This is a genomic window from Syntrophomonas curvata, from assembly GCF_052976825.1.
Genome location: NZ_CM129641.1, coordinates 3,170,642 through 3,228,016, shown reverse-complemented (window position 1 = coordinate 3,228,016; position 57,375 = coordinate 3,170,642). Strand labels below are relative to the sequence as shown.

63 protein-coding genes, 2 tRNA genes and 1 riboswitch (1 of these 66 running past the window's edge) are annotated in these 57,375 nt (G+C 47.7%); of the genes, 55 read left to right on the top strand and 10 right to left on the bottom strand.

Annotation, left to right across the window (positions count from 1 at the left end; genetic code table 11):
• Positions 1 to 243: 243 nt before the first annotated feature.
• The 14 genes from rpmH to ACU70B_RS14995 all read left to right on the top strand — a co-directional run bounded on the left by rpmH (position 244) and on the right by ACU70B_RS14995 (position 11,728).
• The gene (rpmH, locus tag ACU70B_RS15060) at positions 244 to 378 is read left to right on the top strand and encodes a 50S ribosomal protein L34 (protein WP_447184328.1); all 135 of its coding nucleotides are present in this window, start codon (positions 244 to 246) and stop codon (positions 376 to 378) included.
• A gap of 45 nt (positions 379 to 423) precedes the next feature.
• Positions 424 to 759, top strand: a complete 336-nt coding sequence (rnpA, locus tag ACU70B_RS15055; protein WP_447184327.1) for a ribonuclease P protein component — start codon at positions 424 to 426, stop codon at positions 757 to 759.
• Positions 753 to 962 carry a membrane protein insertion efficiency factor YidD gene (yidD, locus tag ACU70B_RS15050; protein WP_447184326.1) on the top strand — a complete coding sequence of 70 codons (210 nt, stop codon included), beginning with the start codon at positions 753 to 755 and terminating at the stop codon, positions 960 to 962. The genes rnpA and yidD overlap by 7 nt, the downstream gene beginning before the upstream one ends.
• A 170-nt stretch (positions 963 to 1,132) precedes the next feature.
• Positions 1,133 to 1,936, top strand: a complete 804-nt coding sequence (locus ACU70B_RS15045) for a YidC/Oxa1 family membrane protein insertase (protein WP_447184325.1) — start codon at positions 1,133 to 1,135, stop codon at positions 1,934 to 1,936.
• A complete protein-coding gene (gene jag / locus ACU70B_RS15040; protein ID WP_447184324.1) occupies positions 1,896 to 2,522 on the top strand; it encodes an RNA-binding cell elongation regulator Jag/EloR in 627 nt (208 codons plus the stop codon). Before ACU70B_RS15045 ends, jag begins: the two co-directional genes overlap by 41 nt.
• A 160-nt stretch (positions 2,523 to 2,682) precedes the next feature.
• Positions 2,683 to 4,077, top strand: coding sequence for a tRNA uridine-5-carboxymethylaminomethyl(34) synthesis GTPase MnmE (mnmE, locus tag ACU70B_RS15035; protein ID WP_447184323.1), 1,395 nt, complete (start codon positions 2,683 to 2,685; stop codon positions 4,075 to 4,077).
• A 22-nt stretch (positions 4,078 to 4,099) separates the two neighbouring features.
• A complete protein-coding gene (gene mnmG, locus ACU70B_RS15030; protein WP_447184322.1) occupies positions 4,100 to 5,974 on the top strand; it encodes a tRNA uridine-5-carboxymethylaminomethyl(34) synthesis enzyme MnmG in 1,875 nt (624 codons plus the stop codon).
• Positions 5,975 to 5,983: 9 nt separating this feature from the next.
• Positions 5,984 to 6,631: a 16S rRNA (guanine(527)-N(7))-methyltransferase RsmG gene (rsmG, locus tag ACU70B_RS15025; protein WP_447184321.1), complete on the top strand. Its 648-nt coding sequence runs from the start codon at positions 5,984 to 5,986 to the stop codon at positions 6,629 to 6,631.
• 70 nt (positions 6,632 to 6,701) lie between these two features.
• On the top strand, positions 6,702 to 7,562 hold the full coding sequence (locus ACU70B_RS15020; protein ID WP_447184320.1) for a ParB/RepB/Spo0J family partition protein: 861 nt from the start codon (positions 6,702 to 6,704) through the stop codon (positions 7,560 to 7,562).
• Positions 7,563 to 7,784: 222 nt separating this feature from the next.
• The gene (locus ACU70B_RS15015; protein ID WP_447184319.1) at positions 7,785 to 8,546 is read left to right on the top strand and encodes a ParA family protein; all 762 of its coding nucleotides are present in this window, start codon (positions 7,785 to 7,787) and stop codon (positions 8,544 to 8,546) included.
• Complete coding sequence (locus tag ACU70B_RS15010) at positions 8,539 to 9,375, top strand: ParB/RepB/Spo0J family partition protein (protein ID WP_447184318.1); 837 nt, start codon at positions 8,539 to 8,541, stop codon at positions 9,373 to 9,375. Before ACU70B_RS15015 ends, ACU70B_RS15010 begins: the two co-directional genes overlap by 8 nt.
• 170 nt (positions 9,376 to 9,545) lie before the next feature.
• Entirely contained in the window at positions 9,546 to 10,451 is a 906-nt protein-coding gene (locus ACU70B_RS15005; protein ID WP_447184317.1) for a peptidoglycan DD-metalloendopeptidase family protein, read from the top strand.
• A gap of 217 nt (positions 10,452 to 10,668) precedes the next feature.
• Entirely contained in the window at positions 10,669 to 11,079 is a 411-nt protein-coding gene (locus ACU70B_RS15000) for a bactofilin family protein (RefSeq protein ID WP_447184316.1), read from the top strand.
• A 16-nt stretch (positions 11,080 to 11,095) separates the two neighbouring features.
• Positions 11,096 to 11,728, top strand: a complete 633-nt coding sequence (locus ACU70B_RS14995; protein WP_447184315.1) for a phosphoribosyltransferase — start codon at positions 11,096 to 11,098, stop codon at positions 11,726 to 11,728.
• Here ACU70B_RS14995 and yyaC read toward each other — a convergent pair.
• Positions 11,719 to 12,327 carry a spore protease YyaC gene (gene yyaC, locus ACU70B_RS14990; protein ID WP_447184314.1) on the bottom strand — a complete coding sequence of 203 codons (609 nt, stop codon included), beginning with the start codon at positions 12,325 to 12,327 and terminating at the stop codon, positions 11,719 to 11,721. The two genes, ACU70B_RS14995 and yyaC, sit on opposite strands and share 10 nt — an antisense overlap.
• A 116-nt stretch (positions 12,328 to 12,443) precedes the next feature.
• On the opposite strand from yyaC, the gene ACU70B_RS14985 reads away from it, so the two are divergent.
• From ACU70B_RS14985 to ACU70B_RS14905, 17 genes are all read left to right on the top strand, one after another.
• Entirely contained in the window at positions 12,444 to 13,559 is a 1,116-nt protein-coding gene (locus ACU70B_RS14985) for a YkvI family membrane protein (RefSeq protein ID WP_447184313.1), read from the top strand.
• A gap of 2 nt (positions 13,560 to 13,561) precedes the next feature.
• The gene (gene selA, locus ACU70B_RS14980) at positions 13,562 to 14,971 is read left to right on the top strand and encodes an L-seryl-tRNA(Sec) selenium transferase (RefSeq protein ID WP_447184312.1); all 1,410 of its coding nucleotides are present in this window, start codon (positions 13,562 to 13,564) and stop codon (positions 14,969 to 14,971) included.
• A gap of 112 nt (positions 14,972 to 15,083) precedes the next feature.
• A complete protein-coding gene (gene selB, locus ACU70B_RS14975) occupies positions 15,084 to 16,982 on the top strand; it encodes a selenocysteine-specific translation elongation factor (RefSeq protein ID WP_447184311.1) in 1,899 nt (632 codons plus the stop codon).
• Between the two features lie 34 nt (positions 16,983 to 17,016).
• Positions 17,017 to 18,012: an acyl-CoA dehydratase activase-related protein gene (locus tag ACU70B_RS14970; RefSeq protein ID WP_447184310.1), complete on the top strand. Its 996-nt coding sequence runs from the start codon at positions 17,017 to 17,019 to the stop codon at positions 18,010 to 18,012.
• Entirely contained in the window at positions 18,009 to 19,115 is a 1,107-nt protein-coding gene (locus ACU70B_RS14965) for a CoA protein activase (RefSeq protein ID WP_447184309.1), read from the top strand. Before ACU70B_RS14970 ends, ACU70B_RS14965 begins: the two co-directional genes overlap by 4 nt.
• Positions 19,112 to 20,074 (top strand): acyl-CoA dehydratase activase, encoded by a 963-nt coding sequence (locus ACU70B_RS14960; RefSeq protein ID WP_447184308.1) that lies wholly within the window; start codon positions 19,112 to 19,114, stop codon positions 20,072 to 20,074. Before ACU70B_RS14965 ends, ACU70B_RS14960 begins: the two co-directional genes overlap by 4 nt.
• Positions 20,053 to 20,277 (top strand): hypothetical protein, encoded by a 225-nt coding sequence (locus tag ACU70B_RS14955; RefSeq protein ID WP_447184307.1) that lies wholly within the window; start codon positions 20,053 to 20,055, stop codon positions 20,275 to 20,277. The genes ACU70B_RS14960 and ACU70B_RS14955 overlap by 22 nt, the downstream gene beginning before the upstream one ends.
• A gap of 225 nt (positions 20,278 to 20,502) precedes the next feature.
• Positions 20,503 to 21,693, top strand: coding sequence for an ABC transporter substrate-binding protein (locus tag ACU70B_RS14950; protein ID WP_447184306.1), 1,191 nt, complete (start codon positions 20,503 to 20,505; stop codon positions 21,691 to 21,693).
• A gap of 67 nt (positions 21,694 to 21,760) precedes the next feature.
• Positions 21,761 to 22,642 carry a branched-chain amino acid ABC transporter permease gene (locus ACU70B_RS14945; RefSeq protein WP_447184305.1) on the top strand — a complete coding sequence of 294 codons (882 nt, stop codon included), beginning with the start codon at positions 21,761 to 21,763 and terminating at the stop codon, positions 22,640 to 22,642.
• 9 nt (positions 22,643 to 22,651) lie between these two features.
• On the top strand, positions 22,652 to 23,620 hold the full coding sequence (locus tag ACU70B_RS14940) for a branched-chain amino acid ABC transporter permease (RefSeq protein ID WP_447184304.1): 969 nt from the start codon (positions 22,652 to 22,654) through the stop codon (positions 23,618 to 23,620).
• A complete protein-coding gene (locus ACU70B_RS14935) occupies positions 23,598 to 24,365 on the top strand; it encodes an ABC transporter ATP-binding protein (RefSeq protein WP_447184303.1) in 768 nt (255 codons plus the stop codon). Before ACU70B_RS14940 ends, ACU70B_RS14935 begins: the two co-directional genes overlap by 23 nt.
• Positions 24,365 to 25,069, top strand: coding sequence for an ABC transporter ATP-binding protein (locus ACU70B_RS14930; protein ID WP_447184302.1), 705 nt, complete (start codon positions 24,365 to 24,367; stop codon positions 25,067 to 25,069). Before ACU70B_RS14935 ends, ACU70B_RS14930 begins: the two co-directional genes overlap by 1 nt.
• A 54-nt stretch (positions 25,070 to 25,123) precedes the next feature.
• A complete protein-coding gene (locus tag ACU70B_RS14925; protein WP_447184301.1) occupies positions 25,124 to 25,783 on the top strand; it encodes a CBS and ACT domain-containing protein in 660 nt (219 codons plus the stop codon).
• Between the two features lie 102 nt (positions 25,784 to 25,885).
• Positions 25,886 to 25,984: transfer RNA gene (locus ACU70B_RS14920), tRNA-Sec, on the top strand.
• A gap of 215 nt (positions 25,985 to 26,199) precedes the next feature.
• Positions 26,200 to 26,907, top strand: coding sequence for a M48 family metallopeptidase (locus ACU70B_RS14915; RefSeq protein WP_447184300.1), 708 nt, complete (start codon positions 26,200 to 26,202; stop codon positions 26,905 to 26,907).
• A 139-nt stretch (positions 26,908 to 27,046) separates the two neighbouring features.
• On the top strand, positions 27,047 to 28,405 hold the full coding sequence (gene trkA, locus ACU70B_RS14910) for a Trk system potassium transporter TrkA (RefSeq protein ID WP_447184299.1): 1,359 nt from the start codon (positions 27,047 to 27,049) through the stop codon (positions 28,403 to 28,405).
• Positions 28,402 to 29,856, top strand: a complete 1,455-nt coding sequence (locus tag ACU70B_RS14905; RefSeq protein WP_447184298.1) for a TrkH family potassium uptake protein — start codon at positions 28,402 to 28,404, stop codon at positions 29,854 to 29,856. The genes trkA and ACU70B_RS14905 overlap by 4 nt, the downstream gene beginning before the upstream one ends.
• On the opposite strand, the gene ACU70B_RS14900 is transcribed toward ACU70B_RS14905, so the two are convergent.
• The 5 genes from ACU70B_RS14900 to ACU70B_RS14880 form a co-directional block, all read right to left on the bottom strand.
• Positions 29,816 to 31,171 (bottom strand): HD domain-containing protein, encoded by a 1,356-nt coding sequence (locus ACU70B_RS14900; protein ID WP_447184297.1) that lies wholly within the window; start codon positions 31,169 to 31,171, stop codon positions 29,816 to 29,818. The genes ACU70B_RS14905 and ACU70B_RS14900 overlap by 41 nt on opposite strands.
• A gap of 157 nt (positions 31,172 to 31,328) precedes the next feature.
• Positions 31,329 to 32,180: an ABC transporter permease gene (locus ACU70B_RS14895; RefSeq protein ID WP_447184296.1), complete on the bottom strand. Its 852-nt coding sequence runs from the start codon at positions 32,178 to 32,180 to the stop codon at positions 31,329 to 31,331.
• A gap of 4 nt (positions 32,181 to 32,184) precedes the next feature.
• Positions 32,185 to 33,096, bottom strand: coding sequence for a betaine/proline/choline family ABC transporter ATP-binding protein (locus tag ACU70B_RS14890; protein ID WP_447184295.1), 912 nt, complete (start codon positions 33,094 to 33,096; stop codon positions 32,185 to 32,187).
• Positions 33,097 to 33,098: 2 nt separating this feature from the next.
• A complete protein-coding gene (locus ACU70B_RS14885) occupies positions 33,099 to 34,163 on the bottom strand; it encodes an ABC transporter substrate-binding protein (protein WP_447184294.1) in 1,065 nt (354 codons plus the stop codon).
• Positions 34,164 to 34,306: 143 nt separating this feature from the next.
• A riboswitch (cyclic di-AMP (ydaO/yuaA leader) is annotated at positions 34,307 to 34,446 on the bottom strand.
• Positions 34,447 to 34,677: 231 nt separating this feature from the next.
• Positions 34,678 to 35,286, bottom strand: a complete 609-nt coding sequence (locus tag ACU70B_RS14880) for a TVP38/TMEM64 family protein (protein ID WP_447184293.1) — start codon at positions 35,284 to 35,286, stop codon at positions 34,678 to 34,680.
• A 299-nt stretch (positions 35,287 to 35,585) separates the two neighbouring features.
• On the opposite strand from ACU70B_RS14880, the gene ACU70B_RS14875 reads away from it, so the two are divergent.
• The 5 genes from ACU70B_RS14875 to ACU70B_RS14855 all read left to right on the top strand — a co-directional run bounded on the left by ACU70B_RS14875 (position 35,586) and on the right by ACU70B_RS14855 (position 39,576).
• Entirely contained in the window at positions 35,586 to 36,200 is a 615-nt protein-coding gene (locus ACU70B_RS14875; protein ID WP_447184292.1) for a CvpA family protein, read from the top strand.
• Positions 36,201 to 36,307: 107 nt separating this feature from the next.
• Complete coding sequence (locus ACU70B_RS14870; RefSeq protein ID WP_447184291.1) at positions 36,308 to 37,747, top strand: aminopeptidase; 1,440 nt, start codon at positions 36,308 to 36,310, stop codon at positions 37,745 to 37,747.
• A gap of 209 nt (positions 37,748 to 37,956) precedes the next feature.
• Positions 37,957 to 39,006, top strand: a complete 1,050-nt coding sequence (gene selD, locus ACU70B_RS14865; protein ID WP_447184290.1) for a selenide, water dikinase SelD — start codon at positions 37,957 to 37,959, stop codon at positions 39,004 to 39,006.
• Between the two features lie 93 nt (positions 39,007 to 39,099).
• A complete protein-coding gene (locus tag ACU70B_RS14860; protein ID WP_447184289.1) occupies positions 39,100 to 39,285 on the top strand; it encodes a DUF951 domain-containing protein in 186 nt (61 codons plus the stop codon).
• Between the two features lie 75 nt (positions 39,286 to 39,360).
• A complete protein-coding gene (locus tag ACU70B_RS14855) occupies positions 39,361 to 39,576 on the top strand; it encodes a hypothetical protein (RefSeq protein ID WP_447184288.1) in 216 nt (71 codons plus the stop codon).
• A gap of 46 nt (positions 39,577 to 39,622) precedes the next feature.
• Here the strand turns inward: ACU70B_RS14855 and ACU70B_RS14850 are convergent, their stop codons facing one another.
• Positions 39,623 to 40,957, bottom strand: a complete 1,335-nt coding sequence (locus ACU70B_RS14850; RefSeq protein WP_447184287.1) for an ISNCY family transposase — start codon at positions 40,955 to 40,957, stop codon at positions 39,623 to 39,625.
• Between the two features lie 211 nt (positions 40,958 to 41,168).
• Here ACU70B_RS14850 and rpsF point away from each other — a divergent pair, with 211 nt between their 5' ends.
• From rpsF to ACU70B_RS14805, 9 genes are all read left to right on the top strand, one after another.
• A complete protein-coding gene (gene rpsF / locus ACU70B_RS14845; protein ID WP_447185795.1) occupies positions 41,169 to 41,462 on the top strand; it encodes a 30S ribosomal protein S6 in 294 nt (97 codons plus the stop codon).
• A gap of 17 nt (positions 41,463 to 41,479) precedes the next feature.
• Positions 41,480 to 41,920: a single-stranded DNA-binding protein gene (locus tag ACU70B_RS14840; protein ID WP_447184286.1), complete on the top strand. Its 441-nt coding sequence runs from the start codon at positions 41,480 to 41,482 to the stop codon at positions 41,918 to 41,920.
• A 14-nt stretch (positions 41,921 to 41,934) separates the two neighbouring features.
• On the top strand, positions 41,935 to 42,159 hold the full coding sequence (gene rpsR / locus ACU70B_RS14835; protein ID WP_447184285.1) for a 30S ribosomal protein S18: 225 nt from the start codon (positions 41,935 to 41,937) through the stop codon (positions 42,157 to 42,159).
• Positions 42,160 to 42,258: 99 nt separating this feature from the next.
• On the top strand, positions 42,259 to 42,585 hold the full coding sequence (locus tag ACU70B_RS14830; protein WP_447184284.1) for a MazG-like family protein: 327 nt from the start codon (positions 42,259 to 42,261) through the stop codon (positions 42,583 to 42,585).
• 3 nt (positions 42,586 to 42,588) lie between these two features.
• Complete coding sequence (locus ACU70B_RS14825) at positions 42,589 to 43,554, top strand: DUF2232 domain-containing protein (protein ID WP_447184283.1); 966 nt, start codon at positions 42,589 to 42,591, stop codon at positions 43,552 to 43,554.
• Positions 43,551 to 44,000 carry a 50S ribosomal protein L9 gene (rplI, locus tag ACU70B_RS14820; protein ID WP_447184282.1) on the top strand — a complete coding sequence of 150 codons (450 nt, stop codon included), beginning with the start codon at positions 43,551 to 43,553 and terminating at the stop codon, positions 43,998 to 44,000. The genes ACU70B_RS14825 and rplI overlap by 4 nt, the downstream gene beginning before the upstream one ends.
• 20 nt (positions 44,001 to 44,020) lie before the next feature.
• On the top strand, positions 44,021 to 45,922 hold the full coding sequence (gene lonC / locus ACU70B_RS14815; RefSeq protein ID WP_447184281.1) for a Lon family ATP-dependent protease: 1,902 nt from the start codon (positions 44,021 to 44,023) through the stop codon (positions 45,920 to 45,922).
• 249 nt (positions 45,923 to 46,171) lie between these two features.
• The gene (locus tag ACU70B_RS14810; protein ID WP_447184280.1) at positions 46,172 to 47,452 is read left to right on the top strand and encodes an adenylosuccinate synthase; all 1,281 of its coding nucleotides are present in this window, start codon (positions 46,172 to 46,174) and stop codon (positions 47,450 to 47,452) included.
• A gap of 57 nt (positions 47,453 to 47,509) precedes the next feature.
• Positions 47,510 to 47,584 (top strand) — tRNA-Val (locus ACU70B_RS14805).
• Positions 47,585 to 47,732: 148 nt separating this feature from the next.
• On the opposite strand, the gene ACU70B_RS14800 is transcribed toward ACU70B_RS14805, so the two are convergent.
• Positions 47,733 to 48,026, bottom strand: coding sequence for a tyrosine-type recombinase/integrase (locus ACU70B_RS14800; protein WP_447185794.1), 294 nt, complete (start codon positions 48,024 to 48,026; stop codon positions 47,733 to 47,735).
• 44 nt (positions 48,027 to 48,070) lie between these two features.
• On the opposite strand from ACU70B_RS14800, the gene ACU70B_RS14795 reads away from it, so the two are divergent.
• Positions 48,071 to 51,370: a putative barnase/colicin E5 family endoribonuclease gene (locus ACU70B_RS14795; RefSeq protein ID WP_447184279.1), complete on the top strand. Its 3,300-nt coding sequence runs from the start codon at positions 48,071 to 48,073 to the stop codon at positions 51,368 to 51,370.
• Between the two features lie 9 nt (positions 51,371 to 51,379).
• Here the strand turns inward: ACU70B_RS14795 and ACU70B_RS14790 are convergent, their stop codons facing one another.
• Complete coding sequence (locus tag ACU70B_RS14790; protein ID WP_447184278.1) at positions 51,380 to 51,982, bottom strand: hypothetical protein; 603 nt, start codon at positions 51,980 to 51,982, stop codon at positions 51,380 to 51,382.
• A gap of 216 nt (positions 51,983 to 52,198) precedes the next feature.
• On the opposite strand from ACU70B_RS14790, the gene ACU70B_RS14785 reads away from it, so the two are divergent.
• From ACU70B_RS14785 to ACU70B_RS14775, 3 genes are read left to right on the top strand one after another with little or no spacing between them, the layout of a single operon-like run.
• Positions 52,199 to 52,705 (top strand): phage holin family protein, encoded by a 507-nt coding sequence (locus ACU70B_RS14785; RefSeq protein ID WP_447184277.1) that lies wholly within the window; start codon positions 52,199 to 52,201, stop codon positions 52,703 to 52,705.
• A gap of 10 nt (positions 52,706 to 52,715) precedes the next feature.
• On the top strand, positions 52,716 to 53,402 hold the full coding sequence (locus ACU70B_RS14780; protein ID WP_447185793.1) for an N-acetylmuramoyl-L-alanine amidase: 687 nt from the start codon (positions 52,716 to 52,718) through the stop codon (positions 53,400 to 53,402).
• Between the two features lie 9 nt (positions 53,403 to 53,411).
• Positions 53,412 to 53,630, top strand: coding sequence for a hypothetical protein (locus ACU70B_RS14775; protein WP_447184276.1), 219 nt, complete (start codon positions 53,412 to 53,414; stop codon positions 53,628 to 53,630).
• 488 nt (positions 53,631 to 54,118) lie between these two features.
• On the opposite strand, the gene ACU70B_RS14770 is transcribed toward ACU70B_RS14775, so the two are convergent.
• Entirely contained in the window at positions 54,119 to 54,745 is a 627-nt protein-coding gene (locus tag ACU70B_RS14770) for a LexA family protein (RefSeq protein WP_447184275.1), read from the bottom strand.
• Between the two features lie 478 nt (positions 54,746 to 55,223).
• Between ACU70B_RS14770 and ACU70B_RS14765 the strand changes: the two genes are divergently transcribed.
• The 6 genes from ACU70B_RS14765 to ACU70B_RS14740 all read left to right on the top strand — a co-directional run.
• Entirely contained in the window at positions 55,224 to 55,619 is a 396-nt protein-coding gene (locus tag ACU70B_RS14765; RefSeq protein WP_447184274.1) for a hypothetical protein, read from the top strand.
• A 144-nt stretch (positions 55,620 to 55,763) separates the two neighbouring features.
• Positions 55,764 to 56,147 (top strand): DUF3168 domain-containing protein, encoded by a 384-nt coding sequence (locus ACU70B_RS14760; RefSeq protein WP_447184273.1) that lies wholly within the window; start codon positions 55,764 to 55,766, stop codon positions 56,145 to 56,147.
• 22 nt (positions 56,148 to 56,169) lie between these two features.
• Positions 56,170 to 56,568, top strand: a complete 399-nt coding sequence (locus ACU70B_RS14755) for a phage tail tube protein (RefSeq protein WP_447184272.1) — start codon at positions 56,170 to 56,172, stop codon at positions 56,566 to 56,568.
• 12 nt (positions 56,569 to 56,580) lie between these two features.
• The gene (locus ACU70B_RS14750) at positions 56,581 to 56,919 is read left to right on the top strand and encodes a hypothetical protein (RefSeq protein WP_447184271.1); all 339 of its coding nucleotides are present in this window, start codon (positions 56,581 to 56,583) and stop codon (positions 56,917 to 56,919) included.
• 11 nt (positions 56,920 to 56,930) lie between these two features.
• Positions 56,931 to 57,227 carry a phage tail assembly protein T gene (locus ACU70B_RS14745; RefSeq protein WP_447184270.1) on the top strand — a complete coding sequence of 99 codons (297 nt, stop codon included), beginning with the start codon at positions 56,931 to 56,933 and terminating at the stop codon, positions 57,225 to 57,227.
• A gap of 4 nt (positions 57,228 to 57,231) precedes the next feature.
• Positions 57,232 to 57,375 carry the beginning of a phage tail protein gene (locus ACU70B_RS14740; protein ID WP_447184269.1) on the top strand. Its footprint extends 1,308 nt past the window's final position, so only the first 144 of its 1,452 coding nucleotides appear in the window; the start codon lies at positions 57,232 to 57,234; its stop codon lies beyond the right edge, outside the window.

Genomic DNA, 57,375 nt, shown 5'->3' with positions numbered 1-57,375 from the left:
TGATTATTCCTCCTGTGCATTTGTGGAAAAAAGAACTGTTGAAAAAACAGATATTGTGGATAAAGCCGAAGATATAAGAAATATTAGCCTAGGGCTTAGGGTTATGAACGAAAATATAGTATAATCATAGCAGATTGATAAAGATTTTAGAAGTATTTACAATGCGACGAAATCTTGACATTAAGGGCATAGAATCAATATAATTATAAAGTGTTGGAAAAATAGAGGAGGCTTTTATTAATAATGAAAAGAACATTTCAACCCAAAAACCGGCAGAGAAAAAAAGAGCACGGTTTTAGAAAGCGGATGTCCACAGCTAGCGGCAGAAAAGTACTGGCTGCCAGAAGGAAAAAGGGGAGAAAGAAACTATCTGCATAGGTCGTTTTGGCGACCTTTTATTTTACCTTGGGAAAGAGGCCGGGTATGCTTAAAAAGCTGTTCCGTATAAGCAAAAGCAAAGAATACAATAATACATACAAGGGCGGCCTTAAAATTCCAGGAAAGTATTTAATTGCATACGTTCTGATAAACAGCCTGTCAATAAACCGCTTCGGGATTGTTGCCAGCAAGAAGTTAGGCAATGCAGTTATGAGAAACCGGGCGCGGCGGCGCATACGAGCTATAGCCGGCGGAAGCTCGGAGCAATTGCAACAGGGTTATGATATCGTAATAATTGCCCGGCAGAGCATGGCAAGGGCTGATTATAATAGGTTAGAAAAAGATTTCTACACGGTTATGAAGAAGGCTGGCCTATGTTAAAAAAGCTAATGATTTTTTTTATAAAAATATATCAAAAAACAACCTTTTTTAAGCCTGCTTCCTGCCGTTTTTATCCTTCCTGTTCAAGCTATTCCATTGAAGCCATTGAAAAATATGGCGCGCTCAAAGGGGGATGGTTGGCTGCAAAAAGAATATTAAGGTGTCATCCTTATAACGCCGGGGGATATGATCCGGTGCCCTGAAGTCATATCACCGTCAGGACAAACCTATTGGCAGCATTTGCCAAGACGAATGCATGTAATTTGGTTAGCGGTTAGTTAGGAAGACACGAGGGCAGGGTATTTTATGCTTCGCGTAAAACGCTAAGGAGGTGAACTCTGCGGGGTCAGCAATGACCAAGCAGGAGTAGATTTTGTGGCAGTCGTTTGTACAGTGGTTCGCTGATGTAATTCAATTCATGTACGGGTTAACGGAAAGCCTGGGTGTGGCCAATTATGGACTGGCCATAATATTTATGACTATAGCCATTAAGCTGGTGCTTTTTCCTATAACCCAGAAACAGCTGAAATCCATGCGTGGGATGCAGGAAATACAACCCAAGCTTAAATATCTGCAGGAAAAATATAAGGACGACCCCCAGACCATGCAGGCCAAAGTAATGGAAATGTACAAGGAGCATGGGGTAAATCCGTTTGGGGGATGTTTGCCCTTAATTGTGCAAATGCCAATATTCATTGCATTTTATCAGTCATTGTTGCATTTCAATTTCAAAGTTGCCGAGCATGCCAGTTTTTTATGGATACCCAATATCGGCGCCAGAGATCCCTACTTTATTCTGGCAGTGCTGGCGGCAGTCACGACCTATTTGCAACAAAGAGTTACCATGGTAGACACCAAAGACCCCACCCAAAAATCAATGCTGTACTTTATGCCACTTTTTATGGCCTGGATAGCTGCCACATTACCGGCCGGCCTGCCCTTATACTGGGTAACTTTTAATATTCTGGGGATATTGCAGCAATTATATGTAAACCATACGCACCAGAAGGCCAAGCTTGCGACAGGAACAAGGATGGAATTTAGTGTAGAGGCAGAAGGAAAAACAGTGGAAACAGTTAAACCTAAGGCTTCCACCGGGGACAAGGTAGCAGGGAGGGACAAAGGAGGAAAAAAGAATGGAAGTCCAGACAATAGAAAAAAGGGGAAAAAGCGTTGACGAAGCCATCAAGGCTGCGCTGGATGAGTTAAATTGTGAAATTGACGATGTCGTTATAGAGGTTATTGAAGAGCCGACCAAAGGGCTGCTGGGACTGGTTAAGAAACCGGCAGTTATAAAAGTTTCCCGCCGGGAAAAGCCCGAAGAAGACGTTCGTCGGGAGCTGGAAGACCTTCTCAACAAAATGAAACTGGAATATCGGATAAATAATGTTGAATGGGATGAAGGTAAGGTAAGAATAAATATTACCGGCAAAGATATGGGACTGCTTATTGGACGCAAGGGTGAGACCCTTAACGCTGTACAGTTCATACTGGGACTAATAGTTAACAGAAACCGGGAAGAAAAGGTAAGAGTAGTTCTGGATGTTGAGGACTACCGCAAGAAGCGGGAAGAATCATTGGAAGCCTTGGCCTTAAGGCTCTCTGACAAGGTGAAGAAAACCAGGAGGAATGTGGTGATGAGGCCAATGAGTTCCCAGGAGCGCAGAGTAGTTCACACCATTTTGCAGGGTGATCCCCAGATTACCACTTACTCTCTTGGGGACGAACCTAATCGAAAGGTAGTTATCTCGTTAAAAAAGTAGAATAACAAAAAGGGTTTGTCAGCGTGTCAGGGAAAGGTTCTCCTGACACGCTTTTTTGTGTCAATAAGGCGTTAGAGGCCTTGTGTATATTACGGTCAATTTTGGTAAGATAGATTATAATCATTTTGGGGTAAGTAAATTGTAATAGTTAGGAGAGCAGGTGCAGGGATTAGATATGTTTTATGATGACATAGCTGCGATATCTACTCCTCCGGGAGAGGGCGGCATTGCTATTATCAGGCTGAGCGGCGGCCAAGTGATAGAAAAAGCGAGTAAAATTTTTCGCCCCTATCAGGACGGCGTGGATATAAGCAAGAAAGCTGGTTATTCCCTAACCCTGGGATGGATAAAAGACGAGACCGGGGAAGACCTGGACGAGGTGTTAATAGCTTTGATGAGGGCCCCCCGCAGTTACACCGGAGAAGACACGCTTGAAATCCATTGTCATGGTGGAGTTCTACCTGCCCGGCGGTGCCTGGAAACGGTCTTGCGCCAGGGCATAAGAATTGCCGAACCTGGTGAATTTACCCGCCGGGCCTTTTTAAATGGACGCCTCGATGCCAGCCAGGCGGAAGCGGTTATTGAGGTCATCCGAGCCAAAAGTGAAAAAAGCATGAAGCTTGCCGTAAAACAATTGAGCGGACACAACAGCGAGTATATCCATACCCTGGAAGACCGTCTGCTGGAATTGAACGCTATGGTGGAAGCCAGTCTTGATTTCCCGGATGAAGTAGGCGAGCTGGAGTATAAAAAAGCTGAGGCGACAATCCTGGAGTCACTGGCGGTAATAGAGCGCTTAATCCGGGCTGGGAAGCGGGCCGACATCTATCGCAAAGGTATCGCGGCAGCTATTTGTGGAAAGCCCAATGTCGGCAAGTCGAGCCTGTTAAATGTACTGCTGAAAAAAGAGCGGGCCATTGTTACCAGCATTCCGGGAACTACACGCGACGTCATTGAAGAGCAGCTTAGTATTAAGGGAATACCAGTAAGGCTTATAGATACCGCCGGCATCCGAGCAACGGAGGATATAGTGGAAAAAATCGGGGTAGAGCGCTCCCGGGAAGTAATCCGGGAAGCCGATCTGGTAATTTTCCTGCTCGATCTGGGTACTGGTATTACGGCCGAGGATTTAGCCATTTATAAAGAGATTAAGCACCGCAACCTGATTATTTTGGCCAATAAGGAAGATTTGGAAAAGAAGCATATTACGGAGGATGAGCTTGGTCACTATTTCCCCGGAGTCCGGGTGGTATGGGCTTCGGCCCGGGAAGATAAGGGGATAGAAGAGTTGGAGGATCGGGTTGAAGAAATGGCTCTAGGCGGAGAACTGCACTCGGATGATTTGGAGATAATGGTAAATCTGCGGCAGCGCGAAGCCCTGATCAGAGCCAGGGAGCATTTGGAGGACGTTCTGCAGGTAATGCAGGCGGTGCCGCTCGATTGCCTGGGGGTAGATATCTGGGGAGCTCTGGAGGCATTAGGGGAGATAACCGGGAAAAATCTGAAAGAAGAAGTTATAGATAGGATGTTTACTGACTTTTGTATAGGCAAGTAGTCGCAGCAAACGGGAGGAAAGCATGATTTATAATGCAGGCAGTTATGATGTGGTGGTGGTCGGGGGCGGACATGCCGGATGTGAAGCGGCCCTGGCTGCTGCCCGTATGGGATGTCAAACCCTGATGGTCACCCTGAGTATGGAAAATGTTGCTCTCATGCCCTGTAACCCTTCGGTGGGAGGGCCAGCCAAAGCGCAGGTAGTGAGGGAAATAGATGCCCTGGGAGGTGAGATGGCCCTTAATGTGGATAAGACCGCCATTCAAATGAGACTTATCAATACCGGCAAGGGTCCGGCAGTGCAAGCATTGAGAGCCCAGGCGGACAAGCATGAATACCATGATGAAATGCTTAAAACCCTGCTTAACCAACCGAATCTTCATATTATAATGGCGGAAATAGAAGATATTGAAACCAGCGGGTCCAGAGTCAGCGCGGTAGTCACCAAGACCGGAGCCCGTTTCAGCTGCCGGGCAGTGGTTATAACCTCAGGAACCTATTTAAGGGGACGGATAATCATCGGCGAGGTCATATATGACGGAGGACCCGGCAACCAGTTTCCAGCCGTGAAATTATCTGCCAGCTTAAAAAACCTGGGGCTGGAACTAGGACGTTTTAAAACCGGAACTCCGCCCCGTATCTATAAACGCTCCCTGGACTTCAGCAAGATGATTGAACAGCCAGGCGATGACCGTCCTTTGCGCTTTTCCTATATGAGTCCCCGGCTTAGACGGCCGCAGTTTTCCTGTTGGCTTACCCACAGCACTGCCGCTACCCATCAAATAGTCATGGATAATATCGATCGGGCCCCCATGTTTACCGGAATAATCAAGGGCAGGGGACCGCGCTACTGTCCATCATTCGAGGACAAGGTGGTTCGATTTGCCCACAAAGAATCCCATCAGCTATTTATAGAACCGGAAGGGCGCAACACTGAAGAAATGTATATCCAGGGGCTTAATACCAGCCTGCCGGAGGATGTACAGGTAAAAGTGCTGCGCAGCATTCCCGGTCTGGAAAATGTGGCCATAATCCGCACCGGTTATGCCATAGAATACGATTATCTTCCCCCCGCCCAGCTGCGTTCGACCCTGGAGACCCGGCAGGTAGAGGGGCTCTTCACCGCCGGGCAGATTAACGGCACTTCAGGCTATGAAGAGGCGGCGGCCCAAGGGCTGATAGCCGGCATTAATGCGGCCCTTAAAGTAAAAGAAGAAGAACCCCTGATATTAAAACGAAGTGAAGCCTATATAGGAGTTCTTATTGATGATTTGATAACCGGCGATATTGATGAGCCTTACCGTCTGCTAACCTCCAGAGCCGAGTACCGCCTGCTGCTGCGCCAGGACAATGCCGATTTGAGGCTTACTGAAAAGGGACGCAGGATTGGTCTGGTCAATGATGAACGCTGGCGGATCTACGGCGGCAAGAGAGATATCCTGGAACAGCAGATAGAAGTACTTAAGGGGCGGACCTATACACCGGCGGACAAAGAAATGAGCTCCTTTTTAGGCTCCAAAAACAGCGCCGCCCTGAAAGACCGTTTTTCCCTGTGGGAAATTTTGCGGCGTCCGGAGATACGTATACAGGACTTTATAGCCTTGGGCTTATTGGCAGAATACGATGAGGATATTCTGGAACAACTGGAGATTCAATCAAAATACGAGGGCTACATTAGAAAGCAGGAAGAACAGGTCAGGCGATTCGAGAAAATGGAAGGAAAACTAGTCCCCGGCGATATAGATTATGATGAAATTTTTGGTCTTTCCAATGAAGCCCGCCAGAAACTTAAGCTGATAAGACCGGAATCCATTGGTCAGGCTTCACGGGTATCCGGGGTCAATCCGGCTGATATAAATGTATTATTAATTTTTCTGGAGAAAAAAAGAAGGAAATAAGAAACTGATATGGAATATAATGTAAATAGATATAAAGAGATGATAACCTTGGAGAATCAGCGGCAAAATCTGATCAGCCGTAAGAATTTTACTTATGAACTGGAGAAACATATCGAGGACAGCCTCAAACTGCTGGACTTTATGCACCTGGATGGTGCGAAAGTGGTGGATATTGGCAGTGGGGCAGGTTTTCCAGGCATAATCCTCGCTATGGCCTGCCCCCAGGCCCAATTTACGTTGGTAGAAGCGAATCATAAAAAAAGCGGTTTTCTCAAAGAAGTAAAAGAGCAACTGGGGTTAAGTAATATAGAAATAATTTGCAACCGGGTTGAAGAGCTGGGGCAAGACAACCGGCTGCGGGCCAGCTTCAGCCTTTGCAGCAGCCGGGCGGTAGCTGCTCTCAATGTGATGCTGGAGTATGGACTGCCTTTATTAAAGGCGGGGGGGCGCATGTTGCTCTGGAAGGGGAGAAATTATCAGCAGGAAATTGAGCAGGCGCAAAATGCGCTTAAGCTATTGGGTGGAGTGCTGGAAGATGTGTGGTTGTATACGTTGATGGAAGAGCGGGATCGGGCTATTATTGTGGTGCGAAAGGACAAAGCCACCCCGAGGAATTATCCGCGGAGGATAGGAATACCAGCAAAACGGCCATTGTAAGCCTTGCCGGGAGCTTGCCATACACTTCCCGGAGGGCTTAGACCGCTTTCGGCAGGAGGTGCTAAGGCGTATGCGTAAGCAATTGCAAAAGATTCTGGGTAAGGATGGCAGTGAAAAGATAGTTCAAATTCCGGTAAACAAAATTAAGCTCAGCCCGGTTCAGCCTCGACGGGGTTTTGATGAGCAGCAGACGGTCGATCTAGCCCGGTCGATTATGATGTACGGTTTAATCCAGCCCATTGTGGTAAGACCGTGCGGGCACGACTACCAAATAATAGCAGGGGAACGGCGCTTCCGAGCGTGCTGCTTGCTGGGCAAAACCCATATAGCGGCTATAGTTCAGGCAATGGATGATGAAAAGGCAGCAGCTATAAGCCTCATAGAGAATCTGCACCGGCATGAACTGACTTATTGGGAGGAAGCTCATGCCTACAGCCTTTTAATCAATGCTTTGGGGCTGACCCAGGAGGAACTCGCCAGAAAAATCGGGCGAAGCCAATCGGCAGTGGCTAGTAAACTGCATCTGCTGAAACTACCTGAATATATCCAAAGGATGATTAATGATGAAGTAATGACCGAAAGGCATGCCCGGGTCCTGTTAAAGCTTAATACCGGGCAAACCCAGGAAGAGGTCGCCAAGCAGATATATGAGAGAGAGCTCACCGTAAAGGAGACCGAGGAATTGGTTGAGCGATTAAACCGGAACAGCATCCCCTCCGCGAGCCGGGAGAGACTTAATAATCAAAGCGTATCCATGATTATTAAGGATGCCCGTATATTTATGAACACTATTAAAGAAACCGTAAAAAGGGCCCGGCAAACGGGGATAGATATATTTATGACCGAAACTGATAACGAGGAACAATACGAAATAATTATCCGTATAAACAAAGAAGGGCGGCAAAACAAGCCCTTGGCTAAAAGCGTATAAAGGGCAATATTACTGGAGCGGGTAACCGCTCTTTTTTTTGGAGGGGTTGAGTTTTTGGGTTTTTGAACCCTTTGATCGAAAACCTGGGTTAAGCCGTGGTTAAGTATATAAAATATTACCTTCTCGCCTATCAGTTTAAATTCTATTTCTAAAATCAGCAGGATTTATTGAATAAGAAGATGAAATATACTCAGATAAGATTTTGAGAGGTGGTAATGGTTTTTGGGTAAGATTATTTCCCTGGCTAATCAAAAAGGAGGCGTGGGGAAAACTACAACGGCTGTGAACCTGGCCGCATCGGTAGCTATGGAAGGATATAGGGTGCTGCTGTTAGACTGCGACCCCCAGGGCAATGCCACCAGTGGTCTGGGGATTGACCGTCGGCGGCTGCAATACTGTAATTATAACCTAATTATTGATGGCACCGAACCTGATAAAGTAATAGTAAAAACCAGGGTAAAGAATCTGGATATTATCCCTTCGACCATCCAGTTAGCTGGGGCCGAAGTAGAATTAGCGGCAGCAGATGATCGGGAGCAGCGGATCAAGCAGGCCTTGGACAAGGTAATTGATGATTATGAGTACATATTCCTGGACTGCCCTCCATCGCTGGGTTTGCTGACTATAAATGCCTTGACCGCCAGCAATTCCGTAATTATTCCACTGCAATGCGAATATTACGCCCTGGAAGGATTGAGTTTGCTCGTGGATACCATTGTGCTGGTGCGTAAACGGCTAAACCCGATGCTGAAGGTGGAAGGCATAGTCTTCACCATGTTCGATGGGCGCACCAACCTGTCCATTCAGGTGGTGGATGAGGTTAAGCGGCATTTTCGCCAGCAGGTGTATAAAACCATTGTTCCACGCAATATCAGACTTAGCGAAGCACCCAGTCACGGGAAGCCGGTAGTCGTATATGACCCCCGTTCCAGAGGTGCAGAAGTATATAGAGACCTGGCCAGGGAGGTGTTGCAACGTGCCTAAGAAAGAAAGGGGACTGGGGCGAGGTTTAGATGCATTGTTTTCGGCAGGGACAGATAATGACAGTCTGGAGATAGTTGAGCTTAACACTGATGTCATAGCTGCCCGGCAAGAACAGCCAAGACGTAATTTTGACCGGGAGAGCTTGCAGGAATTGGCGGAATCCCTTAAGGAACACGGAGTATTACAACCCGTCCTGGTTAGGGAAAAGTATGACGGCTATGAGATTATTGCCGGGGAACGGCGCTGGCGGGCAGCTAAACTGGCGGGCTTAAAAACCATTCCCGCAGTTGTCCGCCAGCTTGATGATTTGCAGGTGGCGGAGATTTCATTGATAGAAAACCTGCAGCGGGAGGATTTGACACCAGTGGAAGAGGCCCAGGCTTATCGTCTGATGATGGAGCGGTTCCACTATACCCAGGAAAACCTTTCCCGAAAAATCGGTAAAAGCCGGGCTCACATCGCCAATACTTTACGAATATTAAATCTTCCCCCCAGCATTATCGAAATGATAGATGCCCGGAAGATAAGTGCGGGACATGCCCGGGCCATACTGGCATATGGGGGAGAGAAAGAGCAACTGGCCGCCGCACAGGAGATAATCACCGCCGGACTATCCGTGCGGGAGGCGGAAAGGCGGGTAAAGATAAAAAAAACGGTTCAGGAATTTGTTTTTGAGAAACCGCCGGAGGTTGTTGATTTGGAAGAAAGAATGCAAAAACATTTCGGCACCAAGGCGGAGATAACCACCCTGCAGAAAGGTGGGAAAATCGAAATAACCTATTATAACGATGAAGATTTGGAGAGAATAATAGAACTGCTGAACATTTAACCGGATCAATATCGCCTTTGCCAGTCTGTCTGTTTCACGTGAAACAATTGTTTCACGTGAAACATTTTTAATTAGGCAGGGGGGTTATTTTACAAAGTACGGTAAAATTGATATGATATCTTAAAAAATGTCAATAATTAAACATAGAATGATATAAGACGAGGATAGCGATGAAAAGGAAAAAGAAGCAGAGTAATCCTCACGTGACTTTTATGCTTATTCCCCATAACGCTGCCCGGCCCTTGCAGTGGAAACTATCCCGCAAAGCGTTTCCTGGTTTGGCTATCGGAGTTGCCTTGTTCGTAATGGGGTTTGCTGCCATAAGCTTTCTGTTCTATTCCAGTCAGGAAGACATTCGTCATGTTAATCGCATAAAACAGGACAGTCAGGAGAAACAGAAAACTATAGAATTGCTAAAACAGGAGATTGAAAAAATTGAAGAACAGCAGGACGCAATAGCAAAAAAGCAGAACCAGCTTAAACGCATCATGGGGATAAAAAGCGAGAATGCGCCCGTGCCGGAGCCGTCCCGGGGAGGAAAAGGAGGAATCGACCGTCAAATCCAGAGTTTTGGCGATGCCGGGGTGCTGCAGCAGGCTGAGGAACTCAGGACCCAGTTGGCTAGACAGGAGAAAGAACTGGATGAATTATTGGCACAGGCCAATGATAACACTGAATACTTCCGGCATTTGCCTAATCAATGGCCGGTCCAGGGCGATATAACTTCCGATTTTGGTTGGCGCAAGTCGCCCTTTGGCGGCCGGGGCAGTACTTTTCATGACGGTATAGACATAGCCAACGATTCAGGAACTCCGGTGGTGGCTGCTGCTGACGGCACGGTGACCTTTGCGGGGTGGAAAGGAGCCTATGGAAGGCTGGTGGAGATTGACCATAGTTACGGATATGTAACCAAATACGGGCATAATTCTGCCCTGCTGGTTGATGTCGGAGATAAAGTGAAAAAGGGAGAAGAGATAGCGCGGGTGGGTAATACCGGCAGAAGCACCGGGCCGCATTTACATTTTATGGTGGTAAAAGACGATGAAGCATATGACCCGCTAGTCTACCTGCCTTAGAAATATGGGGATAAATCTGTTATGTAAACCCCGGTGCAAACCGGCCCGCGTCAGGCTGTGCTGTTTGGCACTATCCTAAATAAGGGCTGGCCTTAGATAAGAAAAAGCCCCAAACCACGGAGGCACATGGGGGGAGTGCAGAGTATCGCAGAACCGTACCTGAACCGCCTTCCCCGCTGCAGTTCAGGGGAAGTACTATAAGCAGGAGGAATAGGCATTGAGGAAAAAGGAACGCAGCTTTCAGGGTATTGAAAGCCTGATAGCGTCCGGTGTGGAAGTCAAAGGTGATATAGTTTCCCAGGGCTCCGTCCGGATTGACGGTTATGTCGAAGGTAACTTGAATATCAAAGGCGACCTTATCCTGGGAGAGAAAGGGAAGCTGAAAGGTGAAGCCAAAGCTCAAAACATAATGATTGCCGGGCGGCTCGAAGGCAAGGCCAATGCCGGCACCCGCCTGGAAATAGCAGCGACCGGAGCTATAATTGGGGATATTAATGCCGCTATCCTCATAATCGACGAAGGTGGTCTTTTAGACGGCAATAGCAGGATGGCCCGAGCTAAAGATCATAATAGCGATAACGAACGCATACATAGCCTGAAAAAAGACCAGTTTAGCAAGGCTAAATAAGGCAGGGGGAAGCTTGATGTTTACCAATCGGAAGGAGGCCGGGCACCTGCTGGCCAGAATGCTGGAAGAAAAAAAGATAAAATTTGATTTGGTTCTGGGAATCCCCCGCGGGGGTATAGCCGTGGCAGAAGTTATAGCCTCCTATTTCAATTGCCCCCTGGATGTGGTTATGGCCAAGAAGATAGCTTCTCCCAACTGGGAGGAGTTCGCCATAGGTGCGGTTACTCCCGATGGGGAACTCCTAATCCACGAACGAGTGCAGAAGATTATAAATGTAGACGAAGATACGGTGGAGAATCTTGCCCAAACCGTAAAGGCTGATATTGCCGGTCGACTGAGTCGATTTCGGGGGCAAAATCCCCCGCTCCAGCTTGAGGGTAAAGATATACTGCTGGTTGATGATGGTATAGCAACTGGGTTTACGCTGAAAGCGGCGGTAAGATATCTTAAACGGCAAAGCAATGGAAGGATTATCGTAGCTGTTCCGGTGAGTTCTAGAAATGCGTACCTTAATATACTGGAGGATGTAGACGAATTAATATCTCTGGTAATCCCCGAGGAATTTTATGCAGTCAGCCAGTTCTATCGGGATTTTACCGCTGTTGAAGACCGGGAAGTTGTCGCAATTTTACGACGCCATCAGGGTTGAGTTTCTTCCAGCAGCGGGGTTATACCCAGCCTGCCGGTAGTAAACTTCACCCGCGCCAGATACAGCCCTTTAGCTATTATATCAGCCATTTTATTGACAATAAAAAGCCGGGTATTCTGTAAAACCATATGTTCAAAAAACCCGCCCACATTAACCACCGCGGAAATATGGAAATCTCCTACCTCAGGTAAAGTCTTATTTAAAGCTGTCCCCGGTTTCAGACTACCCTGCCGGACATTGATATATCCTATCCGCTCCGCGTTGCCCAGACAAGCATCAACCGCAATTATAAAAGGATTATTATAGCTCCTGAAAATCTCCTCCAGCACCTCTTTCAGATTAGTGGCGTGTACGGGTGTTTCCAGGGTTCCGTAAACCCTGGACTGAGAACTCAGACTTTTGAGCCGGCTGCCTACCAATGGTCCCAGACAATCCCCGGTGGCCCGGTCAGTCCCGATACACAGGTAGATCAGTTCCCTTCCCGGATCAACCTCCCGCAGATGATTACAGATAGCTTTTTCAATTTTATTAAAACAGAGCGGATCTTCAAAATGACAGGAAAACCGCTCCGGCAGCTCATCCTTTGCTGTTTTATACAAAGGCTTTCCTCCCAGCCCTATATTTCTCCAGTATTTAATCCATATTCTTGACCACTGGGAATATTTTTATGCTGTATTTAACCAGCAGCAGGAATATTTATGGAGAAGGAATATTTATGGGATGGGAGAAGGGAATGAACTCGGTTAAAATAAAGCTGATGCTGGCAATGGGGTATCTGGGAGCGGTGATCGGTGCCGGGTTTGCATCGGGACAGGAAATCGTCCAGTTTTTTGTTGCCTACGGATACTGCGGTATGAAGGGGTGTATAGTGGCCGCCGGCCTCTTTGCTCTTTGCGGGGCAATGCTGCTCTATCTGGCTCACCGCTGGCAGGTTTCCAACTATCAGGACATGCTGCATCAGATGATGGGGGAAAGGATGGGAGCGCTGGTCGACTTCCTGCTGGCCATATTTCTCTTTCTGGGAATAAGTACTATGCTGTCAGCCAGTGGAGCAGTTTTTTACGAACATCTCTACCTGCCTAAAAACCTGGGGATATTTCTAGCCTATAGTGTGGTGGTAGCGTTTCTGCTTACCGGCAAGCGGGGATTAATAATATCTTATAACCTGCTGGTACCGGTGAAAATAATACTGCTGCTGCTTATCAGCGGTTATGCCGCCTTTTGGGTAGAAGGGCAGGCAATGGAAGTCTACACCACCTTCGTTTGTCCCAGCGAAGCCAGGTTCTGGCTGCTATCCAGCCTGCTTTATGTAGCCTATAATTTCTCGCTGGCCATGGTAGTCTTGAGTGAATACCAGACCGTGGGGGGGCGAGGCGACGGTATTGCCGGAGCCGCCTGGGGGGGATTGGTTCTGGGGGCGCTGGTTTTGGTGAACTACATTGCCCTTTCCAGGTTTTTGCCGGTCGTTATGCATTACGAAGTCCCCATGCTGTATGTGGCGGGAAAAATATCACTCCCGGCCAAACATGTATACACTATGGTATTGTGGGTGGGGATACTAACCACTGCCCTTGCTAATGCCTATGGATTTGCTCAGCGTTTTGCCGGATTTACCGGTTTAAGCTACCGCATTTGTCTGGTTCTCTGTATGACCCTGGCTTTGCCGGTATCCATGCGAAGTTTTTCCAGCCTGGTGGGTAAAATATATCCTCTTTTTGGAATACTGGGTATACTAATAATTACTACGCTGATGTACAGGACTACCAAAGATTTGGCGGCAGAGTTATATTATTATATAATGCAGTACATTACAGGCCGCAAGGAGGCGTGATAGTGATAAATCTTAAAAAGATTCCCCCTGTAGACGAGATATTGCTGCACGAACAGGTCCAAGCCCTGGCAGAGACGTTTAAACGTGACTATATAGTAAATCTGCTCCGGGCAGTTATGGATGATATCAGGGAGGAACTGCGCTCCCGGGAGGAAGAGATTGAGCGGGAAGTAATAAAAGAGGATATTTTACAGCGCCTGCACCTGAGAATCGAACAATCGGGCCAGGGTACCCTGCAAAAGGTTATAAACGGTACCGGGGTGGTGCTGCACACCAATTTAGGGCGGGCGCCGCTGGGTGACCGGGCACTGCAGTATATGTCGGCAATGGCCGCAAACTACAACAACCTGGAAATGGATTTGACACAGGGTGAAAGAGGTTCCCGCTATGACCATGTAGAAGAAATACTGACCCGCCTAACCGGTGCCGAAGCAGGTCTGGTAGTTAACAACAATGCTGCGGCTGTACTGCTGGGACTAAATACCCTGGCCCGGAACCGGGAGGTTATAGTATCCCGCGGACAACTGGTAGAGATCGGGGGAGCTTTCCGCATCCCTGAGGTAATGAAGCTAAGCGGCGCCCGTCTGGTTGAGGTGGGCACCACCAACAAGACCTATATTAACGATTTTGCCGGAGCTATTACCGACGAAACCGCTTTGCTGTTTGCGGCGCATACTTCTAATTACAAGATTATAGGCTTCAGCGAGGAGGTTAAACTGGATGATATGGTTAAACTGGGGGCTGAGCGAAGTATTCCTGTGATGCAGGATTTGGGCAGTGGCATACTATGTGATATGGGTGATTGGGGATTGAAGGACGAGCCGTCGGTTCAGGAATGTGTTGCTTCGGGTATCGATATTACTACCTTTAGCGGGGACAAACTGCTGGGAGGCCCCCAGGCCGGAATTATCGTGGGCCGTAAAAAATATATCGATGCGATGAAGAGTAATCAGCTAACCCGCGCGCTGCGGGTGGACAAATTAACTATCTCCGCTCTGGAGGCCACTTTGCTGGAATATCTGGAAGGAAACCCGATGGAGAAAATCCCGGTTATCCGCATGCTATGCATCAGCCCGGAGGAATTACGGCAAAAAGCCTTGGAAATACGTACCCGATTGGAGCGGAGCATAGGCTCATCCCCGGCGATTGCCTCTTTGGCGCTGGTGGATTTGGAAGATATGGTGGGAGGGGGGGCTTATCCCACCTATAAGATTCCGGGGTATGGAATAGACATTGCATTTACCGGGAAGATGCTGGAGAAAGTAGCCAAGGAATTGCGCTTAGGCAACCCAGCCCTCCTGACCCGAAAACAGGATGATAAAATGAGAATCAGTGTAAGAACCCTGCTTGAAGGTGATGCCGGATTGCTGGTGGATTTAATCAGCGGGGCGCTTAAGCGGCAGGAGGAATGACTTTGGCTGCTGTTAAGGAAGCGGGTACACTGATTGATATACCCTGGTTTTTAAATTCTTTTACCCGCATTTTATTATTTGGTTAAAATAATATATTTAAGGAAGAGGTTGGATGAAAAGGTTTATTATAGGTACGGCCGGGCATATTGATCATGGCAAGACTACACTGGTTCGGGCTATGACCGGTATCGATACCGATCGGCTCAAGGAGGAGAAACAAAGGGGCATATCCATAGAACTGGGTTTCGCCCCTTTTAACCTGCCCTCAGGACAAAAAGCAGCAATTGTGGACATGCCTGGTCATGAACGATTTATCCGCCATATGCTGGCCGGTGCTTTTGGCATAGATATAGTTCTCCTGACCATAGCGGCGGATGAAGGGGTAATGCCGCAGACCCGGGAGCACATGGACATAATCGAACTGCTGGGAGTAAATAAGGGCATCATTGTGATCACCAAGAAAGACCTGGTGGATGAAGAATGGTTAATGCTGATGGAAGAAGAGGTACGGGAATATATCAATACCACTATCTTAAAGGATGCACCGGTGGTGGCTGTGTCCGCGGTCAGCAAAGAAGGTATGCCGGAATTAATCGCACTGATTGAACAGCTGGCTTCCGGGGTGGAAGAAAAACCGGCTTTGGGCCAGGCCCGTTTACCCATTGACCGGGTATTTACGGTATCCGGTTTTGGTACCGTGGTGACCGGCACCTTGTGGTCAGGTCAATTGAGGGTCGGGGATACCCTGGAGTTGATGCCGGCGCAGAAGCCGGTTCGGATAAGGAACATACAGGTACATAATGAAAAAGCGGATACTGCTTATGCCGGGCAACGGGTAGCGGTAAACCTGCAGGGAGTAGAAGTAGCGGATATCAAGCGCGGTTACCTGCTGGCTACTCCTGCCTACTTAAGCCCCAGTTATCGGGTAGATACCCGCCTGCACCTCTTAAGTTCCAGCAAGCGCACATTAAAGAATTGGAACCGGGTGCGTTTTCACCTGGGAACTGATGAGACCCTGGGGCGGGTAGTCCTGCTGGATCGGGATGAATTGCAGCCGGGAGATGAGGCGTATGTACAGATTATAATGGAAAAACCGGTAGTAGCTTATAAGGGGGATCGCTTTGTAATCAGATATTATTCCCCGGTCAATACCATCGGGGGCGGAATTATAATAGACGGCAATGCGCCCAAACAAAAAAGGTTTAGGGAAGATGTTCTGGATGAACTGGTCATCAAGGAGGAAGGCAGCTTATATGATGTTATCCTGCATGAACTGGAATCCCACCCGGAAGAGTTTCTCAGTGTCAGTGAATTAAGCAAGCGTACCGGCAGCGGTCAGGAACAGACCAGTCAGGAATTGCAGCAACTGATGGATGATGAAAAGGTTATTAGGATAAAAGACCAGGTTTATATCAGCACCTATGGGATGCAGGTGATTGGCGCCCGTATGCTGGAAACTCTGGAGGGATATCATCGGCAGTACCCGATGCGTTCCGGCTACCCCCGGGAAGACATGCGCAGCCGTTTTTTCAAGCAGCTTAACCCCAAGGATTTTAATCTCATAATCAAACAGTTGGAGGAGCAGGGGAGTTTATCCAGCCGCAATAATCAGCTGATGCTGCCTCAGCATGTACCCCAACCGGGGAGCAAGGAGCTGGAAAGTATCAAAGAGATTAAAAAAGTTATGGAAGAGCAGATGTTCACCCCGCCCGGATTGGACGAGCTGATGGCTGTAAGCGGCCAGAGAGAGCAGGATTTTGGCGAAATACTGGCTTATATGGTAGATGCCGGGATGCTCGTTAAAATCAATCAGGATACGGTATTTTCCAACCGAGCGATTGAGGAAGGCAAAAGAAGACTTTCGGCCTATTTCGAGCAGGAAAAGGAACTTAGCCTGGCCACTGCACGGGATATTCTAAATACTACTCGAAAGTATGCGCTGCCTTTGATAGAATATTATGATAGAATTCGTTTTACCCGCCGGATCGGTGATATCAGGGTAAAAATCTAACGAAAAGCCGGGGATTGCTGGAGGATTTGTAAAATTGTCTAAAATAGGTATTCCACATACGCTGGCATATTTTATTTATTTTCCCTTCTGGAAAACTTTTTTTGAAGAACTGGGGCAGGAAGTGATTGTTTCTCCTCCTACCACCAGGGAGATACTGGACACAGGAGTCAAGGAAGCGGTAAATGATGCCTGTATCCCCATAAAACTATATCATGGGCACGTAGCCTACCTGGCTGACAAGGTGGATTATATCTTCTGCCCCCGCCTGGTAAGTGTTCGCAAGCACGGCGACTTCGGCACGGAAACCTTTTGTCCCAAATTCCTGGGCTTGCCTGATATGGTGCGCCTGGCTCTGGATAATCTGCCCAAAATCATAGATGAACGGGTTGATTTAAAGAAAGGGAAAGACGAATTGTTCAAGGTTTGCTCCCGGGTGGGAGCAACCGTAGGCAAATCCGGGACAGAAATAAAGCAGGCTTTCAAACAGGCTATTAAGGCGGATAAGCGCTTCAAGCAATTGCTTTACCAGAACCTTACGCCCGTGGAAGCTATGGAAATAATCTTTGGCAACCAGGAGAATAAACCCCCGCCCCAGCAAGAGACGGACTTAAACATAGCGGTGATAGGCTATCCTTATGCTATATATGACGCCTACATCAACGCCGGGATATTAAAACTGCTGCAGAAAGAAAAAGTACGGGTATATACCCAGGATATGCTAAGTGACAAGACCATGAACCGCCAGGCCCGGACTCTGCCGAAAAGTATGTTCTGGTATTTCTCCAATCGGGCAGTGTATGGCGCCTTGCATTATATGCAGGAGCAGGATATCGATGGGATAATACATATAACCGCATTTGCCTGCGGCCCTGACTCTATAGTAGACAGGCTGCTGGAAATAGAATCGAGACGGCGCAACCGTATACCTTATCTGGCCATCGCGGTGGACGAGCATACCGGAGAAGCGGGTATAAGAACCAGAGTGGAAGCGTTCCTGGATATGCTGCGCTTTAGGAGGGACAAGGCGTGAAAATAAGCTTTCCGCATATGGGTTATTCGTATATAGCCCTGAAATGGTTGGTAGAGAATATGGGCCATGAATGTGTAATACCCCCTGAGCCAAGCAAAAGAACCTTGGATTTGGGAGTGCGTCATGCGCCTGAGTTTGCCTGTATTCCTTTTAAGATACTTCTGGGGACTTATCTGGAAGTAGCGGAAAAGGGGGCCGAAGTGATTTTGACTTCCGGAGGTATGGGGCCCTGCCGGGCTGGTTTATACTGGGTTATGCATCAATACCTGCTGGATGAGCTTAATACCGGAATCAAAGTGGTGGCATTTGAACCTCCGCTCTGTGATTTGCGGGATTTCCTGAAAAAATTGCACTGGGTAAGAAAAACCGGAGGACTATCCATGAAGGCCTTTGTTCAAGTCCTAAGGATTACCTGGGAGAAAATCAAGGCTATTGATGAAGTGGAAATGTACTCTCATGAAATAAGACCCTATGAAGTAAATCGGGGGGATACTACCAGGAGCTTATGGCAGGCTCTGGACATGCTGGATGCTGCCAACAATGAAGCCGAGATTAAAACGGCTCTGAGAGAGGGAATCAAACTGTTACAGCAGATTCCGCAGGATAGGAGCCGTAACCCCTTGAAGGTTGGAATTATCGGGGAAATTTACGTAGTTTTGGAACCGGCGGCTAACCACTATATTCAAATAATGCTTGGTGAAATGGGGGTACAGACTGATCGTTCCATTTACCTCACCTCCTATACCAGAAAAAACACCATCGTCAATCTGGAGGGAGATATATTTTCCGTGGCCCAACCCTACCTGGCGGAAGCTCCCATAGGCGGGCACGGGGTAAACAGTATCGGGGAAACCCTGCTGTATGCCAAACATGGTTTCGACGGCGTAGTTCAATTAGCGCCATTTGCCTGTATACCGGAGATAGTAGCCAAGAGCATCCTGCCGGCTATAAGCAGGGATCACGGCATTCCGGTGCTGACTTTGTTTATAGACGAACAGACTGGTAGAGCAGGTGTACAGACCCGGCTGGAAGCCTTTGTTGACCTGTTGGAAAAACGCCGCCAGTATAAAGCAACACATGAGAACGCGAGGTTAGTTGTATGATCAAGGGATATCTGGGAGTTGATGTGGGGTCGGTAAGCACCAACCTGGTAGTAATTGATGGAGACAACAAGTTGCTGGCCGAACAATATCTGCGCACCAACGGCAGGCCTATCCAGACCGTTCAGGAAGGGTTGTATGCCATAGGCCGGGAATTGCCGATTGATGTTCAAATAGCTGGGGCTGGGGCTACAGGTAGTGCCCGCTACCTGATCAGTCTGATTATCGGAGCCGATATTGTTAAGAATGAGATAACTGCCCACGCGATAGCTTCCTCTGCCACCGCCGATAACGTGAAAACCATAATCGAGATTGGCGGGCAAGATTCCAAGATCATCATATTAAGGGATGGCGTAGTAATTGATTTTGCTATGAACACGGTCTGCGCTGCCGGGACGGGCTCATTTCTGGATCAGCAGGCCAGTCGCTTGTGTATACCTATAGAGGAGTTCGGGGATTATGCCCTCAAGGCCAAGAATCCGGTTCGGATTGCCGGACGCTGTGCCGTATTCGCCGAGTCTGACATGATCCACAAACAGCAACTGGGCTATAATACCGAGGATATAATTGCCGGTCTCTGTGAAGCTCTGGTCAGGAACTATATGAATAATGTAGGCAAGGGCAAGGAAATCCTTGCTCCGGTAATGTTTCAAGGAGGAGTGGCTGCCAACCACGGACTGGTACAAGCCTTTAATAAATACCTGGAACTGGAGGTAATAGTCCCGCAGCATTATGGGGTGATGGGCGCCATAGGAGCAGCCATGCTGGCCCGGGAAGCCAGCCGTAAAAAGGGTAGCACTGGCTTTAAGGGCTTTAATATACAGGAAATAAACTTTAAGACCGGCAGCTTCGAATGCAAAGGCTGCTCAAACGCTTGTGAAGTAGTGCAATTCTATGAAAACAACGAACTCCTGGCCCGTTGGGGAGACCGTTGCGGTAAATGGGAGCTAAACGTTATGTAGAGCAAACACGCTTGAATCCAGGTTGTTATCCGGTTGAATTACAGGTTTTTCCTCAATTACTAAAGGGCAAGAGAAGCGATAAAAAAGAGAAGACCTCGGCAAACCGGGGCTTCTCTTTTTTTGCCATATATGGTAAAAATCCATTTGAAAAAAAGAAAGAAGGGAAGGCAAAAGAAAAAAATTCTTTTGCAACATTACAGTGATTAGTGTGATAATATAAGGAAAACTAGGCGCGAGGGCCGGATGGCTTAAAGGCTTTGCACCCAAGACGGAACCGTTTGCATGCTGTGATTATCATCGGCTGTAGGATCGAGAAGGGTGGGATACTAGTAAGTTGTAACGGCTGTCGCAATGTTAGCGGTTAGGCGGGGAATCAAAGCACCTGATGAAATATTAGGTATTTGAATAATTAAAGAGGAGGAGTCCAAGTGTCAAGAAAAGGGTTTGGTAAAAGAGTAGCTCTACTGGTGCTGGCAGTCTTTATGTTGGCCGTAGTAGCTGGCTGCGGTGACGGCAAGGCGCCAGATAAGGTATCAGATGGGGATAAGGATAAGGCCGGGGATACCATCAAGGTGGGGATCAACTGTGAACTTTCCGGTCAAGTGGCCAGCTATGGGGATAACGCCAGAAATGGAGCCCTGATAGCAATCGAAGAGATTAACGAGGCCGGCGGAGTTTTGGGGAAACAATTGGAGCCTCTGGTAAGAGATAACCAGTCCAAGACTGATGAGGCCATGAACGTAAGTGCGGCTTTGGTTGATGAAGGAATGGTAGCTCAGATTGGCCCCCTGGTCAGCGGTGCGGTAGCAGGCAGCACCCCGGTTATGATGGAAAATCAGATACCGTTGATTGCACCGGCCGCAACTGCCAACAACGTAACCGTTGATGAAAAAACCGACAAGGTCAGAGACTATATCTTCCGGGTATGCTACCGGGATTCCGACCAGGGCAAAAGAATGGCTGATTTTGCCATAGATACCCTGAAAGTAAAGAAGGCAGCAATTTTTGGCAGCACTTCTGACGATTATGCCAAAGGATTGGCTAAATATTTCGAGGAAGAGTTTAAGGCCAAAGGCGGTACTATAGTAGCGGTAGAAGGTTTTATGAATGGCGATAAAGAATTCCGTGGGCCCCTGACCAAGATACGGGGCAAGAATCCTGATTTTATCTATGTACCCGGATACTATACCGAAGTATCAGTACTTATCAAACAGGCGCGCGACCTGGGCATAAATGTTCCCATCGGCGGCGGTGATGGCTGGGATTCACCCGACATGGTCAAGGTAGCTGGTGCGGAAGCACTAGACAATACCTATTTCACCAACCATTATTCGGTGGAGGACCCCGACCCGGCCATACAGTCCTTCGTCAAGGCATATCAGGCCAAGCATAAAAAGGCGCCGGATTCCTTTGCCGCTCTGGGATATGACTCAGTAAAATTACTGGCCGATGCTATCACCCGGGCTGATTCAGCTGACCCGGTAAAGATTAAAGAGGCTCTGGAAAAAACCAAAGATTTTGCCGGAATCACTGGAAAGATGAGCATTAATGAGCAGCACAACCCGGTCAAAAATATAGTAGTCATTGAATACAAGGACGGTAAACAGATATCCAGATAAATAAAACAACAGACAGATAAGGGAGGGGCAACCCTCTCTTTAACCTGTATTAAAGGATGTGCTCTATTTGCTCGAATTCATGCAACAACTGGTCAACGGATTATCGCTGGGGGCTATTTACGCCCTGATTGCGCTGGGCTATACTATGGTCTACGGCATCATCATGCTGATCAACTTTGCTCATGGCGACATCATGATGGTGGGGGCCTATGTCGGCTTTTTTTCCATATCCGTTCTGGGAAGCAACATCGTGGTAGCGATGGTTTTTGCCATGATTAGCTGTGCTCTTTTAGGGGTAGTAATAGAGAAGGTGGCTTATAAGCCGCTGCGTAACTCCACCCGCATAGCGGCTTTAATCACCGCTATCGGAGTATCGCTGTTTCTGGAATACACAACCCTCTACTTTTTGACTGCTCAGCAGCGGGTTTATCCCGCCAGCGCCTTCCCGCTGCACAATTACGAGGTATTCGGCCTGGTTATTTCCAATAAAGACATCTTTATCTTTATGTCAGCCATTATTCTGATGATAATACTGCAGTATATTATAAAAAGGACTAAAACGGGGAAGGCCATGCGGGCGGTGTCCCTGGATCGGGAAGCCGCTATGCTCATGGGTATCAGTGTGGATAGGATAGTATCCGTTACCTTTGCCATCGGCTCAGCCCTGGCAGCAGCTGCAGGGGTCATGATTGGTCTTTATTACAATGCTATTAACCCCCTGATGGGGATAATACCGGGCTTAAAAGCTTTTGTCGCCGCTGTTTTGGGTGGAATAGGATTAATACCAGGAGCCATGGTGGGCGGCTTTTTGATGGGGGTTCTGGAAACCCTGGTGAGCGGTTATGGCAGCAGTATGTACCGTGATGCAGTGGCTTTTGGCGTATTGATTCTGATATTGCTTATCAAACCTACCGGTCTATTTGGCAAAAATACCGGGGAAAAAGTGTAGGTGAGAACTATGGAAGATAAAAGACGCAGATGGGGCAAATTCCTGCTGGAGGTTATTGTCCTGGCAGCCCTGTTCACTGTGGTGCAGTATCTCATTACCACCGGATTATTGAATCGCTACTACCAGATAAACCTCACCCTAATGGGTATAAATATTATACTGGCAGTAAGCCTTAACCTTATCAATGGCTTTACCGGCCAGTTATCGCTGGGACATGCCGGATTTATGGCTATAGGGGCCTTTGCATCGGTTATAATGACCACTTTGCTGGAATATCCCTTTGTCATCGGCATCGTGGCGGCCATGCTGGCAGCAGCCCTGGCCGGGTTTATAATCGGAGTTCCCACCTTAAGGTTAAAGGGCGACTATTTGGCTATTGCCACCCTGGGCTTTGGCGAGATTATCCGGGTGGTTCTGCAAAACATCGATTACATCGGCGGTCCGGCCGGAATCAGCGGTATCAGCAAAATGACCACCTGGCCGGTTCTGTTTATAGCTACCGTAATAACCGTAGTGGTAATAGTCAACATGATAAACTCCAGTTACGGCCGAGCTATAATTTCGGTGCGGGAAGATGAAATAGCGGCTGAAATAATGGGGGTAAACACTACTAAATACAAGGTTTTGGCCTTTGTGGTGGGAGCCGGTTTTGCCGGTCTGGCCGGGGCATTATACGCCCATTATTTTTATATAATCAAGCCTGAGACCTTTAATTTTCTCAAATCATTTGACATACTGGTAATGGTAGTGCTAGGGGGTCTGGGCAGCACCACCGGAGCGGTTATAGCCGCAGCCTTTATAACCACCTTGAATGTCCTGCTGCAGGAATATGCTGCGGTCAGAATGATTATCTATGCTCTGATTCTGATAATTGTCATGATATACCGGCCCCAGGGTTTGCTGGGCAACAAGGAATTTACCCGCAAGAGCCTCGATAAGATTTGGAGTGGAAGACATGTCTCATCTGCAAATAAATAATTTGAATAAATCATTTGGCGGGTTAAGCGCCGTGTTAGATTTCGATTTTAATGTCGGAAAGCAGGAACTGGTGGGTTTGATTGGCCCCAATGGTGCAGGCAAAACTACCGTGTTTAATCTTATTACCGGGGTTTATAAACCCGACCAGGGTACTATCTGCCTGGAAGGCCAAGATATAACCGGACTGCATCCTTATGATATATGCAAAAAAGGGATAGCCCGGACCTTTCAAAATATCAGGCTGTTTAATGATTTGACCGTACTGGACAATGTAAAGATTGCCCTGCATATGGATGTTCCTTATAGCCTGACAACAGCCGTGTTGAGGCTGCCGGCCTTTTTCAAGGGGGAGGCCGAAATTAGTCGGCAAGCATTGGACTTTCTTAAGATATTTGACCTGGACAAAAAGAAGGATGAAATAGCCTCCAATCTGCCTTACGGTGAGCAGAGACGTCTGGAGATTGCCCGCGCCCTGGCTACCCGGCCCAGCCTCTTAATCCTGGATGAGCCGGCAGCGGGTATGAATCCTAATGAGACCAGGGGTTTAATGGAGCTTATCAACTGGATAAAAGAAGAATTTCAACTAAGCATCCTCCTGATAGAGCACGACATGTCGCTGGTCATGGGGGTTTGCGAGCGCATTTATGTTCTCGACTACGGTCAGATCATAGCCGAAGGCATACCCCAGGAGATACGCAACAATAAGCGGGTAATAGAAGCTTACCTGGGAGAGGAGGTAGAGTAATGCTGCAGATAAAGGAAATCGATGTCTATTACGGCGCCATTCACGCTCTGAAGAAATTATCCCTGGAAGTGGAGCGAGGAAGCATCGTCACCCTTATAGGAGCCAATGGAGCGGGCAAAACCACCACCTTAAAAAGTATATCCGGGCTGTTGCGCCCCAAAAACGGCGGCATTATGTTCAAGGATAAAGATATAACCAAAGTGGCTCCCGAAAAAATAGTAAGCCTGGGAATATCCCAGGTGCCGGAGGGACGCCGGGTATTTTCCTCCATGTCGGTTATGGAAAACCTGGAGATGGGAGCATATTTGCGCAGGGACAAAAAAGGGGTAGAAGCAGATATGGAGAATGTCTTCATACGGTTTCCCCGCTTAAAGGAGCGCCGCAAACAGTTGGCAGGAACACTCAGCGGAGGAGAGCAGCAGATGCTGGCGATAGGCCGGGCGCTGATGGCCAGACCTCAGCTCTTGCTCATGGACGAACCCTCCATGGGGCTGGCACCCCTACTGGTAAAAGAGATTTTTTCTATTATCAAAGACATAAATGAGCGCGGCACCACCATTCTGCTGGTGGAGCAAAATGCCAATATGGCTCTATCCATAGCCGATAAAGCCTATGTTATAGAGACGGGAGAAATTGTTTTGAAGGGCAGCGCCCATGAATTGATGAACAGTCCCGAAATAAAGAAGGCTTATTTGGGAGGATAGATGGCACAACCAACTGTAAGCCTGAAACCATATCAACGGAAGGGGGATTTTTGTATGAAGGTAAAGGAACGCATGGCTGCAGACGTTAAAACGGTAGAGATGGACAGCAGTATTACCGAGGCTTTTCGCTTGATGAAAGAGAACAATATCCGCCGCTTGCCGGTAATGGATAAAGGTAAACTGGTGGGAATAGTAACCCTGTCCGATTTAAACCAGGCTGCACCCTCATCCGCTACCTCGCTCAGCATTCATGAGCTTAATTACTTGCTGGCCAAGACCAAAATCCGGGATATTGTCCCCAAAAAGCAAAAGCTCTTAAGCATAAGCCCGGAAGCCTATATCGAGACCGCGGCCAAAATTATGCGCGAGAACACGGTCAGCGGATTGCCGGTAGTTGACGATGGTAATTTGGTAGGCATAGTCACCGAAACCGATATCTTCGACGCCTTTATCGATATACTGGGAGTCAGAAGAACCCATACCCGGATAGATTTTTATGTCAAACACCGTCCCGGCAGCCTGGCCGAAGTTACCGGTTTGATTGCTGCGCGGGACATAAGTATTATAAACACAGTGGTCTATTATGATGAAAAAAAAGAAAAATACAAAATGATTCTTCGCATAGAAGACCTTGATTATGAACCAGTGGTGGAAGAGCTAAAAGAAAAAGGATACGAAATAGAATCAGTCCTGATCAAGGACGCAAACGACTAGATCACGGCTTGACTCGACCGATAATACCGGAACCGAAGCTACACAAATTGACAATTATCGCAAGTGATTATATACTCATAGACGCGGGTAATAATTATTAATGGAAGCGGATCGGTCCTGGTGGGTCGCCTGGACTTCAAATCCAGTCTGCGCCGTAGTGATCCTGCGGTGGGTGGGTTCGATTCCCACACGCTTCCGCCAAACAAAGAAAAACTAAACGCTTGTGATCGGCAGCAGTCACAGGCGTTTTTCCTATAATGGGATAATTATCTGCTCTCAGATCCTAATAGCTGACCAACAATCAGCTGCATAAGGGAGAACCGGAGAGGCGAGCATGGCTTTATTGGCAGCAGGTTACTTGACAGGGAGCGGTTCAACATGCGCAGGGGGTTTTAACTTATATAGGAGTTAGTGAAATGCAGTTCTCGTTTAAATACGAAAATCGATTGATTCAATGTAAGGTAATACTGCGTAACCGTAAGAATATAACCATCAGGGTGGATGCCGGTGGACAGGTTACCGTGCTGGTACCGCCGGGAACCAGTGAAAAAATTATACGGGAGCAGGTAGAGAGTAAAGCCCGGTGGATATTAAAGCAAATAGACTATTTTAACTATCCGGCCTTTGCACCCCGCCAGTTTATGGAGGGTGAATGGTTTTTATATCTGGGGTGCGAATATCATTTGCACCTGGAGATTGATTCTTCCCTGACCAAAATGGAGGTAAAGCTTGATAGAGATAGGCTCGTGGTACTTACTCCAACAGCAAATGGGGGTATAATAAGGGAAGCGTTGGAGACCTGGTACCGCCGGCAGGCCAGGAAAAAGATTGCCGAGAGGATAGCCTGCTATGAGGATAGGATTGCCAGAGTACCGGGGCGAATAACCATCAAGTCCCAAAAGTGCAGGTGGGGAAGCTGCAGTGCCCGGGGCAACCTCAATTTTAACTGGAGGATTGTAATGGCGCCGGAAAGGGTTGTGGACTATGTCGTGGTACATGAATTATGCCATCTGCTGGAGCTTAATCATTCCCGTCGGTTCTGGGCTTTGCTAGCCCAGGTTATACCGGATTATAAGGAAGATAAAGAATGGTTGCAAAAGAATGCAATGAGAATGAGTTGGTGAGTTAAGCAGCGATAATGGTTTCGTTGTAAAATCTATTTGCTTATTGCGTAGTAATGAATATAATATGAGTTCGGGGTCAATTTAAAAAAACCCGCCGTAGAAGCTTTGAACCTAAATAAGATTACGCAGGTGATTATGGGTGAAGGTTATTATTATTGGCGCCGGTAAAGTGGGTTACAGCATAGCGCACCTGCTTTCCGGTGAAAATCATGATGTAGTGGTAATTGAGCAATCCCAGGAAAGACAGGAAATCCTGGAAGAGAACCTTGATGTGCAGGTAATTTGCGGCAGCGGTTCATCCACATCCGTACTTGAAGCAGCAGGTGTTCGCGGTGCAGACATGCTGCTGGCTGTTACCGAATTTGATGAGCTTAATATGGTGTCCTGCCTGCTGGGTAAAAAATATGGAGTGAAGACTACCGTAGCCCGGGTGCGCAACCCGGAGTACCTGGAGGTCAAGGATATTTCTTTTAAGGAAGCTATGGGGATAGACCTGATTATTAATCCCGAACGGGTTACGGCCATAGAAATAGCCCAGATAGTCGGTCACCCGGAGGCGATGAATGTTGATTATTATGCCATGGGTAAAGTCCAGATGCTGGAACTGGAGATTAAAAAAAATTCTTCTTTGATCGGCAAGAAAATCAGGGAATTGGACACCAGCGTTCCTTACAACATAATCTGCATTGAACGCCAGCAGAAAATCCTGGTGCCACGTGGCGATGATGTTCTGGAGTTAGGGGATCACATCAATATTATGGCCCGGACAACTGAAATGAGAGAAGTAGAAAGGATGCTGGGTTTCCATACCCCCAGGGTTGAGCATATAACCATACTGGGAGGCGGTCGTACCGGATTTTACCTAGCTCAGATTCTCGAACGACAGCGTCCGGATTTGCAGATTAAAATTATCGAAAAGGAGCTTCTGCGGGCCCGGCAAATATCACAAAAACTGAAGCATACCCTGGTGATTCATGGTGACGGCAGTGATTATCAGCTGCTGCAGGAGGAAAATATCGCCTCTTCCGACCTTTTTATAGCCGTAACTGATGATGATAAAATCAATGTTCTCTGCTCACTGATAGCGCGCAATATGGGGGTTAAGAAGACGGTTTGCCAGATCAAACGAACCGAAGTTATCCCTCTGGTGGAACAGATTGGCATCGACGCTATTCTGAACCCGCGCATGTTAACGGCGGGGGTTATCCTGAAATATGTACGGCGGGGGGATATTATTTCAGTTACCATTTTCGGTGACGATCGGGCGGAAATGCTGGAACTGCTGGCTCAGCCCGGAGCCGCGGCAATCAACAAAGAACTCCGCCATATAAAATTCCCCCTTGGCTCAGTAGTAGGAGCGGTAATGCGGAAAGAGGAGGTCATTATCCCTGACGGCAATTTCAGAATCATGCCCCATGACCGGTTGATGGTATTTTCCATACTTAAGAGCATTCATAAAACTGAGCGCCTCTTTCTTGACGGAGGTAAAATCAATTGATTAGACCGGCAGTAATAATAAGTAACCTTGGCCTATTGATAGCAATTATCGGTATAGCCATGCTGAGTTGCCTGCCCTGGTCCATTATTTATAAAGAAGGCATTACCGGCAGCATACTTTTGGCAGCAGCAGTGACCATCGCCAGCGGGCTGCTGCTTAAATACCTGTTCGCCACCGGGAAAAGCATGAATCTCAAAGAAAGTTTTGCCTTGGTGGGCCTGGGGTGGATAATCGCTTCCGTTTTCGGAGCTCTGCCTTTTTTGTTTTCCGGCTATCTTCCTTCATTCGCCGATGCTTTTTTCGAAACGGTATCAGGTTTTACAACTACCGGCGCCAGTGTGGTTAAGGACGTAGAGGCCTGGCCCAAGGGATTGATGTTCTGGCGCTGCCTAACCCAATGGCTGGGAGGCATGGGAATAATCGCTCTGTTTATTGCCGTTGCTGCCGGAATGGGAGCCAGGGGCAATCAACTCTTTAAGGCCGAGGTACCCGGGGGTCCTATTTCGGATAAAATTAGTCCTCGTATTCGAGAAACCGCCCAGAAGCTCTGGATAACCTACATAGTAATCAGCGTAGCCTGTGTACTGCTGTTACTGATTTTTGGCATGGACCTGTTCGATGCGCTCTGCCATACCTTTGCTACTTTGTCGACCGGAGGATTTTCGACCAAGAACAGCAGTGTCGGTTATTACAGCAACCCCTTTATCCAATGGACCATTATAATATTCATGTTCATAGGAGGAACTAATTTTACCCTGCATTATTTAGCCTATAAAGAACGCAATCCTCTGGTCTATACCAGGAGCGCGGAATTTAAGCTGTATGCTGCCATAGTTATCCTGGCCAGTCTGATTGCAGCGATAAGCCTGGGGTCCGCGGGATTATTCGCCGGCTGGGAAGAGAAACTTAGAGCCGCCGCCTTTCAGGTGGTATCCATTATGACCACTACCGGTTTTGCTTCTGCTGACTATGATCGCTGGCCGGCCATGGCCGCCGGAGTAATCTTTTTGATGATGTTCGTAGGCGGGTGTATAGGTTCAACCGGCGGAAATATTAAGCCGGGCCGATACTTGATTATGTTTCACCGCGGGGTGATTGAACTTAAGAAAATGATCCATCCTAAAGCAGTGCTGCCCTTACGTTTCGGAGGACGGGTGTTAGGGGAAGAAATGGTGATTAATGTAGTGCAGTTTTTCTTTCTTTATATCATGTTTCTGGCGCTGGGGGTTATGGTTTTGAGCATGCTGGGGTTAGACGTGTACAGTAGCCTGACTGCTGCGGCAGCCTGCCTGGGGAATATCGGACCCGGATTTGGGCTGGTGGGCCCTACTCAGAATTACAGCTTTATACCGGATATGGGCAAATATCTGTTGAGTATTCTTATGCTGGTTGGACGCCTGGAAATTTTCCCTATTCTGGTTCTTTTTCTGCCGGAATATTGGAAACAGTAATCTTCTCCAGCAATTCCCGGGCGACGAGCAAGAGTTTTGGAGCGGATGGGGTGCGCAGTTTACTGATATCCAGGTCGTTTATGCGGATGCGATCCAAGCCGTCCGCATCCTTAAATAGTTTATAGAGGATAAGCAAACGCTCTGTATCTTTCACATTGTATCTGCTTATTAAAGACAATGCCTGGTGGTCGTTGATACAGTGATTTTCTATAATGAAGCGAACTATTTCCTGTTCTTGAGATTTTAGGGCAATTAAATGCTGGGAGACAGCCTTTTTATAACTTTCGCGCCCGTGCTGGGGGTCAAAGTTATCGTTGCTGCGCCCGATATCGTGATACAGGGCGGCCAGGCAAAGCAATTCCCGGTCATTGCCACTAATATTCTCCATATAGGATAGAATCAGGCTTAACAGCAGAACCCGGTGAGTATGTGACAGACCGTGGATACCATAGGGATTATGGAAATATTTATCCGCCAGGAGAGAAGAGCAGCTTTCGTAAAGCTTTATAATACCCGTTCTTTCCAATTCCGGCTTGAGCCCGGCCAGGCTCATAAATTTCATTTCTTCAATATCTTGGGCATCTCCCGGAAAACAGATAAGCTCTTTTTCGTTGCGATACTTGATGCTGGCAACCACTTTTTCCCGGGGTATTTTGCCCTTAAAAACCTTCCCCCCTTGCCAATGGTAGGCATAGCAGATGGCGGTATTGATGTCAGTAGTCCAGGATGATGCCCGGGCTGCCGGGCTGTTTACCCCGTGCCCCCGGTAAACGTCTACGTAGCCCTGCTCATCAGTTGGCAAGGTTAACTCCTGATTTCTGCAGGCCTGAATCTGATGGATGAGCTCAGGACTGAAATCCTCCAGTTTAAGCCGCAAACGGGAAAAGATATACCAGAAGAGGCGGTATTTCTGTTCCTCCGGGATTGTGGGGAAAAGCTGCAGATATACCTCCAGGGCTATTCTTTTATCAATCAGGGCGAACAGGGAGATAAAGTCCCCTTTTTGCAGGCAGGCCTGCAGACGGGAGGTTTCAAAATCAATAGCCCGGGCTATGTCCATGGCCTCCAGGGTTGGGGCATTGAATGCCGGGATGTCTATAAGCACCAAATCACGGTAGTAGACGAACCAGGAAAAGGGGGCAAATTTATTAAAGTAAAAATCAGCGATGTCTGTACCCTGACTGGTCAGGAAATCCCTGCTTTCCTCGTAGCGGAATCTTTTGGGGCGAAAGGGCATCTGGGCTATTTCGCTCACCGGACGCAGGGCTACACTGAATAAAAGCAGCGGGTTTAACAACAGTTCGCTAATGTTCACCGGAAGCACTCCTATTATAATGTTGGTTCAAGACGGCTAAATCAACTGCAGTAGAAGGGACTAACAGAACCATACGGTTATTATACAATATATGTAATTGTTGTGAAAAACTCTTTACCCCCGATATAGCCATCAAGACTCTAACAGCGATACGACACTAATTGCGGGGACTTTCCCATTTGCTCACTGCACTCTGGCTTAAACGGTCAATTATTATGGCCAGCACTACTATGGCCCAGCCAGCTTCAAATCCCCGACCTACATCAACGCGGTTAACCGCTAAAAGAACTTCTTCGCCCAATCCGCCGGCGGCTACCATACTGCAGATAACTACCATGGACAAGGCCATCATGGTAGTCTGGTTAACTCCCGCCAGTATTGATGGCATGGCCAGGGGAAAACGCACTTCCCGCATCAACTGCCAGGGGGTAGCCCCAAACGCTATGGCAGCCTCCTGGATGGTCGCGGAGACCTGTCTGATTCCCAGGTTGGTAAGCCGCTGCACCGGGGGAATAGCATAAATGAAAGTAGCCACAATAGCGGGCACCTTACCCAGGTCAAAAAACATCATGGCGGGAATCAAATAGACCATACTGGGCATAGTCTGCATGGCATCCAGTACCGGAGTAAAAATGGCGTTAATCCGGTCGGAAATGCCCATGGCTATACCCAGGGGAACCCCTATAGCCAGGGATAGCAGTACTGATACCATTACTATGGAAAGGGTTTCCATGGCAATGGACCAGAGACCGAACATACCAATAGTAAACATTAGCAGCCCTGGTAGTAAGGTCTTTATAACATTATGGGTTAAGCGCCAGGCCAGCAGGGTGACAATAATAATCCACACCCACCAGGGAACACCCAGCAGGAGTGCTTCAACATTAATGAGCAGACTCCGCATACTGCTGGCAAAAGCATCAAATGCCGGGCTGAAGGTACGATAAAGCCAATCAATAAAGTCATTAACATAAGGTCCAACATGAAAATTAAATTGTGGGGGAAACAAGTTTTCACCTCCCGGAACCGACCGCCTTTTTTGCCTTTACCCCGATAGCAGGTATCGTGTTTACAGGGCTTTTTTTGTCGGTGCTTTCTCTTATCAAAGATATTTTCTGTTCGTTCTGTACGAAGCGCTGTACATATTCATCAGCTGGATTCATTACAATATCGCGGGGGCGGCCTTCCTGAACGAACGTCCCCTCTTTCATCACTGCCATGCGGTCGCCCAGGCGCAGGGCTTCATTAAGGTCATGGGTGACAAAAACCATAGTTTTATGCAGCTCTTTTTGTAAGCGCAGGAGTTCATCCTGCATTTCCCTTCTTATCAAGGGGTCCAGACCGCTAAAAGGTTCGTCCAGTAAGAGCAAATCGGCATCTTGTACCAGGGCCCGGGCAATTCCTACTCTTTGTTGCATACCCCCGGAAAGCTGGGCGGGGTAATGATTTTCCCAATCCCGCAGCCCTACTTTTTCGAGAGCCTGCCGGGCTCGAGTTTCTCTTTCCCGTCGCTCCATTCCCCGTAGCTTGAGTCCAAAGGCAGCGTTTTCCAGTACCGTTCGGTGCGGTAGAAGCCCGTAATGCTGAAAAACCATGGCCACCCGGGTGCGGCGAAATTCCGTCAGATGTTGCCGGTCCATGGCCGTTACATCCTGCCCTTCAACCAATATCTGCCCGTAATCAGGTTCAATCAGGCGCAGAAGACAGCGAATCAAGGTGGACTTACCGCTGCCGGAAAGCCCCATGACAACATAAACTTCACCTTCTGGCAGCCTGAAAGAGACATCACGGACAGCTACTACCTGGCCTTCCGCCTCCGTGTCACCTGAACCGGATAAATAATCCTCCATATTAAAGGGACTGTCATTATCCCCAAAAACTTTCCAGAGATGCTTTACTTCCATCAGATAACCACTGCTTTCCATAATTAATTCACCTCTTTTAGCGCTTCGGCGACTTTTTGGGCTGCATCCTGCGGAATCCATGATTTCCATACCTCGGGATATTGCTTTAAGAAGTAAATAGCAGCAGCCTCAGCATTGCCGTTATTATCATTCATATAAGCCGTGATATCATTATTCTGCTGCAAAGAGGTAGAGTAGTTTGTCAGAAAAGCTACTATTTCAGGTGATTTATTTTCCAGCTTGCTGTTAATGCCGATAAGAACTTCAGCGTTAGGAAAGGCGCAACCACGATTACTGTCCCAGGTAGCCTGATCGAACTCTGGTTCCTGCAGCAGAGTCATGTCCAGCTTACCCATCACCCAGGTAGGTTCCCAGTAGTATCCCAGCCAGGGTTTGCCTTTTTCGTAGGCTGATACCATGGAGGTAGCCAGAGCAGTGTCAGAGCCGGTGCTGAAGACATTAAAGGCTGTATCCAGACCGTAAACTTTCATTTTTTCCTGGTTATAATCAGTTACGGCCCATCCCGGGGGGCTGTTATGAAAGCGGCCTTTATTAGGGACTTCAGGGTCTTTGAACAATTCCCGGTACCGGGGCAAATCACTTACCGATTTGAGGTCAGGGGCAGCCGGTTCAATGCCGCGTTTAGGGTCACCCTTGATCATATAGGTAGGGACATACCATCCCTGGGGAGCATCGGGATAATTTATACCCAGGTTTTTAACCGTGCCGTCGGCCAGTACCTTGTCCCATGCTTCCGGGAAGTTGTCGGCCCAAACCTCCATATAAATATCGATACTGCCTTTGCTCAAGCCCTGCAACAGAGGCAGGGAATCGCCAAACAGGTACTCACAGGGGGGATAATCATAGCCATGTTCAATTATAAAGCCTGCTATGCGATTATGGACTTGTACGCTATCCCAGGTAACGTCGGCCAACACCAACACCGGTTTATCCGAGTCGGCATTATTGCCTCCGGTAGACGTACTGCCTCCCCCACACCCGGCTCCAAGCAGGGTGAACAGAAGGACAGCAACCAATGACCAGCTTGCTGGCCGGAACCGTTGCAGGTAATATTTAATTGTGCTCATCAATGAAACCTCCTCACCGGCAGGACACTTTGCGGTGAAGCATGAAGGGAACCATAAATAGTTAAATGCCTTAAATGCATTTAAGCAATAAGGTTAATAGACGATTACAATTGGTTATTTTGCTTGGTTTTCCGATGGATAAAACCAAAGACCCGTATCGCCTGCGAGGTTAGCTGTCGGACTCGGATCCGGGTTGACCCTATTCCGCCCCTGCCCCGGACAGAAATTCGCCCCCCAAAAAGATGGTTCCCCCGCGTCTTCAAGACTTCGGCGCCTACCCAAAAATTTATACTTGTACAATACCTTATATGTAATTGAAGCGACTGTCAATATTGGCATTTGCTTCTAATGCATAGTAATATGCACTATATTGCGATTAGAGGGAATTAGGGAGGGGATAGTAAGAATTACTGTCCGAACAGCAGGCGATTATGTTGGGGGCTTAATCTATTCGTACAAAACCCTTGGCAGGGAAGCGTATTTTTATATTAACCGATAGCATACATTGATAATTTCAGGAGGATGAGCGTGTGGGCAGGTGGAGGCGGCTCTTCTTGCGCATGTAGCGCCCGACTCCAGCCAGAACCAGGATGGCCGCCAGTATACCCAGAGTCAATTTAATATCACGGGTCTGGAAGAGGCAAATGCCCAGACCGGTATAGAGAACCGCAGATGGTATTTTGCCAATAGCCGAAGAAAAGAAAAAATTCCAGAAGGAAACGCCTCCCAGGGCAGCAGCTACATTTATGATAGGCGTAGGTACCACCGGGATAATGCGGGCAACAACTATGGTCCAGAAAGCCATTTCCGCATCCATTTTTTTTAGGTCATAACCCAGGCGGCTTTTTATTTTGTTTTGGGCCCAGTCTCCGGCGATCAGTTTACAAATCCAATAGGCCAGGCAAGCCCCCGTCAGGGCCCCGAGCCAGGATAATATAAAGCCCATTTTAAAACCGAACAGCAACCCTCCGGCAACGGCCAGGACTATGTAAGGGAATACAGGCAGGGCAGCCTGTATCGTAAATAGCAAAAAAGCCACTAATGGAGCCAGCATGCCGAAAGCCCGAATATAATTTATTACCATGGCTACGCTTAAATCACTGACACTCTGAAAAAAATCCATTTCTATCCCCCTATTTAAGGCTAAGATTATCATAATAACCGTGAGATAATTTGGACCGTAACCTATTATTATCTACGGAGATAACCGGTATAAATTTCAGGAGAAGATAATTCTTCAGGTTAGATTATAGGTATCCCAATACTTTCAAAATAGCAAGCCGGCAGCCTTTTGTCAAGAACGGGGCGGTGTTTCCGACCTGGCGCTGAAAAAATTCACCTTACCATGGAACGGGCAAGCAATATGCCGCTTAATGCGCAGCTATGCTATAATATGGATAATCTAAAATCGTGGGGGACGATATGCAGCTTAATGTACTTGATTACCTTATTATAGCTGTGTTGCTGTTAAGTGCCCTGGCTGGCTTAAGGAAAGGCCTTTTTAATGTAGTAGGCGGCCTTGCGGGAGTATTAATAGGGCTGCTGGCCGCTATTGCCTTCCACCGGGAACTGACCCAATATCTCGAGAAGACTTTAGGTGTTAATACTCTATTGGTCGGGTTTTTACGAGAAAAGCTTCCCTTACCTGTTCTTGACCCCGGTCTGATAAAAGTATTGGGCTATGCTCCTCAATGGGCAGATCCGGCATCATATCTGGCGACGACACTTTTTACCGCCTTGTCATTCCTGCTGATTCTTCTGCTGGGGAGCAAGCTTGTACAGGCAATCTGCCAATTGCTGGATAGCCTGTTTGCCCATGGTATACTGTCTGGAGTCAACCGGAGCCTGGGAATGGGTCTTTTATTGCTTAAGAATCTGGTAATATTAGCGGTATTGGCTGGTATCCTGCTTTCTCCCCTGGAGTTGGCAGCCCAGATGGGTATGTCAGGGGCATTCTTTGTTACTCAGTATATGCATAATTCGCTTTTATTAGAGCCCCTTTTAAAGTTGTTTACGCATCTGAAAAGCCTGTTTTGAACAAACCGCGGTCCCGTCAGAAATCCGGGACGAGCATGAACTAGCGTATAAGCCGCTTGGAGCATAGGGTAATCTAATTTTAAATAACAATGAGGAGGTTGATTCCATTGGCTGATAAAAAGGAAGGGTTGAAACGTAATGCCTGGATGCGTTTGGATGATCAGACGTTAGCCCAGGTCTATAAATTCAATGCAGGGTATATTGATTTTCTCAGCTCGGTCAAGACGGAGCGGGAGGCCGTGGATTATATTGTTGATAGCGCCCGGCGGAACGGTTTTACGGACTTAAACCAGGTTCAGGAGTTGAAACCGGGGCAAAAGTTAATAATCACCGAAAAGGGTAAAATATGCGGGCTGCTGGTAATCGGCAAACGCCTTCTGGAAGAGGGTATTAACCTGGTTGCTTCTCATATCGATTCCCCCCGGCTGGATCTCAAGGCCCGGCCCGTGTATGAGGCTGACGGCCTGGCTCTGCTTAAGACCCATTACTATGGCGGCATCAAAAAGTACCAGTGGGTGTCCATGCCTCTGGCCCTGCATGGGATAGTAATTAAAAAGGACGGGCAGAAGGCAGAGATATGCATAGGAGAAAAGGAAGATGACCCGGTATTTACCATAGCCGACCTCCTGCCGCATCTGGCCAAGGAGCAAATGGAGAAGAAGGCAGCGGAAGCAGTAAGCGGCGAAAGCCTCAATGCTATGGCTGCAAGTATTCCTCTGAAGGACGAGGACAGCGAAAATATTAAAAAATATTTTATGCAATTGCTAAAAGAAAGTTATGATATAGAAGAAGACGATTTTACCAGTGCGGAGCTGGAACTGGTTCCCGCCTATGCCGCCCGCGAGGTTGGGTTGGATCGGAGCATGGTAGGGGCTTACGGTCAGGACGACAGGGTAAGTGCCTATACCTCTTTGCAGGCGATACTGGAAGTGGATAAACCGGAGAGAACGGCGCTGTGTCTGTTTGTGGATAAAGAGGAGATTGGCAGCACCGGCAACACCGGTTTGCAATCGCTGCTGATAGAGAATATAATGGCCGAGGTTATGCATAAAGCCGGACAGCATGATTACTTCATGTTGCGCAAGAGCCTGGCTGCTTCCTATGCTCTGTCGGCGGATGTAAACGCTGCGGTAGACCCTAATTATCCGGAAGTATTTGAGAAGATGAACTGCAGCTTCCTTTCCCAGGGAGTTGTATTGACCAAATACACTGGTTCGCGGGGGAAAGCGGAATCCAATGATGCCAACCCTGAATTTTTGGGAGCTATGCGGGCCTTGTTTGACCGCCATGATGTAGTCTGGCAAGTAGGCGAGCTAGGCAAGGTAGATCTGGGTGGTGGCGGCACCGTAGCCCGCTATATGGCCTACTACGGCATGGAAGTGGTAGACTGCGGCGTGGCCGTTATGGGGATGCATTCACCTTTTGAAGTGGTCAGCAAGGCTGATGTTTATATGGCCTACAAGGCTTACCGGGCTTTTATGCAGGAGTTTGGCGCAATTCCCCAGCCGGCAGCCCGCAAAAAACGGGCCAGTCGGAAAAAAATATAAGGAGCGCAATAACTTTAATATAAAAAAACTGCCAGGAACAACCGCTACAAACCATTAGTTGTGATCAGTGACGCGGAAGCAGGGAAATTCAAAGGAAAGCGCAACTCCTGTTTAGGTTGCTGATTCGCCGCAAAAAGGTGATTTTGCGTTAATTCCTTGCCCAAGCAGCGTCTTCTAGCATTAAATATGTTAACAGGAGGTTGGGGTAAATGGATATAGTGAAACTAACCCAGATGGTCCGGGCGGCAGGGTGAGCTGCCAAGATAGGGCCGGGGACCCTGGAAAAAGTTTTACAGGATATTGACGTACCTACTCATCCCGACCTGCTGGTAGGCATTGACACCCGGGATGATGCAGGGATATTCAAATTGAACGAGGATCTGGCCTTAATCCAGACCCTGGATTTTTTTACCCCTATGGTGGATGACCCTTATGTTTTCGGGCAAATCGCCGCTACCAATGCCATTAATGACATATATGCCATGGGCGGCCGCCCCCTGCTGGCTATGAACGTAGTCTGCTTCCCCCAGTGTGAGGATATGCAAATATTAAGGGGGATACTGGAAGGGGGATTGTCGAAAGTAAAAGAAGCGGGGGCATTTCTGGTTGGAGGGCATACCGTAGATGATAATGAACCCAAATATGGTCTGGCCGTTGCCGGTCTGGTGCATCCGGGCCAAATAATCGGTAATGCCGGCGCTTGTCCGGGTGATCGGTTATTTTTGACCAAACCGTTGGGCAATGGGATTATCGCCACGGCGATCAAAGCCGAGATGGCCTCAGAAGAGGCTCATGAGGAAGCGGTCAGATGGATGTCCATGCTGAATCGTAATGCCTGCGAGGCTATGCAGGAAGTGGGGGTAAATGCCGCTACTGATATTACCGGTTTTGGCCTTATAGGACATCTTTTTGAAATGGCATCCGGCAGCGATGTTGAGGTTGAGCTTTATGCCGGCCGGGTGGAATTTATGACCGGTACATTGGAATATGCCAATATGGGGCTTATACCGGGAGGCGCCTATACCAACCGTGAATATCTGGCCGATAAAGTCGAAATAGCCGGAGAAGTTGACCCGGTTATAATGGATCTGCTTTTTTCACCGGAAACGGCTGGCGGCTTGTTGATAGCAGTAAGCGAAGAAAAAGCCCCGGCTTTGCAGGCGGCTATGGGAAAAAGAAATTGTACCTGTTTTAATATCGGCCGGGTAACGGGGAAAGGTTTTAGACCGATAAGGGTGCTAAACAACATCAATAAATAAGCGCGGTTGCAGTAGCAGTAAATAACACTTTAGCGAATCCGCATATAATTAAGCGAACCTGTATCTGATTGGCCATCAGGGGGGGAGGATAAAGTGGAACGCAAACAATTTAATCTGGGCGACATCGTTCGCATGAAGAAACAGCATCCCTGCGGCAGTGCTACCTGGCAGATAATTCGCATGGGCGCCGATATAAAGATTAAGTGCCAGGGGTGCGGCCGTATTGTCATGCTTCCCCGCCTGCAGTTTGAAAAAAGGATGTTGCGGGTAGAACCGTAGCTGCTGTTTAACACGCGACCTCCAGGGTGCATATAATACACCATGATTAACTGTGGGCCCGGGGAGGAGATAAAAATGAAACTGGAACTTGTTCCCGGCAATAACTTCAGCGTAGGAGATTTGGTCAGTGTACAGAACATGCCCAGGAACGAGTGTTTCTGCATAATTGGCTTTCGCAGCGGTGCTGGAGGTGGGAAAGTAGCCATACTGAAGGCTCTGTTTAATGACACCTGCATCATTGAGAAGCCGGTATCAGAACTGCAAAGCCTCTTGATAAGGGGACGCCTTTAGACGGCTTTCATATCTTCTGTCAATGGTCAGGGAAAATGTCACCCCTTTACCTAGATAACTCAGCAGCAGAAATGTCATCCCTGCTGCGGCTCTTAGAATAGAAGATTTCACTATATGCGAACCAAGGTGATTTGTTCTTTGGCTTGATTTTGGGCTGAGCCGGCAGGCTATTCAAGGAATTGTCCTGCTGAGGTATTTGTACTATACTTTCCTTGGGCTGAGTTTTGAGCAATTCGGGTTTAATAACGAGGCCTTTGTAAAGGACCTGCATTCCGATATGCTTACTGGTTGCTACAGTAATCGTATCATGAGGGGATGCAGGGACTTTTATATTTTCCACCTTGGCAGGCAGACGGTATTTATGGTTCTCAAAGGAAAAGGAAAGCCCTGAATCGATTTTTCTTGTTACATGCTTGGCAAAAATCAACTGCAATGCAGACATATCTTGCTTAGGCAAATAGGCCTTTTCCGGGCTGGCAGCCTGGACGGCGAATTTACGGTTGTAGTAGGGAATATAATGCTTTAGGAAATCATTAGCCTGTTCGATAGAAGAAATTCCTTTACGCTGCATATCTTTCGCCAAACGGTCCTGTAAAGTCTCCCAGAGCCTTTCAATACCACCTTTAGCCTGAGCAGACCGGGCAATGATTAACAGGATGTTGAGTTCTTTAAGGGCTCTGGCAAAGTTAGTCTGCTTTTCCACTTTGCCGGCCAATTCTTCTTCAAGGGTTAATTCCTTTTTCTTTTTGCTGTTATAAACAAAAACGGTTCTGCCATCAGTGTAGATTTCTCTTGGCAGGTGCCCATTCTGATTCATCTGAAACATCAGTTCACAATAACCTTCAAAGGTTTCTTCCTTTTCGAAATGAAGAGCCAGGATACGACCAGTGGCATCGTCAACCGCACCGTGCAGGTGCAAGTAGGAACCATTGCCAAGCCAATCAAAGCTGGAAGCATCCATCTGAATCATTTCACACTCGCGCTCCCGGGCATTTCTGGAACGATGTTTCTTGGGTCTGCGCTTGGCCTTTGGAGAGCGAATACCACTGGCCCTAAGATACCTTGAGACAGTGCTTACCGAAACAAAAATATCTTTATCTTCAGCAAGCACATCGGTAGCATGACAAAAATTATATCCGGACAACTCCGTTTGATAAATTCGGCAGATTTTTTCAGCAACTTCAGGATCCAATGCATTAGCCGGTTTCCGTCCTCTATTCTTATGCAAAATACTTATAACCCCATTTGCGGATGCCTCCGCTTTCATCCGCTGTACTTGTCTTACACTGAGGTCTAAAAGCTCTGCAGCCTGCTTATTTGTAAACCGGCCTGCCAACAGTTCTTCGATGATAGTTATTTTTCTTGCTTCTTGTTTGCTCATTTCTAATTTCATCCTCCCATTATATCTTTTCTGGGGGATGACATTTTCCCTGAAGAGTTATACCATGACATTATCACTGATTAACGACAACGGCTTTCATATCTTCTTGCATCACTTTAATAATACTGGTATAATCAATTCCAGTCCCTGCTCCGGTTAAAACCGGAGCCATTCCCGTTTACGGGTTAGTCCACAGGGAGGAGGTGTAGTGATGCGCACGTACGAGATGATGTTCATTCTTAAGCCGGATTTAGCGGAAGAAACCATCACCGAAAGCAAGGAAAGGTTGAAAACCATTATTGCTGATTTTGGCGGTGAATTTGTTGGTGAAGCTGACGGCTGGGGCAAGAGACGGCTGGCATATCACATTGAGGACTATATCGAAGGTATATACAGCGTATGGTTCTTTAAAGGCAAGCCGGAAACTGTTGCCGAACTGGACAGGGTCATTAAATTATCGGATCGGTTCCTGCGCCATATAATTATTCGCCAGGATGAGAAATAGGCTAAGGGGGGAGAGCCTTGTTAAACAGAGTCATATTGATTGGTCGTTTAACCCGCGACCCGGAACTGAGGTATACACCTAACGGAACTGCAGTAGCTTCATTTACGGTCGCTGTTGACCGCAAGTTTAAGCGGGAAGAAACCGATTTTGTTCCGATTGTTGTCTGGTCCAAACTGGCCGAACATTGCGCCAATTATCTGGCTAAAGGGAGACTGGTGGCAGTTGAGGGAAGGCTGCAGGTTCGCAGCTACGAGGCGCAGGATGGGCAAAAAAGATGGGTTACGGAAGTAATCGGCGAGGATGTCAGGTTCCTGGAAAAGAGTGGGACAAGTTCCGGAGGCAGCGCTTATAATCAGGGCAAACCCCGGCAGGATGACTGGAACGACCTGGGACGCGAGGTCAGTCTGGAAGACATTGATATAGTGGATCCGGGTGAAGATGATGAAATCCCATTCTGATAGGAGGGAAAAACTTGAAAAAAGACAGGCGCAAAAAAAGGCGGCAGTGCAATTTCTGTGCTGATAAAATCGAACACATAGATTACAAGGAAGTGCCGAAGCTTAGACGTTATGTTACCGAAAGGGGCAAAATCCTGCCCCGGAGAATCACCGGCAATTGTGCCCATCACCAGAGACAGCTTACGGTAGCCATTAAAAAAGCAAGAACCATGGCTCTTCTACCTTATACATCTGAATAAAAGTCGCTTTAAGCCCTCAGTTATGAGGGCTTAAATATATGGCGCACCAGAGTCAAAGCAGGAAATAACCCTCCTCATGAAGAACAAAGCCAGGGGGAGGTGTATGTTTTGAAAGGGAGGAGCAAAGAACTGGATGTAGCCAAGAACCTGAAAATGGTTGACTGGTTTAAAGCCGAGCTGGTAGACTCGGTGGCGGAGCTCTTCAAAGCCCTTCTTAAAAATAGCAATGATGCTGTTGGTGATGCTCTGGCTTCTATTATAATTGTTTGCTACCTGCTGGGGCAGCGGGTAGGGGTGAGTTTTCTGGCGGTGGATGCCAAAATAAAGGAAAAATTAAGGATAAGCGTTGATAATTCTCCAGATAGCGATAGCTGGCAAAAAGAGCTGGCGGGGCTGCTGGTATACCTGGAGAAGAGCAAGAGGTGAAGGATGCCCGGATTTATAAAATATCTTGTCGTCACATCGGTTTTGTCATTATTAATGGCAGGCTTACCTTCATTAACCCTGGTAACGGCAGTTTTTTGGGGCGGCAGCCTGATTCTCGCTGCAGTCTATCTTAACTGGAAACAGCTGCTTAGCCTGGTGCTGTTTAATATGCTCTTACTCTATCTCTTCGCTGGAGGCAGTGTATTATTCTATTGCCTGGCTTTTTTTGGCCTATCCGCTCTGGTTATGAGTTTGCTGGTCAACCGGGGCCAGGATTATTATCAGGTGCAAAAATGGGGCATGGCCGCAGCTGTGGCCGGGGTAACCCTGTTTATAATGGTGATATATGCTACCACCGGACAAAGCGGTACCGGCGAAATGGAGAAACAGCTGAACCTTTATCTGCAGGAAAGCATGCAGGAATTCGAGCAATCAGGAATTATGGAACTTTATGAGAAACGGGGCATAGACCGCGAAGAACTGGAAAACGGCATGGAGCAAATGATAAAAACTACTGCGCGGCATTTGCCCGCCTTTTACTATCTTCAGGCTATTTTGGCATCATTTTCCATGCTTTTTTTACCCGTTTTTCTGTACCGTCGGGCAGATTTAGAGCGTCTAAAAAAGAGGCCTTATACAAATGAGATTATGCCCTGGCAGCTTGCCTGGGTGGTTATTATCGGTCTGGCCCTGTGGTTGCTGGGCCGGGACGAGATGAACAGCCTTTATTATGCCGGTTCCAATCTCCTGGTGGTAATGGTTCCCGTTTCTGTGTATTTTGGGCTGTCGGCGGTTTTATTTAAGCTAAGGCAGCAAAAGACTGTTTACCGGAAATGGTATGCAATCGCCCTGATTATACTGAGTATATTTTTCCTGCCTTCGGCAGTAATATTTTTTAGTATAATCGGTGTATTTGATGCTTTACTGGATTATAGAAAATTACGCTTGGAAAAGGAGGACGGAATATGAAGGTCATATTGGTTCAAGACGTTAAAAACCTGGGTAGAGAAGGGGAAGTAAGGGAAGTCTCCGATGGCTATGCCCGCAATTTCTTAATTCCCAAAGGTTTGGCTACGGAAGCTACCAAAGGCAATCTCAAAGAGATAGAAGAAAAGGCCATCCGTCTGCAAAAACAGAAAGACCGGGAAAGAATTGAAGCCCAGGCTCTGGTTGAACGCCTTGACGGCAAAAGTGTGAAAATAGCGGCCCGGGTAGGCGGGGGGGATAAACTCTTCGGAGCCGTTACCGCCCGGGAAATAAGTGAGGCCATTAACCAGGAATTCAAGGTCAAATTGGACAAGAAAAAGGTTGATTTGGGCGACCCGATAAAACATCTGGGTGAATATCCGGTCAAACTAAAAATATATCCGTCCCTACAGGCGCAGATCATGGTACGGGTTGAGGCAGCGGATTAATACCCGGGAGGATATTCAAATTGAAGCAGTATTCGACTCAAGATACCGGAATTGATACGCACCCAGACAGGCTGTTGTGGCGAATTGAATCGATTTACAAAAAACTGGATGCCATTTACGGTACCCAGGGACTAATAATGAGGGCCAGCAAATTCGATGCCATAGACCTGATGAGCTCGATAAGCTTACAGGATCGGATTTTGGCCCTCAGACGCATCCTGAAGGAAAATCCCACCATCAACGATAAGATGGGGGAGAAGCAGATACCGGCTTTGCTGGATGAATTGGAGGAACTGCTGGCCGATATTTATGCCCGGCGCAAGGTGGAAGACGAATTAGAAATCCGCATCCAGGAAAGAATGAACCAGAAGTACAGCGATTACGTCCGTGATATTAAACTGGAGGTTATGAAGGAACAGAAGGCTTCACTGGAGAATGCCCGTACCTTAAAAAAACTGGGCATACTCGAAAAAATGGAACATACCCATCTCAATCGCTCCGCCCTGGAGCTACTCAGGCCTTCCGCCCTCAACGAAATCATCGGCCAGGATAAAGCGGTAAGAACGCTGATATCCAGACTTAACAATCCCTACCCGCAGCACCTCATTCTTTACGGCCCGCCCGGGGTGGGCAAAACCACCTGTGCCCGTTTGGCCCTGGAAGTGGTGAAGGCCAGAGCCGACAGTATTTTCGCTGCAGAAGCGCCTTTTATTGAAGTAGACGGGACTACCCTGCGCTGGGATCCGCGTGAATCCACCAATCCCCTGCTGGGTTCGGTTCATGACCCCATTTATCAGGGAGCACGACGGGAACTGGCGGATGACGGTATCCCCGAACCCAAGCAGGGGTTGGTCTCGGATGCTCATGGGGGAATACTCTTTATAGATGAATTGGGCGACATGGATCCGGTTTTACAGAACAAACTGCTCAAGGTACTGGAAGACAAGCGGGTTTTCTTTGAATCGTCCTACTATGACCCTCAGGATGAACGCATACCGCGTTACATCAGGCAGATGTTCGAGCAGGGTGTACCCGCTGACTTCGTTCTAATAGGAGCTACTACCCGGGAGCGGGAGCAGATCAGTCCGGCCTTCCGCTCCCGCTGTATGGAAATCTTTTTTGAACCGCTTACCCAGGAGCATATCAGGCAGATTATATCTATGTCGGCCCGTAAACTGGAAATAGATATAGACAGCAAAATCAGCACCATAATAAGCGAATACTCCTGCGACGGCCGCAGCGCCAATAAGATACTGGTGGACGCTTATGCCATAGCGCTGAATGAAGCCTCGGCCGGGTTAGGGGAAAGAAAGGTTCGACCGGAACACGTGTACGAGGCCATTCAAAATAGCAGGCTCACCCCTAACTTCTTAAACCGGGCTTCAGGTGAAGCCGAAGTCGGCAAAATATTTGGGGTAGGAGCCTTTGCTTATCAGGGGTGCTTAATCGAGTTGGAGGCCGTTGCTTTTGCTGCCGCCAGCCCGGGAAACGGAACTATCCGCTTTAATGAAACGGCGGGCTCCATGGCCAGGGATTCAGTATTCAATGCCGCTTCCGTATTGCGGGAGGAGAGCGGTGAAAATATAAAAAACTACGATTTACATATAAACATAATCGGCGGGGGAAGAGTGGACGGCCCTTCAGCCGGGGCAGCCATATACCTGGCTATACTGAGCGCCGTCAAAAACAAACCTATCCGCCAGGACATAGCCGTCACCGGGGAGCTGTCTTTGCAGGGCAAAGTCAAAGCCGTTGGAGGCCTGCATGAAAAGATATATGGAGCCCGCCAGGCCGGGGTTAAGATACTGCTCATACCGGAAGAGAACCGTAAAGACATACCCGAGAGGCTGGCAGGGATTCATATAGTCCCCATAAAACATATAAAACAAGCCTATGACCACATTTTTACAGACTGGCAATAGAAGGATATGATTGCTGACATAAGAAGGTTCTTGGGCCTGCCGGAATCCAGCCGCAAGAACCTTCTTTACCTTTAAACGGGGGCGGTTTTCCCGCGTATGGGCCTACCTCAGATGGTATACACTTTACCCCTGGGAGCGGATAAGACAGGGACTTTGCTCAAGTTGACAGGCACTACTCCTTTTGCTAATATTAGCTTGCCGTTCTTTTTGATAAAAATGGAAAACCAATAATGCCAGGGGGTGGTACTGATGGCGGCAGTTGTACTGGTAGGAGCCCAGTGGGGTGATGAAGGCAAGGGCAAGATAACCGATTTCCTCGCCGAAAAGGCGGATTGCGTGGTGCGCTACCAAGGGGGCAGCAATGCCGGCCACACCGTAGAAACCGACCACGGGAAATTCATGCTGCATTTAATACCTTCAGGCATCCTTTATCCTGCTACCCTGTGTATAGTAGGCAACGGTGTAGTAGTAGATATGGAAAAGATTATCGAGGAAATCAAGGGCCTGCAGGGCCGCGGAATTGACACCTCCAATCTGCGTATCAGCTTAAGAGCGCCGGCAGTCCTGCCCTACCACAAAAAACTGGATGAGCTGGAAGACCAAAGCAGTCATATCGGTACGACCAAACGGGGTATTGGCCCGGCTTATGCGGATAAGATAAACCGCATCGGTTTTCGTATCGGTGACTTCCTGGAGGACGCCCGGTTCCTGGAAGAGCGCTTTAAAAGCCAGGTGGAATATAAAAACCGCCTGATAAAAGAAATTTATCATGAAGAAGGTTTTGACTGGAGACAACTGCTTCAGGAAACCCTGGAACAAGTTAACTGGCTCAAGCCCTATCTGGCCGATACCTCTCTCCTGATATATGCCGCCATAAATGAAAATAAAAAGGTGCTCTTTGAAGGAGCCCAGGGAACCCTTCTGGATATTGACCATGGCACCTATCCCTTTGTCACCTCTTCCCATCCCATAGCCGGCGGCGCCTGTGTGGGAGCAGGTATCGGGCCTACCTGCATCAACCGGGTATTAGGGGTGGCCAAGGCCTATACCACCCGGGTGGGAGAAGGGCCGTTTCCGACGGAACTGCAAGACAAAGACGGAGAAATGCTGCGCCGGAAAGGCATGGAATTTGGGACCACCACCGGCAGACCCCGCCGCTGCGGCTGGCTCGATGCTGTAATTCTGCGTTACGCTGCCCGGGTTAACGGCTTGACTGAACTGGCCATTACCAAACTGGATGTATTGGATGAGTTTTCTACCATAAAGATTTGTACCGCCTACCGTTATAAAGGCCAATCCATGTCGGAATTTCCCGGCACCATCAGTGTTCTTGACCAGTGCGAGCCGGAATACATAGAACTTCCCGGCTGGCAGCAGGATATAAGCCAGGTAACCAGCTACGCAGACCTGCCCATCAATGCCCGTAACTACCTGGCTAAAATCGAAGAGCTTGCCGGGGTCAAGCAATCCCTGATTGCCGTAGGCCCGGGACGCGAACAGACCATAGTCGACGACCGGCTATACCGGTAAAGATCATTTGAAACATTGATAAAGACGTGGTAAACTATAGAACGGAACCAAAACCACGGGCGCGTAACTCAGCGGGAGAGTGCTACCTTCACACGGTAGAAGTCGTGGGTTCGAAACCCTCCGCGCCCACCATAATTTAAGAGTTTAAAAGCCCTTGTGATTATCGTAGAAATGCGGTAAGGCAGGGGCTTTTTAATGGGCTTTCAGGGTGTGAAAAAGTATTAAAAAAATATGGGTTTTGAATAGGCAATCTACACAGTAACTACACAGTAAATAACAGTTAGAACTTCTCGGCGGCCTGATTTAAAATTACCGCCGTTTCCTCTTTTCTGCTCTTACGAATGTGGGTATAAATATTTCTAGTCAAATTAATATCAGCATGGCCAAGTAAGTCCATAGCATCCCGCTCAGATATACCAGCCTCAAATAACATGGTGGCATAACCATGCCTGAGCTGGTGAGCAGTTAAGGTAACACCTACTCGTTTCTGCCAGCGTTTCCATTTACCTTGATAGGTTGATTCGTGCATAATCTTTCCATCCGGCCACCTACGACGCCAAAAACAACAACGGATTCCTCAATGACCTGAAAGGCGGCTGGAATGAAGTAAGGGCTGCTATGCGGGGAGAGCGGCCGGATGCGACCGGAACAAAATACCTTGAAGCCCGGGGGATGAATCCCGGTACCGGCAGGGAACTGGCAGGGGGAGCTATAGACATTCTGGCAACCCCGGCTTTTAATCCCTTAATGAAAGCCGGGGGTAAAGTAACTGCTCCCCTGGCTAAAACGGCTGCCGGGAAAAGGATAGCGGGGGTAAGCGCCGGCGGTGCTCTATATGGAGGCACCGAAGCGTTCTCTCATGAAGAACCGGCTGCAGAGGTTGCTAAACGGGCTATTACCGACGCTATCCTGTTTGGGGGCACGGAGGCGGGCTTAATCGGCCTGGGGGCTGCCGGCAGGAAAGTCTTTAGTTTTGGCCGCAATCCAGTTGACACTAATATTGAAAATGGCAGACGGGCGATGCAAACGGTCATCCGGAACCAGACCGATGTTTTGAATGCAATGCATAGGCCTGATGTGGGAGATATTTCTTTTTATTGGGGAACTCCTAAACACGGAGTACGGCATATAATCAAGCGGCGTAGTGCCCAAGGATACAACGGTGAAGAAATTGCTAATAAGATGGTCGATGTTATTGGCAGAGGAAAAAGAGGAGAAATTTATGGACCGGAAGGCGGGCAGCGTGTAAATATCTCCGATGATGAACATACGGCCGTGTTATCTTTATTCAAAGATGGAGATAAAGAAACATGGTTGCTGACTGGGTGGAATGACATTAAAGGGGAACCTGGTGTATCCGGCAAGGGTTACGGCTTGCACGAAACTACGCATTCTGAACCTATGCGTACTCGTTCCAGAATGGGAGCAGATTCCCTTAACAACAATATACCACCTAATAATACCCAAATCAATCTGAGCAGAGAAAGTATCTACGACAGCACCCGGGACGAGCTGCAGAATCTTTTTAACACAGTAGACCCAAAGGCAAATATAAGTGATATAACCGGTTTCCAGGGGTACTCTCGTGACGTTTATCGCAATTTAAGAGATGCTTTTGGGAATAATTTTGAGGCTGTAAAAAAGATGCTGCTGGATCCGTTTGACAGTTCCAAAGCCGGTAACATCAGATTTCAGGAGGAGATATTAAAGGACCTAAAGGCTAACGTGGTTGATCGCCTGGGGATAAAGAAAGGCAGCAAAGAGTCCAAACTGGTACAGCGCTATGGGGAAAAGACCATGACCCCGGAAGAGTGGTTCAGTTTAAGCCCTGAGCTGCAGCGAAAAATAGCGGACGCCGATATATGGTTCAGAACTACTTATGACCGCCTGATTGATGAGGTTAACCGGGCTAAAGAGGAAATATACCCCTTCGCTGACGACCGCATGGCAAGCATTACGGCTAAGATAGAGGACCTTAAGACCCCGGGCAAGTATTCCCGGAAAGCTCAGTCTGAAAGAATTCAGGCGTTGCAGTGGGAACTGGACACACTGCGCAAAAACCCCCGGCGCAGGAGCACTGAGGACACCCTGTATATGAAGAAGTTGGAGAATAAGATCGAGGATATTAAAAACGATCCTTTGTATACTGCCCAGGGACGCCGTACCATGATAGATACACTGGAAAAAGAACATGAAAGGGCTTTACGGGGTAAACGGGTACTAAAGAGGGACGATTATTACAGACATTTCCGGGAGATGACTGAGGGCTTTGAAGGGCTTAGAAATATCTTTGACAGCCCGGCCAATATAGACCCAGCTCTGGAAGGTATATCGCACCAGACTTTGCCAAGATCCAAATGGGCCAGTTTTACTCAGCAGCGAAAAGGAGGAGCTGCCTATGATCTGGATGCGGTTGGTGGCTTTTTGGACTATGCACCGGCTGCGTCGTATTCGATACACATTGACCCGCATATATCAAGGTTTGAGGCGCTGGCTGACGAGTTGGCGGAAGCTACTGCGCTCAGCAAAAATGCCAATAACCTGGTGAGATTTCTCAAGGAGTACTCACAGGACCTGGCCGGCAAGACCAACCCCGCCGACCGCTTCATCCAGGAGGCAATACCGGGCGGCAGACAGGCCTTTAATGGTCTGGTATGGGTTAATAACCGTATAAAAGCCAATACCGTACTGGCTAATGCATCCAGTGCCGTGGCTCAGGTGGCAAACGTTCCCCAGGGGATAGCCTTTGCCAAGCAGTACTCAGCTCCGGGGCTGACCAGAACCTTTGCTTCTATATTAGGTAAGAATGAAGCTTCAGCTCAGTCTGGATTCCTGGCTGAAAGGTTCGCCGGTAAGATGTATCGGCAATTTGATGAAAGCCTACTCAGCAAGCCCAAGAATTTTGCCGTATGGGTAATGGAAACGTCAGACCGCATCGGTACTGAGTTCATCTGGAATTCCTGTTATGAAAAAGCTATAGCCGAGGGTATAGCTAATCCAATAAAGTTTGCTGACTTCAATACCAGGCGTCTGGTAGCAGGCCGGGGCATAGGAGAAGCTCCCCTGGGGCAGAAGGCTAAAGTATTTCAGCTCATAGCCCCGTTTCAATTGGAAGTGGGCAACCTCTGGCATGTTATGGGTGATATGAAGAAAGATAAAGATTTAACTGGCCTGGCTGTGCTCTCAGTGGCCCTGTGGATGTTCAACCGGGGTGCCGAAAAGTTACGAGGTTCAGGAGTGACTTTTGACCCGCTTGAAGCACTGATAGATTCTTTTGGTATTATCGCGGATGATAAGGATAATAAGGGTGTACGGGTAGCAGGCCGCTTGACAGGGGAAGTATTAAGCAATGTTCCTTTGGGCCAGACGGCGGCTTCCTGGTATCCGGAATACGGATTTAATTTCATGGGCGGCCGGATGCCGGGCAGAAAGGAATTTTTTGGCCGGGAGGACCCTACCCGGTTCGGTACCGGGCCGCTCTTGACCAAAGCTGTGACCAGTCCCCATACCAGACTGCTGCTACCCTTCGGCGGCGTGCAGGCGGAGAAAACTTATAAAGGACTAGAAGCGATCGGCGAAGGCGGGGTATATACTCCGGACGGCGCCAAGTTGAAATATCCCGTAGCCACTGATGTGACCAATATGCTTAAGGGATTATTGTTCGGCCCGGGAGGCTTCCGGGAAGCCAGAGACTATTACGAAGAAGGGCGGAGCCCGTTGACCGAGAAGCAGACTATGAGGGTGATGCAAAGCGGTAGCCCCGGCGGCCAGTACATGCAGACCCTGGTGGGGCGCTCCAAACGAGCGCTTAACAGTCAGCTCGGGGCCATTGAAAATGACAGCAGCTTGACACCGATGGAGAAGGCGAAGAGGAAAGCGGAATTAAGGCAGAAGTACCGGGAGCAGCAAAATAATTAAAGGGGAGGTTTAATTCCTCCCCATGGCGTTTCGAATTTGTGTATTGTCTTTCCACCATTCTAGCTGTAGCAGCTGGTCACCCGCGACCTGCGCTATTATGTCTGGAGGGACTTTTAGAGCGGTAAGCAGTTGCCGTTCAGATGCCAAGGCTTCTGCTTCACTTTTTTCAGCAGGAACATTTTTAACTCGGTTTTCTGACTGCTGGATAAAGTGTGTAGTTTCATGGACAAGTATCCGTTCTATATAGTATTGGCTATCTTTATCCTTGTCGTAGCGTTCTCTAAAAACATAAACAGTTCTATTATTGGCTAATGCGCTAATTTTAGTTGATAAATCAGCTAATTCTATATAAACACAATACTTACAAACATCTTCATACTGCTCTGGTGAAACCTTCTTAATGGTAGCCAGGGCATTTTTTACGTCCTTCTGGAACTCATAAGGGCCCTGGATGTACGGTTCTTTGTGCACATAGTGATGCAAATAGGCTTGAGGAGGTGGAGCAAGGTCACGCTTAATCATGAGGTAGTACCTGGACCCGTAATAGGTTACCAGGTACACTGCTGCCAGCAGTAAGGCGAACCGGAAGAGTTTTTTAATTTTATCCGGCATCAGTACCATCCCCTTACTGTTATTATATTACATTGCCGGCAGTTGCAACCATAAAAATAGGAGGTTGATAAAACCCGGAAAAAACTGCGAATAATCGAGTTCCGACTGATGGTATATTAGTATATATCACTGGAGGTGGTAAAAATATAAAAGCCGCTCTAAATGGCCAAGCGCTTGGAATTTGGACGGCTATTTTTATGGATTGGAGGAGAGGGGATGTCCTATGCGATAACCATAATCGGAAAACTAGGGGATGCACTTTCTAACCCGTTGGCCTGGCTGGCGGGTTTTGGTTTGGCCGTGCTGGGCTACCTGTTGGGGGAGCCGGGAGCAGCATTTTATGCCTTGTGGACAGCAGTGGCCATGGACTTATTGTCCCGGCTTATATCGGAATCAGTCCAGCACGGCGGATTCTGGAAAGCTATCAGAGAAGGGCATATACAATCAGACAAAGCACTGGCCGGGGCAAAGGTGAAGATCCCGGCCTATTTTATTATGTGCGTTTTCGCCGCACAAACTATGCATTTTCCCTATGAATATGCCTATGTGGCCAGCTCCATCATTTACGGCATTTTCTTTTTTGTGGAGCTGGAATCCACCTGTGAAAACTTCATTGAGGCCGGGGTAGAAGAATTTAGCTGGCTGAAACGCTTTAGCAAACGGAAACTGGAGCAGATGGTGGAGGACGGGGAGAATAGCGGCAGCAATGAGCCGCTGATTTAAAGGGGTGAGGATATTGAATATTCAGTGGGCAGGCACGCCGAACTATACGCCTGGCCGCCAATGCCGGAAGATAATTGCCATTGTAGACCACATTACAGCTGGTTTAATGCCCGGCTGCTTGTCCTGGATGCGGAATCCGGCAGCCAAGGCCAGCGCGCACTATCTGATTACCCGGGCTGGAGTCATATACCAGCTGGTGAAAGAAGCGGATGCCGCCTGGCACGCCGGGGAGGTTAAACGGCCTTCCTGGAGGCTCTACGACGGTACTAATCCTAACAGGTATACCATTGGCATAGAGCATGAGGGAAAGGCCGGGGACGCGCTTACAGAAGCACAGTATCAGGCTACCCTATGGCTGCATCGGCAGCTGGTGCAGAAGTACGGCATCCCGGCAGATCAGGACTATATCATAGGACACTATCGGATTGACAGTGTGAATCGGCCTAATTGCCCCGGGTCCGGATTCCCCTGGGGCAGGTTGTTCGCGGACTTAAAAGGAGGAAATGAGGATATGAAAGTAGGCATGGAGATACCGGAAGTAAAGGTAACTATGCAGGGGAAGGTTGCAGAAAAATCTGTGATTCTAACCGTGGACGGCAAAGACACCACATATATTCCCGCTGTGGTGCTCAGGGAGCATGGATATGTAGTCAGCTGGGATGCGGCTACGTCAAGCGTTACAATCAAGAAAGGATAGGTGAGAGATATGAAAATCAACTGGGCAAGGAAACTCAGCAGCCGCAAATTTTGGGCCCTGGCCGCCGGCCTGGCCACGTCGGTTCTGGTATTGGCGAAGGTAGATGAAAATACGACTGCTCAGGTCGTGGCCGTGATTGGGGCCTTTGGATCGGTAGTGGCCTACATGCTGGCCGAGGCATATGTGGATGGGCAGGCGGTAGGAAGTGAGGATGAGGAGGACGGATGACAGAGCACAATAGACGAAAAAAGAGGCTATCTTTTATAGCCTCTTTAAGCTCTTAATATAAGTGGCGGAGAAGGGATTTTAACTAGGGTTTTCAGACTTTTTTTGACCTCCGGATTTAATAAAATAATTAACTAATTTGGGTTAACTAACTGAGCTTGACCGACTCAAACTAATTTGGATTAATTAACTTGAATTAACTAACTGGTTTACTAAAAGGGTTAAAACTACCTAACCAAAATATCTTATTTCTCCGCCACTTGAGAATATTATATTTTTCTGTGCGGCATTGTCAATAGTTTTTCAAATTTTTTTTATTTTTATAGCCGGGGTTTACGCCCCGGCTTAAAATACACGCTACACAGTAACTACACAGTGTACCTCCAAATATCGGTCGTTAAACGACTTTAATAGGGTTTAAAAGCCCTTGTGATTATCGTAGAAATGCGGTAAGACAGGGGCTTTTCTTTGCCACTAGGTTTCAACTCCGCTTATTTCTTTCTTCTTAATTCCACTACTACTCCTAATATGCTTACCGGCAAATACTTCACTTCCTCATTTGTGAATTTCTTTTTACCATACATTGGATTGATAGCCTCTAATTCAAGACCGTCCTCGTATATGCGGACTTTTTTAAGTGTAGCATCTGTATCATTGACCATTACCGCACAATCATCTCCCGATTCGCAACAGGATTGTTTACGAACGATAACAATATCTCCGTCTAAATATTCAGGGAACATACTGTCTCCTTTAACCAAAAGCCCGAAATACTGCCTCTGGCCGTGAGTCCATCCTTCTGGGATATCAATATATTCTATGATATCCTCTACAGCTTCTATGGCTACCCCGGCAGGAATAGAGCCGAGGACAGGGATGTGAGCAGTTTTTTCTGACAACGGCACCGGGACTACATTTGATTCCCAGCCCATCAAGTAACCGGGAGTAACTTGCAAAACTTCGGCCAATTTCTGGATTTTATCTCTCCTCATATTGGCAATATAACCTGACTCCCACTTTTTCACGGTGCTTTTACCGACGCCTACATAGTTGCCTATTTCTTCATATGTGAGTTTTAATTTTCCCCGTTGGGTTTTGATAATGTCCTTCATATCCATGCACAATCACCTCTTATCTTGTTATTATATTAACACTGTGTCTTATATGCAACGTTAATATCCATTATGCATAAAAAAGTTTCTTAAAGGCTATTGACTTGACTTTTGGCATGCAATATTATGGTGTCATAAAAGAAACCAAAGGGGAGGTAACTTTGAATGGATGCTGATCGTTTAAGAGACGAAAATGGTTTAAAAAGATTACTATCGCCATGCTATGCGAGCATTAAAGCCAAGTAGAACCGCTTCTCACCGTGAATGTTGGTGAAACAGAACAGATTGCCGCCTAGATTGACATGAATTTACCTAGAGCTATTTTTTACGCCTTATGTTTCTTAAAGGACACATTTGCGGTATGGGAAACCTATGCGCGAACCTGGCGGTTACCGTCAACTGGGGATTTTTATATGGGTAGGAAGAGACGGCAAATTAAGAGGCAGTGTTAATGGAATTTACCCTATCAAGGAGGAATTATTGTATGGCTCGGATTCCTGCGGATGTGTGGCGGTTTTGCATGGAACAGATCAAACTGTACCCTTTGCGGTATGGACAATATGAAGAAGAGAAGGCACGAATAGAGAAATCTTTGCTTCGCGCGGTTAGCAGTTTCGACGTAGAACCTTCAAGCGGATTGCCGGTTGAGGAACATATTGAATACTCCTCTGCGCAGTGGCTGGAAGGAAATATCATGAAAATGAACGATGTTATCCGAGGCCTGGAGGAGGAAGAAAAGGCGGTTTTAGAATCGATATGGGAGTTTGGATGGCGCGACAACCAACTTCTTTCCGAAAAGCTTGGTTTTTCTGTACGGACTGTTGCCAATTATAAACATACGCTGGTGAAAAGAGTGGCTGTTCGTTGGGGGATGTTATGAGTTATCCTGCATTATTGTTGCATTTTTTTTAAGGGAAGAGATGCTAGAATAATAAAAGAACATATGTTCTATTTTGAATTTGAAAGGGGGGACTAAAGTGGGCTGAATCACTTCTAAATTAATTTCTAGGATGAGGGTGGCAAGATGAGCTTTGAGACAGATTTACAGGCGAGATTAAGTGGGGATGAAGCAATTTTTGCTTTAGTAGACCACAGGATATTTCCTGCGGTTGCGCCCCCGGAAACCATCAGACCTTACTGCGTTTATCTATTGATAAATAAGTTACAGATCTACAGTCATTCTGGCTGTAGTGCGTTATCGCAGTTTGATGTTCAGATATCCTGTTATGCAGATAGCTATGAACTGGCTAAACAGGTGGCAGTTGCGGTATCGCAGGCTTTGGAATCATGGGCAGGGTCTGAAAAAACCCAATCGGCGTTTCAGATCAAGGAACAGGACCTCTACGAGAAAGAAACGCAGTCCTATCAGGTACAAGTTGTATTTTCAATCATTTATAACGAGATATAACGAGATATAAGGAGGAATTATTATGGCACAATCAGCATTTGGAACTACTTTGAAGAAAGGCACTGCTCCGATTGCGGAACTTACGAAGATCAGCGGACCAGCTATGGTGGCTGATACGATCGACGTTACTTCTCATACCAGCACTGATGGTTATCGGGAATTTGTGCAAGGTCTGAAAGACGGTGGAGAAGTTTCGTTGGAAGGCCATTTCAGCAATGAAATTGGACAGCAGGCACTATATACGGACTTCAATGCAGGTAGCAGCAATTCATATGTGATTACTTTCCCGGGTACTCCGGCTGTTACCTGGACTTTTGAAGCGATTGTCTCTGCTCTGAGCACAGATGCTCCTTTTGATGGAGTCCTGTCTTTTACAGCTACGTTAAAAGTTACCGGTAAGCCAGTACTTGCTTCGGTCTAAGGAGGTTTTTTTATGAATAAAGCTGCTCCTACAGTAATAATACCTTTGGACAAGGAACGAACATTTAAACTGGACTTTAAAGCTTTTATGGCTTTTGAAAAGATAAGCGGCAAAAATGTGCTGGCGGCTGGTGTTTGGCAGGATATGAAGGCTTCGGATATCGTTACCCTGCTCTGGGCTGGATTATTGCACGAAGAGCCTGCTTTGACTCCAGAGCAGGTTGCGGAGCTCATTCATCCTGGCAATTTTCAAGAGGTCGTAAATGCCATACAGCAGGTGTTTCAACTGAGTATGCCGGACAGCGGAGGAAATGATGAAAGCCCTTTAGCAACCAACCGCCCACGTGGTTAGATTTATGGGCTGTGGGGCGGTATGATTTACGATTGAGCGAACCGGAATTTTGGGCTCTTACCCCGGCGCAGTTTTTAGCGCTTTTGGAAAGGAATCACTTGCAGGAGGAGCGTTCTTTGTACGGTGCCGCAATGGTCTGCAGTACTATAGCGAATGCCAATCGTGATCCTAGAAAACGGATTAAGCCATATAGCCCGCTTGATTTTCTTCCTGCTAAGAAAGATAAAGGTGTGCAAACGCTGGAGGAGCAGCTTGAAACGGTGGCAGCAATAAATGCCGCTCTAGGAGGAAGCGACGAAAGGTGGTGACAGGATGAGCGCGGATCAGCTTACGATAGTATTGGAAATCGACTCACGTAAATTTCAGAATGGCCTCAATAAAGCAATGGCTACATTGCAGAATGTACAACGGGATTTCGTTAAGATCGCCAAAAACATGGCGATCGGGTTCCAGGGA

What these genes read in the sequence shown, in the direction of transcription:
- rpmH (WP_447184328.1), top strand. Translation starts at nt 244, where the DNA reads ATGAAAAGAACATTTCAACCCAAAAACCGGCAGAGAAAAAAAGAGCAC.
- rnpA (WP_447184327.1), top strand. Translation starts at nt 424, where the DNA reads ATGCTTAAAAAGCTGTTCCGTATAAGCAAAAGCAAAGAATACAATAAT.
- yidD (WP_447184326.1), top strand. Translation starts at nt 753, where the DNA reads ATGTTAAAAAAGCTAATGATTTTTTTTATAAAAATATATCAAAAAACA.
- jag (WP_447184324.1), top strand. Translation starts at nt 1,896, where the DNA reads ATGGAAGTCCAGACAATAGAAAAAAGGGGAAAAAGCGTTGACGAAGCC.
- mnmG (WP_447184322.1), top strand. Translation starts at nt 4,100, where the DNA reads ATGATTTATAATGCAGGCAGTTATGATGTGGTGGTGGTCGGGGGCGGA.
- rsmG (WP_447184321.1), top strand. Translation starts at nt 5,984, where the DNA reads ATGGAATATAATGTAAATAGATATAAAGAGATGATAACCTTGGAGAAT.
- ACU70B_RS15020 (WP_447184320.1), top strand. Translation starts at nt 6,702, where the DNA reads ATGCGTAAGCAATTGCAAAAGATTCTGGGTAAGGATGGCAGTGAAAAG.
- ACU70B_RS15005 (WP_447184317.1), top strand. Translation starts at nt 9,546, where the DNA reads ATGAAAAGGAAAAAGAAGCAGAGTAATCCTCACGTGACTTTTATGCTT.
- ACU70B_RS14995 (WP_447184315.1), top strand. Translation starts at nt 11,096, where the DNA reads ATGTTTACCAATCGGAAGGAGGCCGGGCACCTGCTGGCCAGAATGCTG.
- ACU70B_RS14985 (WP_447184313.1), top strand. Translation starts at nt 12,444, where the DNA reads ATGGGATGGGAGAAGGGAATGAACTCGGTTAAAATAAAGCTGATGCTG.
- selB (WP_447184311.1), top strand. Translation starts at nt 15,084, where the DNA reads ATGAAAAGGTTTATTATAGGTACGGCCGGGCATATTGATCATGGCAAG.
- ACU70B_RS14960 (WP_447184308.1), top strand. Translation starts at nt 19,112, where the DNA reads ATGATCAAGGGATATCTGGGAGTTGATGTGGGGTCGGTAAGCACCAAC.
- ACU70B_RS14955 (WP_447184307.1), top strand. Translation starts at nt 20,053, where the DNA reads ATGGGAGCTAAACGTTATGTAGAGCAAACACGCTTGAATCCAGGTTGT.
- ACU70B_RS14940 (WP_447184304.1), top strand. Translation starts at nt 22,652, where the DNA reads ATGGAAGATAAAAGACGCAGATGGGGCAAATTCCTGCTGGAGGTTATT.
- ACU70B_RS14935 (WP_447184303.1), top strand. Translation starts at nt 23,598, where the DNA reads ATGTCTCATCTGCAAATAAATAATTTGAATAAATCATTTGGCGGGTTA.
- ACU70B_RS14930 (WP_447184302.1), top strand. Translation starts at nt 24,365, where the DNA reads ATGCTGCAGATAAAGGAAATCGATGTCTATTACGGCGCCATTCACGCT.
- ACU70B_RS14925 (WP_447184301.1), top strand. Translation starts at nt 25,124, where the DNA reads ATGAAGGTAAAGGAACGCATGGCTGCAGACGTTAAAACGGTAGAGATG.
- ACU70B_RS14915 (WP_447184300.1), top strand. Translation starts at nt 26,200, where the DNA reads ATGCAGTTCTCGTTTAAATACGAAAATCGATTGATTCAATGTAAGGTA.
- ACU70B_RS14890 (WP_447184295.1), bottom strand. Translation starts at nt 33,096, where the DNA reads ATGGAAAGCAGTGGTTATCTGATGGAAGTAAAGCATCTCTGGAAAGTT.
- ACU70B_RS14885 (WP_447184294.1), bottom strand. Translation starts at nt 34,163, where the DNA reads ATGAGCACAATTAAATATTACCTGCAACGGTTCCGGCCAGCAAGCTGG.
- ACU70B_RS14880 (WP_447184293.1), bottom strand. Translation starts at nt 35,286, where the DNA reads ATGGATTTTTTTCAGAGTGTCAGTGATTTAAGCGTAGCCATGGTAATA.
- ACU70B_RS14875 (WP_447184292.1), top strand. Translation starts at nt 35,586, where the DNA reads ATGCAGCTTAATGTACTTGATTACCTTATTATAGCTGTGTTGCTGTTA.
- ACU70B_RS14855 (WP_447184288.1), top strand. Translation starts at nt 39,361, where the DNA reads ATGAAACTGGAACTTGTTCCCGGCAATAACTTCAGCGTAGGAGATTTG.
- ACU70B_RS14850 (WP_447184287.1), bottom strand. Translation starts at nt 40,957, where the DNA reads ATGAGCAAACAAGAAGCAAGAAAAATAACTATCATCGAAGAACTGTTG.
- rpsF (WP_447185795.1), top strand. Translation starts at nt 41,169, where the DNA reads ATGCGCACGTACGAGATGATGTTCATTCTTAAGCCGGATTTAGCGGAA.
- ACU70B_RS14825 (WP_447184283.1), top strand. Translation starts at nt 42,589, where the DNA reads ATGCCCGGATTTATAAAATATCTTGTCGTCACATCGGTTTTGTCATTA.
- rplI (WP_447184282.1), top strand. Translation starts at nt 43,551, where the DNA reads ATGAAGGTCATATTGGTTCAAGACGTTAAAAACCTGGGTAGAGAAGGG.
- ACU70B_RS14810 (WP_447184280.1), top strand. Translation starts at nt 46,172, where the DNA reads ATGGCGGCAGTTGTACTGGTAGGAGCCCAGTGGGGTGATGAAGGCAAG.
- ACU70B_RS14795 (WP_447184279.1), top strand. Translation starts at nt 48,071, where the DNA reads ATGCGGGGAGAGCGGCCGGATGCGACCGGAACAAAATACCTTGAAGCC.
- ACU70B_RS14790 (WP_447184278.1), bottom strand. Translation starts at nt 51,982, where the DNA reads ATGCCGGATAAAATTAAAAAACTCTTCCGGTTCGCCTTACTGCTGGCA.
- ACU70B_RS14785 (WP_447184277.1), top strand. Translation starts at nt 52,199, where the DNA reads ATGTCCTATGCGATAACCATAATCGGAAAACTAGGGGATGCACTTTCT.
- ACU70B_RS14775 (WP_447184276.1), top strand. Translation starts at nt 53,412, where the DNA reads ATGAAAATCAACTGGGCAAGGAAACTCAGCAGCCGCAAATTTTGGGCC.
- ACU70B_RS14770 (WP_447184275.1), bottom strand. Translation starts at nt 54,745, where the DNA reads ATGGATATGAAGGACATTATCAAAACCCAACGGGGAAAATTAAAACTC.
- ACU70B_RS14765 (WP_447184274.1), top strand. Translation starts at nt 55,224, where the DNA reads ATGGCTCGGATTCCTGCGGATGTGTGGCGGTTTTGCATGGAACAGATC.
- ACU70B_RS14760 (WP_447184273.1), top strand. Translation starts at nt 55,764, where the DNA reads ATGAGCTTTGAGACAGATTTACAGGCGAGATTAAGTGGGGATGAAGCA.
- ACU70B_RS14755 (WP_447184272.1), top strand. Translation starts at nt 56,170, where the DNA reads ATGGCACAATCAGCATTTGGAACTACTTTGAAGAAAGGCACTGCTCCG.
- ACU70B_RS14750 (WP_447184271.1), top strand. Translation starts at nt 56,581, where the DNA reads ATGAATAAAGCTGCTCCTACAGTAATAATACCTTTGGACAAGGAACGA.